The organism is Rhodopirellula islandica, from assembly GCF_001027925.1.
GTDB classification, from domain to species: domain Bacteria; phylum Planctomycetota; class Planctomycetia; order Pirellulales; family Pirellulaceae; genus Rhodopirellula; species Rhodopirellula islandica.
This window is the reverse complement of the sequence record NZ_LECT01000015.1, coordinates 288,357-346,027: the sequence shown is the minus strand read 5'-3', so window position 1 is coordinate 346,027 and position 57,671 is coordinate 288,357. Positions and strand designations below refer to the sequence as shown.

Sequence of the window (57,671 nt, the reverse complement as noted above, 5' to 3'; positions counted from 1 at the left end):
TTACACCGGCCAATTCGAAGGCTCCTTCGCGCGCGGGGTCCCGTTTCAGCACAATCCTGACAACGGTGACATGCGGATCAGCGGCACGCTGGCTTCGCTCGCGGGGTTGGAACAAGCGATCGAAGCCGATCGAGATGATTGGAAGGAACTAGCGATCCGCCGAATCCTGTTGCTCAACGCGATGATGCTCAGTGTCGGCGGGATTCCGCTGGTTTACTTGGGCGAAGAGTGGGGCGCGCTGAACGACTACGATTTCGTCAAGGATCCTGCGAAGGCCGGGGACACCCGATGGGTTCACCGGCCGAAGATGCAGTGGAAGTTCTTGGACGAACTGGGAGACGACGGCTCGATCCGAGGCCGTATTTATCGATCGATTCGCAAGCTGATTGCGATTCGCAAGATGACACCCGCGTTTGGTGGGTTGGACATGGAGTTGTTGATTCTCGAATCGCCTCACCTGCTCGGTTACGTCCGCCAACACGAAGGCAATCGGGTGATTGTGGTCGCGAACTTCTGTGAGCATCCGCAGCAGATCGACAGCAATCGACTTCGGACGGCAGGGATGGGGCGTTTCTTTGAAGACCTGTACTCCGGTCAAACGATCACAACGTCCCATCCACTGGAACTGGGGCCCTACGAGTTCATGTGGCTGCATCGCGTTTGATCAGACGATCAGCATCGCGTCGCCGTAGCTGAAGAAGCGGTATTCGTTTTCAATCGCCTCTTGATACGCACGGCGAATCAGGTCGTGGCCTGCAAAGGCGCTGACCAGCACCAGCAGCGAACTTTTGGGTTGATGAAAGTTGGTCATCAGCGCATCCACGACGCCGAAGCGATACGGTGGCTTGATGAAGATGTCCGTCGCTCCGGTCCAGGTTTCTGCGACGCCGCGACCGTCGGATTCGTTTCGGTTGGCAACGCAGCTTTCCAGGACACGGACGCTGGTCGTTCCGATGGCCACACAACGCCCTCCACCGCTTCGGCGGTCGTTGATCTGCGAGACGGCGTCGCTTTCGATGCGGCCCCATTCTTCGTGCATGCGGTGTTCGTCGATGTCATTGACTTCGATCGGACGAAAGGTGCCGATGCCGACATGCAGGGTGACTTCCGCCATGGCGGTTTGCCCCTTGGCAATTTCAGTCAGCAAAGACTTCGTGAAGTGCAGACCCGCGGTGGGGGCGGCGACGCTGGCGGCGTCTTCGGGTTTGCTGCTGGCAAACACCGTTTGATAATTGGTGACATCCGCATCCACCATGTGCCCATCTCGAATGTACGGTGGGATTGGAATGCGGCCGTAGCGGTCCAGCCATTTTCCGGGCTCGATTGCCTTCGCCGGTCCCTCGAAAAAATCGTTGGGGACAGGTTGGACCAGCAGGTGTCCCTGGTCGTCACGCCCGATCACCATCAGTTCTCCACCGGCACGAGCATCGCGGTCATCCAAGGTGATCGTTTCGCCAGTCTGCAGCGTGCCACGCGTCTTCGTCAGCAGTTCCCACACACCGGTGGCTCGATCGGACCGCAGGAACAGTCCCTGCCATCGGCCACCGGTTTTCGTACGGCGTCCAAACAAGCGTGCCGGGACGACTCGCGAATTGTTCATCACCATCACGTCTTCGGCTCGGAGCAGCTGCGGGAGGTCTCGAACGTGATGGTGTTCGATCTCGCCAGACGCCCGATCGATCACCATCAGCCGAGCGTCGACGCGGTTGGGCAGTGGTTCCTGTGCGATGCGTTCGCGAGGCAATTCGTAGTCGTAGAGATCCAAGGATGGCATGCGGAAGGACGCGTCCGAGCAGAGAAAATGGGTTGGAAGAATTGAGCGACCAGCATAAGGGCGCTGGGCAATTGCCGCGACCACGGCTATCGAGTGTCCGCTTTCCGTCAAAATGGTAACCCGACGCGTGAGCGAGGGACCCAGAGGCTCGTTGCAATGGCACGCGATCCCTCGCTGACGCTTCGGGGTGGGATTCCATCAGCAGGCCGTCACGCGTCGGGTTTCTATTTCGGCGGGCTTGGAAGCTCATCGTACGGGGACTCGGAATGGGGGGCGTTCGGCGATGGGGCGGCGATCAACTGTCGTCGCTCCGCGAGTAGGGAGTTGTGTGTCGTGGGCGGATGCCCTTGGGGTGAAAACCCAAGGCTTTCGTCGCTCTGCGACTGGCGGTGTGTGTTTGGGGATCGAACAACCGCGGAGCGGTGGCAGTTGTCAGCCTCGGGTTTTCAACCCGAGGTCTCAGGCGTCACGCCCTGCCTCGACCAGCCGCGGAGCGGCGGCAGTTGGAGAGCGGTGAGGTGGGGGATCGATTGAAAGGGTGAAATTGTAAATTGCAAATTGAAAAATGCCGCAGGCGATGTGGGGCCGCGTACCGGGGAATCATTCGGCGGCAATCTTCGCCCCGGAAGGGGCCGGCTTGCTTAGCTCGGGGCGGAAGCCCCGAGACCGATCACGAAAAACAAAAGGACGCCCCGGAAGGGGCCGGCGTGGGGCATGTCGCGTGGGCCTCGCTGACGCGTCGGGTTTCCAGGATGCTGACTCGGTGGTGTTGCGGGGGACTGAATCGGAAACGGGGCGGTGCACGCTGGATCCGACGCGACCCTCCCGGCGGGAGGGTGGTCTGGTTGGGGTGACTTTGCGGGCACCCGAAGGGCTGGTTGTGATGACTGGCTCTGAATTGCCGATCAAAAGGATTGGATCGGCAGGTGTCATTCGGGGTGGCGCCGGTCTGCGCGTGTTGGCAGAGGGCTGAGGTGACACACAAAATGACTCGCGAGCTTTCATCGAGGCCGTGTGCTGCTCCGAGAGTGCTGGCGGTTGCGTGCTGGGCAATCCTGGTGGGATGGATCGCCCCAATGGCGAATGTCTGGGGCCAAGACGCTTCAGGGCTGGACCTTTCGGCGCAAGACACTGCCAGCGTGTTGTCGGAACTGCAATCGCAACTGGACGCCCAGCAGGCCAGAATCGAAGAGCTTCAAAGCCGTCTCGAGATCGCGGAAGCTCCCTTCGGTTTGTTGGCGGACGAAGACGACGGTGGTTGCACGCCGGGCATGATCGAGCGGGTTGCATTGGCCGCTGAACAGCCGCTGCAGACAACATGCGATGGAACCGAGGCCAAGGCGTTTCGAACGCTGGACTACTACGCCGATTACGATCGCGGTTTTGTCATTCGCCCGTTCGACCAAAAGAAGCATCCGTTCGATGTGACATTCAACGGTTGGGCTCAATTTCGCCATCATTCATTTGTCACGCAGAGCGATTCTTGGACGGACAACGCCGGAGTCACACGTTCCAAGGGGGACCGCAACGCATTCGATATTGAACGCGCTCGGCTGGCAATTCGTGGTCATGTGATTGACCCAAGGTTGTCGTACTTCGTGCAAGTCGACGGCGACACCGACGGTGGTCACATGCTGGACTTTTTCGATTACTTCTGGGCGTGGCAGGCGACCGACCGTTTTCAAATTCAGATGGGCAAACGGAAGGTGACCGCGAGCCGCCAATGGTTGCTTGGTGCACGGCACACGCGGTTCGCGGATCGACCGATGGCGAATGATTTTTTTCGTCCTGATCGGACCGTTGGACTCTTCGGCATTGGGGAATTTGCTCAGCATGGCCATTATCAAGTCATGGTCGGGAACGGGTATCGGACGGCCAACCTGCCAAATTCGGCGACCGACAATCGCTTCACATTCGCGGCGACCAGCTACGTGGATCCGGCGGGCGATTTTGGATCGCAAATCGTTGACTTTCAAAACACTTCTGCGGCACTTTGGCGACTCGGGCATTCGGCGGTGTATTCACCGCTGGCCGCCCAACCGTCTGGAGGTTCTTATGACGAAGCCAATTTTGTTCGGCTCTCGGACGGAACTCGGTTGACTCAAACCGGAGCGGTCACGCCGGGCGTGTCCATTTCGGAGTTTGACGTTTGGTTGTACGGGGTGGACTTCGCTTGGAAGCGTCGTGGATGGAGTTTGACGAGTGAAGTGTTCTTGCGCTGGGTCACGGACTTGCAGGGCGACGGAGCGATTTCGAATGACGAGCTCTTCCAGCACGGGTACTACGTTGAAGGCGGCAAGTTCCTGGTCGCCAAGAAGCTGGATCTGAACCTGCGTTATTCGCGAGTCGACGGTGATTATGGTGCGGCCAACGAGTACGCCGTGGGCATGAACTGGTACCCGTTGTCCAAGTCAAGTTTGAAGGTCACCTTCGACGTGACACAGCTTGACGGCAGCCCGCTGCAGAACACGGCCAGCGACATTCTGGTCGGTGACAACGGAACGTTGTTCCGAACGCAGTTTCAGGCGGAGTTCTGACGTGGGGAACGACGCTGGGGGAAAACGCTGGAATCCGCCTCAACGCGTCGTCTCGACGAATCGGCTTTGAATCGCCATAACAGTGGCCGTCGCGAGAACTGCCGGATCATGGCGGTCCCTCCCTCCCCTTCCTTTCCCTCAATCTTTCAGGCAACTCGATGGAAGCCGGAATCGTCGGCTTGCCCAATGTCGGCAAAAGCACCCTTTTCAACGCTCTGACGTCCAGCGTCGCGGCTCAAAGTGCCAACTATCCGTTTTGCACGATTGAGCCGAACGAGGGGATCGTGAGTGTTCCCGATTCGCGTTTGAATCGGATCACCAATTTTATCAAACCTCAAAAGGTCATTCCGTCCGCGTTGAAGCTGGTCGATATCGCTGGCATCGTCAAAGGTGCGGCCGAAGGCGAAGGTCTGGGCAACAAGTTTCTCAGCCATATCCGTCAAGTCGATGCGATCATGCAGGTCGTGCGTTGCTTTGAAGATCCCGATGTGATTCACGTCAGTGGTCAAGTCAATCCAATTGCGGACATCGACACGATCGAAACCGAGTTGGTTTTGGCCGATATGCAAACGCTCGAAAACGCGTTGGGCAAGGCCCAACGGACGGCACGCAGCGGTGACAAAGAAGCCAAGCTTCGAGTGGCCGTGATCGAGAAGTGCAACGCTCACCTGGAAACCGAGCAACCGCTGCGAACGTTGGAATTGACGGAAGCCGAACAAGCCGCGATCAGCAGCTATGGCTTGATGACCGCGAAACCGATTCTGTACATCGCCAACGTCGACGAAAACGACCTCCAGGGCGAACACGAGTTGGTGGACAAGGTCCGTGAGCACGCGGCCAAGACGGGAGCCTCGGTGGCCTGCGTTTGCGCCAAATTGGAATCCGAGATCGCGGAACTCGACGAAGAAGACCGCGCCGAGATGTTGGCGGACGTGGGCTTGGAAGAGCCATCGCTGAACATCATCGCACGGGAAGCCTATCGCACGCTGGGGCTGCAAAGCTTCTTCACCGCCGGCGAAACGGAAGTCCGAGCTTGGCCGGTCCGGATTGGATCAACCGCGCCGCAAGCGGCGGGCGTGATCCACAGCGATTTCGAACGTGGGTTCATTCGGGCTGAGATTTACCAGTTGCCCGAGTTAGAAGAATACAAGACTGAGAAAGACATTCGCCAAGCCGGTAAACTTCGTGTGGAAGGCAAAACGTACGTGATGCAAGACGGTGACATCTGTCACTTCTTGTTCAACGTTTGATCGTCTTGGCAGCAGCGAATGGTCGCTTCTTCCATTCGTTCGCCGACTTTCCGACGCTCCCACCGCCATCCCTCCTACTGACGGTTCTATGAACAAAATGTTGATTCCTATTCTTTTCGCAATCGGCACGGCGTTGTTTTGGGGTTGTTATGGCCCCACGATCGGCAATGCCCAGGCCCCACGGGTCAACGGCGTTCCGCTTTGGTCGCCGTTCAAACCTTACGTGTTCATCGGCATCGCTTACTTGGTCATCGCGATCTTGGGCGGTTTGGCCATGATGGGCGTCAAAGGAGACTCGTTCAGTTTCTCTGGCGAGCACTTCGCGACTGTCAAATGGGGGTTCTTGGCCGGTTGCCTGGGGGCCTTTGGAGCGTTGTGTTTGACCACCGCGATGATGACCAGCAAAGGCAACGCGTTGTTGGTGATGCCAATTGTGTTTGGCGGAGCGGTGTCGGTGTCGGCATTGGTTTCGGTTCTTCGCTTGGGTGACCACGTGCAGGTCAGCCCTGTGCTGTGGGTCGGAATGACGTTGACCGTGGTGGGAGTGGTGGTCGTGGCGATGAACACACCTCACGGGCATGCACCCACCAAACCGGCGACTGAATCAAGCGAACCGGCGGAGTCGCATGCCGCGGCGCCGATCGAATCCGACGACACGCAAGCGTCCTAGTTCTCGCCTTGGGAACGAGTTTTCGCCATGGAAAGTAGATCGCGATGACCCCACCCAGTGATCCACTCACGGTTGTTCGAGCCATCGATGCCGAGCTGACTCACGTTTGGATGATCCGCACGTTTCTCAAGCACGCCGATGAGGCGGAAGAGGACGAGGATCTGAGAGAGGTGGTTCGCGATTTGTACGACTTCATTTTGGCGGTCGGCCCGGTAACGGACGAAACCGACCCGGCTGCCTACATGAAAATGGCGAAGAAAAAGCTCCGACGTCTGCGCGGCGCCACGGAGCTTTACGAGGCAATCCAGCCTGAGGTCAGCGGGCACACCAATTTTGCGATGGCGGCGAAGTCCCTGCGATTGGCTGTCGACCGGATCATTGCCTTGGTTCAACCCCCGCAATAGCTGGCTGTCTTTTCCTAGGCTCTCGCTGAGTTTTTCAAGCTCTCGCGGGGTGATTGGGGGCGTCCGATCCTGCTCAGCTTGATCGGGATCCATCGAATCAGTGCCGTCCCAGCAGCCTGCGGAGAAACCACGCGAAATCAGCTGGAAAACGGGGCGAACGCACGCTCGGGGGACTGGAAGAAAATCGATTCGACAGCGATAACAGGGCACGACGTCGAAGGTCTCCAATTTTTTCCGCGACTCCCATTGTGCATTGATGAGCTCTCCCGCCAAAGCTGCCAAACTCGCTCTTGAAGACGGCACCGTCTACACCGGAACCAGCCTCGGGGCAGAGGGGGAAACGACTGGCGAAGTCGTCTTCAACACCTCGATGACGGGATACCAAGAAATTCTGACCGATCCCAGCTATCGCGGTCAGCTGGTGACGATGACCTATCCTGAAATGGGCAACTACGGAATCAACTCCGTCGACCTCGAAAATCGCGGCACATCGCTGGCCGGATTCATCATCCGCAACGAGAGCCGTATGCACAGCAATTACCGCTCGGAGGGTTCGCTCAGCGACTACCTGAAGGCACAGGGCGTCGTTGGGTTGGCCGGCATCGACACGCGAGCCTTGGTGCGCCGCATCCGCAGTGAAGGTGCGATGCGAGGGGTGTTGTCGACGACTGATCTTGACGATGCGTCGTTGGTCGCCAAAGCCAAAGCTTCTCCTGGATTGGTCGGTCGTGACTTGGTCCAAGAAGTCATGCCAACTCAATTGGAAAAATGGACCAACGAACTGGACGACTGGACCGTTCGTGAAATTCGGGAAGCTGCCAAAGACAAATCCATCGACGATGAAAGTCGACCACACGTCGTCTGCATGGACTTCGGCATGAAGTGGAACATCCCCCGTCACCTGCGTTCGCGTGGCAATCGGGTCACCATCGTTCCCGGGAACATGCCCGCTGACGAGATCCTGAAGCTGAATCCGGATGGCGTCTTTTTGTCCAACGGACCTGGCGACCCAGAGCCGTTGACCTATGCACACAAGGCGATTGGCGAACTGCTCGGACAAGTGCCCGTGTTTGGGATTTGCCTCGGACATCAGTTGCTGTCGGTGGCTTGTGGCGCCAAAACATTCAAGTTGAAGTTCGGTCATCGCGGTGCCAACCAACCCGTCCTCGACTTGGAGACGGGCAAGGTTGAAATCACCAGCCAGAATCATGGCTTTGCAGTCGATGACCAAGGCTTGCCGGATTGCTTGGAGGTCACTCACCGCAACCTGAACGACGACACCATCGCTGGTGTTCGCCACAAAGACACTGGTGCCTTTGCAGTGCAGTACCACCCAGAAGCCGCGGCCGGTCCTCACGACAGCCACTACTTGTTCTCGCGTTTCCAAGAACAACTGAACGAGAAGTGCGGGGTGAACGCATGAACAAAGCCCCCCGGACAGCCATCAGCCCGACTCGTGAAGAAAACTATCCCGAGTGGTATCAACAAGTCATTCGGGCAGCGGATCTCGCTGAAAACTCGCCGGTTCGCGGCTGCATGGTGATCAAACCATGGGGGTATCAGCTTTGGGAGAACGTGCAACGTGCTTTGGACGACATGTTCAAAGCGACGGGCCACCAAAACGCCTATTTCCCGTTGTTCATTCCAATGAGCTTCCTCGAAAAGGAAGCGGAGCACGTCGAGGGGTTTGCCAAGGAATGTGCGGTGGTCACGCACCACCGACTCGAACCGGATCCCAATGGCGGTTTGCGGCCGGCCGGCAAGTTGGAGGAGCCCTTGATCGTTCGCCCCACCAGCGAAACGATCATCGGTGCGACGTACGCCAAATGGGTTCAGAGCTATCGTGATTTGCCGATCCTGATCAACCAATGGGCCAATGTGGTTCGGTGGGAGATGCGGACGCGAATGTTCTTGCGGACTGCCGAGTTTCTATGGCAAGAAGGCCACACGGTTCACGCGACTTCGGAAGAAGCGGTGGAAGAAACCGAGAAGATGGTCGAGGTCTACCGTGAATTCGCTGAGAACTGGATGGCGATGCCGGTGATCGTTGGCAGCAAGACTCCGTTGGAACGTTTTCCTGGTGCGGTTGAGACGCTTTCGATTGAATCGATGATGCAAGACCGCAAGGCGTTGCAGGCGGGGACCAGTCACTTCTTGGGGCAGAATTTCTCGAAGGCCCAGGAGATCAAATTCCAAAGTGAATCCGGTGAAATCGAATTTGCTTGGACGACGTCTTGGGGAGTCAGCACCCGTTTGCTCGGCGCTCTGATCATGACGCACAGCGATGACGATGGGTTGGTTTTGCCACCTCGCCTGGCGCCGATTCACGTCGTGATCCAGCCCATTTACAAGGATGATTCTCGCGCCGAGGTGATGGCCTACGTGCAGTCACTTCGCGAGGAATTGGTGGCACAAACTTACGCCGGCGCTCCCGTCCGTGTGACGATCGACGATCGTGACATTCGTGGCGGTGAGAAGAAGTGGTACCACGTCAAACGCGGCGTTCCCATTCGATTGGAAGTGGGGCCCAAGGACATCGCGGCAGGGACTGTTTTCTGTGGCATTCGGAATCAGCCCAAAAGCGTCGGCATCGAACGCTCTGCCTTGGTTGCCACCATCAGCGAAAAGCTGGCCACATTGCAGCAAGAACTCTTCGATGCAGCGTTGAAATTGCGAGAAGACAACACCGTCGAACTCAGTTCCGAAGCCGAGTTCCGCGAATTCTTTGCCGACAATGGCGAGACCGCGATCTCGGGCGGATTCGCTTGGTGTCACTTCGCCGATGAGGACTCCTTGCAGCCCTTGTTGAAGGAGCTGAAGGTGACGATCCGATGCGTCCCGCGTGTCGACAACGATGTCCAAGGCACCTGTTTCTTGACCGGCAAACCCGCCGCTCAACGAGCTGTCTTCGCAAAGGCTTATTGAGTCTTTGACGTGGACGGTGCTTGGTGAGACGCCAATTGTGTGGCGTCCGTGGAAGCGGAGCCGGCGAAGCTCACGTCGTTGAAGGTTGGCCGCGAAGCGTATGGCGTTTTCGTCGACGAGTTACAAATTCGAACGCGAGCACTGCCAGCCCACAGGCAGTCGCCGCGCCCATCAGCCCGGCTGGCCAGGCTCCGATTTGAACGTACAGGCTGACTCGCCGATCGCGTCGTGGCTGGGCTTCGATCACACCGCTTTGTCCTTTGGGCAATCGCTCGACGACTCGGCCTGCCGAATCGATCCAGGCCGTGGGGCCGCCATTGGCTGCGGACAAAATGGGGCGTCGGCAGCCCACCGCCACCAGCTGGGCACAACGCAGATGGTGATCGACCACAGCGGAATCGCGAAACCAAACATCGTTGGTCAGCGTCAGCAAGGCATCGGGCAGTTTTGGGTTGGCACGTGAATTCAGCTGGTGCATGTGGTTGATCGGGATTCGCTCGACGGCGGTTTCGATGCAGAGGTTTGGCATCAATGAGATTCCATCCAGATCAAAGCGTTCTGGTTGCGTGCCTCGATCCAGCCCCAACCCTGGCGGCACCTGGTCGCGAATCCAGGGCAGACTGTGCACCAAGGGGATGGTTTCGCCGAAGAGCACCAGGTGGTTCTTGGCGTATTGTCCGGCCATCTTGCCCGCGGGGTCGATCCACACGACGCCACTGTATTGGCTGGGCTGTTTCGCGTACTGGACCAACCCACAGCCGCCGATGATCGCTGGTGCGACATCGCTGGGGATGTTGGAACTGGCGGCCATTGCCAGTTGAAGATTGGTCGCTCGGTCCAGGAAACCGGCCTGATTGTTTTCAACTGCGAAACGAAGTTGGTCAGGGACCAAAGGTGGGAGTGAGGGATCCTGCATGAATTCGGGGACTGCCAAATCCGGGCCCGTCGTCATCCAGGGCATGCCACCTGAAAACATGGACTCAGGCCACACAACCGCCGTCACCTCGGACTTTGAGTTTGCCACCGCATCCAAAGCCATTTCAGCGTAGGCGGCAAAGATCTCTCGCTCACGCTCGATGTCTTGCTCGTAGACGGTCAGTTGATTGCCACCCAGCAAGGCAATCGTTTTGCCGATCGGTTCCGTGGCGACCTGCATGGTGATCGCGCCGTAAGCGATGGTCGCAATCAGCAGACCGCTGGGGATTGCGAGGGAGGACCAGGGCGTATCGGAAGAAGCGGGAAGGCGAACCACCCATCGATTCATCGCTTCGAGCATCGCCACGTTGAGGCAGACGATCACAAAGCTGACCGCGTAGGTGCCACCTAAATCCGCGATTTGAATCAGGATTGGCATGTCGGCCAATGCATGTCCCAGCATCAGCACTGAGATTCCAGTGAACAGGTGGTTTCGAATCCACTCCAATCCGACCCAGATCACCGCGGCGACCAAGCAGAATGGGATGCGGTTCCGCCAAGGCCTGCTCGTTTGATTTTGGTGAGTTGCTCGCCAGCGGCGCAGCAGGGCGACAAACAGCACCGGATAGATCGCAAGGTAAGCCGAAAGTGCCATCCAGGGCAGGAACATCAGCGGGTGAGCGTGGCGGAGTCCTTGCAGACTGACCAACCAGTACACGAGCGAAGCCAGGTACAGGGATTGCTTCCAGGGCGAGCCGGGGGCGACCTCTGCAATCGCCAGAAGTGGAACCAGAGCCACAAAGATCAACGGGCCCATGGCGATTGGCGGGCCAGACATCCAGAGGACGGTCGCGAAGGCGAAGGACGCCGCCAAGAGCCACCGCATCGAAGCGGGGGCGGCGGGAGGTTGCTCGGCAAGGTCCGATGCGCGGGCATCGGACGCAGAATTGGATTCGCTCAACGGAGGGGCTCACGTTCGCGGGCAGGTTGTAGGCCCCGTGAAATACCAGCCCGACCGCGGGCCGGCAACCCGTTTCAGTCTATCGCAGATCGAATCAGGCCTTGGCGGCACCGGGCCAGAACCGTTTCCAGCGACTTTCGTTGCCCGCGTGACCTTCCGGACCGCCTTCCTCGTCGGGGGTGGGGCCGGCGTCTTGGTGTGTCAATCGATGGGCAACGTCCCGGAAAGCCTGGGTCAAGGCTGCCTTCGGGGCTTGCGTGATCAACGGCACACCGTTGTTGCGGACTTCGACCATCGTTCGATAGTCATTTGGAAGAAGCGCGAAGATTTCTCGGCCGAGCGTTTCCTTGGCCTTTTTCAAACTGATCTGTCCCGCGTCCAAACCGGCTCGGTTGACAATGATTTCGACTCGGTCGGCCAGACCTTCTGTTTCGTCAAAGCTCATCATCAAACGCACCACATTGCGAAGACACGGCAAGTCCAATTGAGTGACCAGCAGCACCTTCGACGCCGTTTCGATCGCGATCATGTCCAGCGCGTTGTAGGTTTTCGACAGGTCCACGATCAAGTGCGTGAACGATGCTTTCAACAGCCCAATCACCTTGCGGAGGCTTTCCGCGTCGATTGCCTCGAGATCATGCAATTCGACCGGGCGTGGCAGCAAGTACAACCCGCTGGAGTGTTTCGTCAATGACTTCTTGAGCAGTTGAATGTCCAGTCGCCCAATGTTCTGAACGACATCGGCCAGCGTGTAGTCTGGAATGGCATCCAAGAAAACATCGGCATCGCCCAGTGCCAAATCCAAATCCAACAGAGCGACGCTGTTGCGGCTTTCTTCGGCCAACACGCAACCGAGGTTCACCGCGGTGCTGGTCGTGCCAACGCCACCGGTGGCACCGGCGATTGCGATGACTTCGCACGAACGACTGCGAGCGTCGCCACCGCCAAACTTGGTCTGGCTGATTCGGCCGAGTGCCGATGAGAGCTCTTCTTCGACCAACGGCAACGTCAGGAATTCACGTGCCCCTGCCCGAATGGCCTGCAGAATCAGTTGTCCATCGCTGACAGCGCTGGTAGCCAACAGCGCTGTGTCTGGCGTTTCGCGAGTGATCCGCTCAATCAGTTTGATCGCCGCGGTGGAATCCGTGTCCAGGGAGATGACTCCCACGTCCGGAGTTGTTTGGTCAACGATGTCCGGGAAGAATTCGTAGCGAGAGCAGTCTGCTTCCAACCAAACGGTGTCCATGCCCAACAGCATGGCTTTGAGTGTTTCGCGGGACGAGTCGTTTGGATCGACCAAGGCCAATCGTAGGACGTTACTCATAGCTGACTACTTCGAAAGACGGAGAAGATTTTCATGGGGAAAGCCCGACGTTCCGTCGGACAACATGTTGGGGCAACTGGTTTTCACTCAAACGATCATCGGTATTCCGGTTGGCTGACGATCACTCCATCAGCGATCTTCGTTGGTTCTGGACCGGGAACGATCGCTCCCGGAGGAAGCAACTCACCCGCCCCAAAGCGATTGTTCGCGGGGCGTTGAGGGGCTCGTGCCATTTGCGGTGGGTAGTACCCAGCCGGGTTGGGCGTGGATCGTGGTGGAGTGCTTCGTGAGGCTTGTGGTGACGGCAACATTGGGTCAACGATCTGACCTTCTTGGTAGCCTTGGCTGGGGACACCATTCATGGGGGACTGATACATGGGCGGCTGATGGAGCATCGGGCCGGATTCAATCTGTCCACCGCGGAAGCCGCTGGTGATGCCAGGTTGCAAGTTTGTGTTGTCGCAATCGTTGGCCTTCAGATTGGGCACTTCGATATGACCCAAGGCGTAGAACTCTTTGTCATCCGGCGAGTGCGTGTTCATGCCCGGGCCACCGCGAGGCACTTCGTGAGGGTCCATTGCCTCAACCAATTCGGGCGTCACCATGATCAGCAGTTCGATCTCGTTGCGACGCTCTTGCATTTGACGGAACAGCGATCCGACGTAGGGCAGGCTTCCGAAGAACGGGGTGCGGCTGACGGTGGACTCGGTGCGGCTTTGCAGCAAACCCGCCAAGGCGAACGTTTGACCAGCTTGCATTTCGACAGCGGTTTCGACGTACCGAGTCGTGAACGCGGTCACGTTGGTACCGTCAAGCGTGATGGCTCGTGAGGAGTCCGGTTCACTGACTTCGGGACGAACTTCCAAGCGAATGCGTCCAGGGCCGACGACGAAGGGCAGGAAGTCGATGCTTGTCCCGTAATCTTCGTAGGAGACTTGGACCTGGCCATTTTGACCGGGAATGATGGTCGGGATTCGTCCACCCACGGTGAACCGAGCAGGACGACCGTGCGTGGCAACGACGGTGGGTTCAGCGAGGAGCTTGACCATCCGTTGTTCCTCCAGGGCTTTGATCATTGCTTCGAAGTCCCCGTTGACATTGAACCGCAGGTTGGTGTCCCCAACAGGGACGGGGCCGAACGTTCCATTGTCGCCTTCCACCAACCCGGCGGAGACATCCAGGATTCCACTGGGACCATTGAGCAACACGAAGTTGTCACTCAAGATGGCGAGGTCAACGCCCAACTGCCGAAGCTTCGTGCGGCTGATTTCCATGATCTTGGTGTGCAACAGAACCTGTTGGATCCCAACGACTTGGATGTTGTTGATCACAGTCGTGTAGAACTGTTCGGTGATCGCAACGGCTTTGTCCACATCATCGACGCTGGTCACGTATCCCGAGATGATGGAAGACTCACCGATGGGCGTCACTCGAAGGGATGCCAGCGGCAGTTGCGAATTCAGGATGCCTTCGACTTCTCGAGCGTCCGCGACGACCGTGACATCGATGGTGTAAAGTTTGTCCTCGGTGTCCCAGAGATTGATCTGGGTGGTACCGGGCGTCTTGCCGAACACCTGGATTTGGTTTTCGGAGACGGGCGTGGCTCCCAGGACTTCCTCGTTGTGAACTTGGAAGCGAGGGATGCGTTCGCCGAGCGACAGAATGCGGCTGCTCTTGACGATCAGATCCATCCGTTCGACGGATTGGTTGATCTGATGGTCACCAGCGGCGGACGCGAGCGTCGTGGCTGACTGCGCCATCACCGGCTGGGAAACCGCGATCATCGCGAACCCGAACACGGCCGTGATCAAACAACGGACCGAACGGTCGCGACGGGTAAGAAAAGTGCACACTCGCATCTGAGGCATCCTTGCCGGGGCGGGTCGAGTTATTCATTCATCTCCGCGAGAATTCGTCCATGAACTCTCGGCGATCAGCTCGTCGCGAGGAAGCGACGGGCTGGGTGGCAGTCCGCTGGGTGGCGGGCTTGCCTAAGCGTCAGTGGTGAATCTTGTTCCGTTGGTCCCTGAGCTTCAGCGGCTCGTGGGGCCAAACTCTTTGGTCGGCGGGGCATCTGCTTCGGAGCGATCCGAAGGTCCGCTGTTGTAGAACGGGCTTTGTGACCCATTCAGATAGCTGTAATCGGTTGGTGCACTGGGTTCATCCAGTTCGTTCTCGCTAGGGAGGGGATAATCTGCCCCCGGGCGAGTTCGCAGGTCGGTGGTCGTCTCTTCCAAGTCGTCACGCCCCGATTCGGCGAGCACCTTGGGCACACTGGATCCTTCTTCAATCCAGTATTCCGTCAGCACGCCACCGGACATCTTCAACATCTTGAATCCCCGTTTCTTTTCTTTCTTGGGGGCTCGAATGGAAGGTGTCACAATCGGTGTCTCCACACGGTTGCTCTCTTCTTCGCGTTGTGCCTGAGCGATTTGATAATCCGACAGCCAACGCAAGAAGTCTTGTCCGGCGCCGCCACCCGATGCTCCGTCTTGGGTTTCGTTGATATCGCTGGGGTTGCCCAGTGTCAGACGAATTTTGCCCAGTTCGCTGGCATAGGTCCACGCCGGTGTGTCTTTCTTATGAATCAGCAGCGAGATCGAACGAGCTGGTTTGGATTCGACTTCTGGATCGACTTCGCGTTCGGTTCGGCCGTCGACGGCGAACACTCGAACGCCCGTCAAAACGGTCTTGGCTGTGGTCTCGGGGATCAACTCGCTCTTGATGAAATACGCCATCACGTCGACCCGGTCGCCAGGGCGAACCAGGGTGGCAACGCTACTTTCGGGATCCGCACGCATCGACACCACGCTGAATCCAACTGGAATCGTTTGGGAGGAACCATTGGCATCCGCCATCAGTTTGACTGGCATCACCGGTTCGCCCTCGTAGAAACGTTGGCGAGCGAATTTTCCTTCGACGTCTTCGAGGTTTCCGCTGGCGCCCGTTGGGACGCGGTCGGCGGGCCATTGTTCGAGTCGGATTTTGTCCGCCGTGATTTCCTCTGCGATATCAATGGTCTTGGAAGTCACGAAGATCTCAACCGTCGCTACCGAACTTTGACCCGTTGACTGAGCTTGCATCCACTGGCTCACACCGATTGCGGCGATCGTGCCGCAGACGCAGGCCAGGATGAGGAAGACTGATTTGTTTCGCATGGCAATCGGGTGGGTAACCAGAGGTGACGGACTGCTCGCGTTGAATTCGGCCGAAAATTCGATCGCCCGCAATGAAAGCGTCACTCACGGTATCGGGTGTGAGTGTTCAGGAGCTAAACACACTTGGGGCAACCGAGTCTCTTTGCGCAACCGGCACAGATTGACAAAGGACCGTTTGGCTTCGGATTTCCAACGTCTGGGAGAAATTGCCCGGCATTTGGGGCTTAAATGACGACAGGCCGCATGGGGGATCCATGCGGCCCTCGACTTTCAATCTGAATCAGACCAACTGGCCAGATGCGGCGAAGTAGATGATGGTCCCGATGGCCATGGGGATGCCGTAGGGCAACAGGTACATCGTTGGTTTTCGCTCGCGAGCAATCGCGGCAAGCTGTTCCGGTTTGCGGATCGTTCGCCACTCATTCATGATTTTCCAGAACTGAGCGTAGTGTTTCACCCAGGCTCCGCTCTTCCAAATCATGAACGCAGCCATGATGCCGCCGACGATTGCAGTCGCCGCAAAGGCTTGCAGTGTGATCGTGGTACCGCACCAGGCACCGATGCCTGCCAGCAGTTTCACGTCGCCGGCTCCCATGCCGCCTACGTTGCGAAGTGGCAACAGCAACATCATGCCGACGAAGGTGCCAAGCAAACTGTAACCCAAGCCCGGCATGCCGCCTTGGATGAAACAGTGTGCCCAACCGCAGATGATGAACGGGAAAGTCAACCAGTTTGGGACTTTCAAAATCATGCCGTCGATGACAGCCGCAACAATGAGGACGACCGTCACGAACCAAATGGTCCAGTTTTCGGTGATGCCTTGAAGGAGAGTGTCCATGGTGATTTCCCCGTGTTTCTTCGGCCGAAACGTTCGTGCAACGAGTCGTCCGTTAGTGGTTTCAAAGTGGATGGTGTGTGTGGATGGCGGTGAACGTGGTGGTGAATTCCGGTCGTTATCGAATGGATCAGCGAGGACCGATCATCCAGCTCAACATTGCGAACAGCAACGTCACGCCACAGCAGGCCAATTGCCAAACGTGGGCGGCAGCGTCTGCAGGAATCAGTGGGTAGTTCATTCGCTCAATGCCCAGGGGCAAATTTGAAAGGTGTGGAATGAGTGGCAGCCAAGACTTCCATTGAACTTGCAATGTCGGACCGTCTCATCTGAGTCCGCAAGGTCTTCGCAACAGGGCTCCCCCGAAGGGCGATTCCGAAAGGCGACGAGACGAATCTCGTCGCCGTTCGGGATGTCGCCAAATTGACGGGACAGGCCCGCCAGTTCAGGCTCAGTTGGCAGCGATTGCAGCGCCAGCTTCGCCGAACTTTGCGTTGGCGTTGGAACCGATGGTGGTCACAGCACCGATGCAAACGACGATGATCAGAGCCAACAAGACGGCGTACTCAACAGCCGTTGGTCCGTCTTCTTCTTTCAGGAAAGCAACTACGTTCTCAGCAAACTTTTTCATATCTAACTCCAGACAAAAACGGGGGCCACGATTATGTCTCGTTAACCCGGCGACAAGGTGTTAGTCGATCCAATGTGAACCGACCCAGGTGACAACAGCCTTCGTCAATGGAAATCAAACTGACAAGCCTCGGTTCAAACCCATGCGTGTTTCATAACGAAACAGCGATGAGTTCTTTCCACGGCAACTCGGCTTTCCTGAAGCCAAGCCAAATCGCAGTTTGCGATTGGCCGACTCACGGACCCGTGGTTTTGCGTGCCGCCCTCTCGGACGGTTTGCCTTTGTCAGGGAACTTCGGCTGACCCTGTCGAACACCCCAAGGCAACACACCTCTGACTGTTCGACGTGGCAGTGAATTGCATTCAAGGCAACTCACTTTCTCACTACCGAACACTACGACAGAAAACGGACGTGTCAAAAAAGATTGGTTGGCCAGACCTTAACGGCCGGGCAAGATGCCGGGTCGCTCCGGTTGTAGCGATTAGGGGATCGGTCGCGATTGAGAAACCGGTTCTTCGCGTCCTGATCCTCTAGAAGACCAGCCCCCGCGGTGCGGTTGATGCCAACCCCAGCGGTGGCGGATTCAGTTCTTGGATGGCCAACCAGGCAATTGGAACTTCTTCTGCGTGTTGGCGGTGTGCTCGCTGTAGTGCCGCTCCATTTGCTTGAGCAACGCGCCCATGCTTGGCCAGCGACTGCCGGCGACTTTGTCGTCGGTGCCATAGCCATCCAGCAAATACGCAAACCGTCGGCTGAAGTCGCTGACTCGTTGCATCTGGCGAGCTTCCTCGGCGCCCGACCAATTTGGATTGGCGAATCGGTAATCCGGCGGCATTTGAGCCGGATTCAGATCCATGACCGGGATCGCGACGTCGGCTGCGTGATACATCTGCGAGAAGAACTGCAACTGTCGCCCCATCATGTGTTCCACGTTCCAGCGTGGGGTGTGCGTTCCGTTGGCGGGTTGGAAGTTCATTTGCTCTGCCGTCAAAGCGGCGAAGACGGCTTGGGACTCGGAGCATGACTCTTCCATCGCAACGAACATTTTGTCCATCGCCTCAGGCATCAACCAAGGTTGAGTGGAGACGTTCCACCAAACCGCTGGAGACTTCGCCTTGGATTCGGACGACTGCGATGAGATGGCGACCGTGTTGTGGTTTTGCGTTTGGACCTTGGCTGAGTCAGGAGCGGTTGCTGAAACTGAAATCCAGTTTCGAACCGTGGTTGGCAACGACTTGCCGTCTTCTGCCGCGAATCGCTGCAAGTTGGATCCGATGACCGCGTCAATGTGTTCGATGGATTCCAGCGTCTGAACGTCGCAGTCGGGCCCTGCCACAAGCAGATGGACCCCATCCAATTGAAGGTGGACCGCTTTCGTGCCGAGCGAATTCACTCGGATGTCATTCGGTGTCTCGAAAACGTCGCCCGTTCCGGTGTCGCTGATTGCAGCCGATTGCCAGGTCGGTTTGGCTTGGTTGGCTGGGCGGCGGAGAAGGTAGGAGCCTGCCTGACCCAATGAAACGGTTGCGTCCGTTTCCGGGATCGCAATGGTGCCTGAAACACGGTCTGGCGTTGATCCTTCAGGCGAGGCGGGGGCGTTTTGAACCGCGACGCTCAGTCCCCAGTGCGACTCGACCGTCACGGTCCCCCCAGGCCACAAACGCACCGCGACCGGGTCTCCTTCGGCTGCATCCACGGATGCAGGGAAACAAGCGGCAGGAACAAACGCGAGCAAAAAACTAGCGAAAACGAGCTTCGTCGTGGTTCCTATGCAGAAACAAATCGAATTCATCGCGATGGCCTATCTGGTTGCCGCGCGTTCGAAGTCGGCGCGGACGATTCGTGGAACGTTCGTGAAGGGCTATCGTAGCACGATCCCTTGAACTCGTTTCCACTCTGTGATCGCCAGCGAAACGTCGAGTTGCCGGGCGAGTTGATCGCCGCGAAGTTTTTCGAGTTCCAAGCGAATCAGGTCATCCGAGCCAACTGGTTGTTGGTCCAATTCGATCGCAGCCTGCGTTTCTTCTAGTCGTTCCTGGGCCCACTGCAATTGGCGGTCGATCAATCCAAGGCGTGCGTTGGCAAGCCGAACGTCCAGGACCGCCTGCAACGTTTCATTGCGAACCACTTCTGCCAACGATTCTTGAAGAAGCGAGCACTGTTGACGGCGGCAGTTCAAATCGCTGGCGTTGGAATCGGAGGACAGGCACGAGAACAGACTTTTGCCGGTGGCCGATGCGATGGCCAAACCAGCGCCGGGACTGAGAGCCCCGATCAGCTGCCTGGCCGAGGACAAATTGCAGGTTCGCATGCCCGCACACAATTGCTTGACCGCCTTCAAGTCGTTGCGATTGGCCAAGGCGGTGCCAACGCTGGTGCCAGCATCAACCGATCCGGCGGAGGCTGCTGGTTGCAAGTCATCAACTGTCACGGCCACGGCGACTTCGGATTCAGGCCGGCCGGTACGACGAGCGAGTTCTTGTCGGAGCTTTTGGGTCGCGAAGGACTGCTGGATTTCCATGTCTTGCCAAACCAGCTTGGCTTGTTGAAGTTGCAGAACATTGCCGTCGGGGACTCCCAATCGATCGGCTTCGTTGGCTAAATCGATCAAGCGGTTTTGGACCTCGATCCCTTGCTGAGCGATTCGCTTGCCAAGCTGGGCGGCCACCAAGCGATCGTAGGCCTTGGCTGCATCGGCGGCGTCATCGGCGCGTCGGCCCAGGGCGATCTCGGCGAGAACAGACCGGATCAGCCGCAATTGGCAGACAGCGGCTTCATCTTCACAATCCACTCCGCAGGCCACCGACCGAGATTCTTGGTCGATCATGTTGGCTTCGGGAGAATGCTGGTGCGCCCATTGCATCACTTGTTGACGCGTGTAGCTGACGAGCGATCCCGTTTCGATCGGCGTCGCCATGGCATCCAGAACAACGGTGCTTTCTGGCAGCGGGCTGTCCAAGTGAAGAGCGTCCGAGTCCGTCGATGCCAGCGTCGTTTCGGCCAAGGGAAGCGTTTCGCTCGCCGGTCGCGGATCGCCGGTGGTGGGCATTGCCCAATCGATGACGCTCACGTGGGGTGATTGAGCGGACAGGACCGCCATGGTCGCCACACCAAGGATCAACGGTAAAATCCAGCGGTGGGCCGGGGACCGAGCGGCTGGAATCGCAAGTTTCACGGCAGAAAGCATCCCTGGAATGAACAGAGGCCCCCTCCCGTCCGTGGAAGAGTATTGCAGTGTCCTCTATCAGACGGGATCGGTCAGAGTTTGCATTGGAATCAGCAGACATCGTCCCGACTGCATTGGCGGGATTGCACCGGTTTGGACGAAAAAAACCGATGGTCCGGTCGAGCCGATCTTTCGCTAGACTGCGTCATTCGCAAAATTCCCCGTTTTTCCAGCAACATGAATTCATCGACCGAATCGAAGTCCACCAACGACGGTTCCGTGTCGGAGGCTCAGTCAGCCTTCGACGCCATGACGATTCCTCAACAGCGTGCCGCTGTGTTCCGGTTGCAGGCCGGACGCGAAACGGTGGAAGCCTTCGCGGTTGCCTTCATCTTGGCACTGTTGTTCCGTGCTTTCATCGCGGAAGCCTTCGTGATCCCAACCGGATCAATGGCTCCCGCTCTGATGGGGGCTCACAAAGATGTGTTCTGCGACGAATGTGGGCAGCAGTTCCCAATCGGGGCGAGTTTGGAAAACCGCACGCCCGCGCTTCAGAAAGTCGTGGTGGGCGGGATCTGCCCAAATTGTCGGCACGTGAACTCATTGGATTTGGCCAATGATGCGAATGAGCAAACCTTCAGCGGCGACCGGATTCTGGTCAGTAAATTCGCGTACACGTTGAAAGAGCCCAAGCGATGGGACGTGATCGTCTTCAAGGTTCCGGTGAACCCCAAGCAAAACTACATCAAACGCTTGGTCGGTTTGCCTGAAGAGACGGTGTCGATTCAGTATGGGGATGTTTACGCAAAATCGAACTCCGAAACCGATTCCTCCCAATTCGGCGAGATCCAGCGAAAGCCCCCCGAAAAGCTGCTGGCGATGAGTCACCTTGTTTATGACAGCCAGCATCAACCCAAGGCTCTGTTGGAGGCCGGCTACCCCTCCAGGTTGCAACCATGGTCCCCCGGGATCGATACGATTCCCACGGATTCTTGGAAGGTGACTGAGACCGCGGAAGGAATGACCGCGACGGTCGAGGCTGCGGAGGGTGAAACGAAGTGGCTTCGCTATTACCACCATTTCCCGGATGAGCAACAGTGGCGAGCCGCGATCAATGGCGAGTCCTTGGCGGACGTGGATCCACAAACCGGAAGGTTGATCACGGATTTCTACGCCTATGACTCGTATCTGAACGTTGCATCGGATCGAGTCTACGATGTCAAACCTTCCCCGGTCGGCGTCTCGCGTCTCAAACGCATGCTGGGGCAAACCCGCACTGCAGGTGTGTTTCGAAGCAGCTATGAGTCCGGCGGCGACTTGGCTCAGTTCCGAGGAACGGTTCAGTACGGTGGTTCCTACCACGGTTCAGGAGGCGTTCACTGGGTCGGCGATCTGATTGTTTCCCAGACCATCGAGACTTCCGCTGATGCTCAGCAACTCCGCTTTGAAATTGTCGAGGCTGGAGTGCGGCATGTTTGTGAAATCGATCTGCCAACTGGCGAAGCCAAGCTCACCCTCGACGATGGTCAGGAACATGCGTTTGACGGTGACAGCAATCTGCATCCGATCGCAGAAACCGCGGTTCGAGCCGGTCAGCAACATGACTTCCGATTCAGCAACGCGGATGATGAACTGAGGTTGTGGATCGACGGTGGTTTGGTGGCGTTCCAATCGCCGACCACGTTCGATTTCAATTCCATTGTCCCACGCGAAGAAAACCAGCCACGATTTGACGGTCCGGGGAATCCATTGGATGCTGCCCCGATTGCGGTTGCTGTGACCGGCGGCTCGGCCACGTTGAGCCAGTGGACCATCCACCGTGACAAGTATTACATCGCGGTCGACACCAGTGACGATGGCATGCTTGACTATGACATGGGAGCCTTGCGTCGCTTCGTCGGTGCCGGGGCTCGACCGGACGAAATTGTCCGCGACATTCAACTGCTGATGGGCGAGCCAACGATCTGGGCTGATTTCCCCGGTTGGCAAAGTCGCCGCGCGGTTTCCTTCCGGATGGAAGAAGACCAATTCTTCCCGATGGGCGACAACAGTCCCGAGAGTTTGGACGCACGTTGCTGGGCCGGTAAGAAAACACGACTCGGAAATTACGCCAGTCCCGACAAAGACGCCTACAAATTCGCGGACGTTTCGTATGTTCCGCGAGACCTGTTGGTTGGCAAGGCATTGCTGGTGTTTTGGCCGCACCCGTGGAAGTCGCCGTTGCCGTTTTGGCCCAACCTGGACCGGATGCAACGAATCAAGTGATTCACTGAAAGGAATCGAATCATGAGTGACGAATTTACCCCCACATCCTTTCCCACCGAATCACCGCTGGGAGCCCATGCGGAACGCCAGTCGAGCGAGCCTGTTCTCGAAGCGGTCGGTTTGCAGAAAACCTATGGTCGACGTCGCGTCGTCGATGGAGTGAACCTGCACGTCGGTGAAGCCGAGATTGTGGGTTTGCTGGGGCCCAATGGCGCCGGGAAATCGACTAGCTTTCGAATGATCTGTGGGCTTGTCCAGCCCGACCAGGGCCGCGTGTACTTGGGTGGCCAAGACGTGACCGATTGGCCGATGTTCCGGCGTGCTCGCGACGGCCAAATGGGGTACTTGCCTCAGGAACCCAGTGTTTTCAAGAAGCTGACCGTGGAGCAAAACATCTCGGCGTTGTTCGAGTTGCTGGGCGTGGACCGCAAGCAACGCAAAGAACGCACCAATGAATTGCTCGAAGAGTTCAACATCACGCACATTCGAAAGAGTCGAGCGGCCGGACTCTCCGGCGGTGAACGTCGTCGACTGGAGATCGCTCGTTGCTTGGTTTCCAATCCACGAATCGTGATGCTCGATGAGCCTTTCGCTGGGATTGACCCGGTCACCGTGCAATCGATTCAAGGTGTGATTCAGCAGCTTCGTGATTCCGGGATCAGCGTGTTGATCACCGACCATGCGGCCCGTGAGATTTTGACCACCGTGGATCGCTGCTATGTGATCTACCAAGGCCAAGTCTTGATCGATGGCACGCCAGATGAAGTCAAACGGCACCCCAAGGTCCGCGAGGAATATTTGGGTGACCTCGACGCGGCCGCCGGTGGTCCAACAGGTCCGCCTGCCGAAAATCAGTTTCGAATTGACCCCGCTCATTCTCAACCCACTCCCCCAGCTCCGTCCTCGGCTCAGTCTGCCGCCGCACCGACACGCCGCCAAGTGCCTCGGCGTCGCGTGACGGACGTCTGACAACCACCTGATTAGCACCATGTCTCCTATGATCGCCGCCGACAAAATCCAGGCGGCTCGCCAGCGAATCGCTGGCGTGGTTCGCCACACACCTCTGATGCGAAATGCACGTCTCTCGGCGCTCTATGACGCTGAGATTCTGCTCAAACGCGAGGACTTGCAAGAAGTCCGCAGCTACAAAATTCGTGGGGCGTACAACCGGATGTCGCAGCTCAGCGACGAGCAACGGGCCGCTGGAGTGGTTTGTGCCAGCGCCGGCAACCACGCGCAAGGTTTCGCGTACGCCTGTCATTCGATGGAGATTCAAGGCCGAGTCTTCATGCCTGCGGTGACGCCCAAGCAGAAGGTCGAGAAGGTCAAACTGTTCGGTCAAGAGCATGTGGAGATCATTCTCATCGGGGACACGTTTGACGATGCGGCCGCAGAGGCCCACCGCGCCGCTGAGAAAGGGCTGACATACATTCCGCCCTTTGATGATCCCGCCATCATCGAAGGCCAAGGCACGGTCGGTGCCGAAATTTTGGAAGATCATCCTGAGCCAATTGACATCGTGCTGGTCGCAGTCGGTGGCGGCGGTTTGATCTCCGGTTTGGGAAGCATCTTCAAGCAACTCTCACCCCAAACCAAGATCATCGGAGTGGAGCCAACGGGCGCACCGGCGATGCATGACAGTCTTCGCGAAGGCAAGGTCGTCACGCTCGACAAGATTGATAGCTTCGTCGACGGTGCTGCGGTCCGGCGGGTCGGCGATCTAAACTTTCAAATTGCTCAGCACGTCATTGACGAAATGGTCCTCGTTCCCGAGGGCAAAGTCTGCAGCGTGATGTTGCAGCTTTACAACGACGAGGGCCTGGTCGTCGAGCCCGCGGGGGCTCTTTCGATTGCGGCGCTCGAACAGTTGGCCGACGAGATTCGGGGCAAGACCGTCGTGTGTGTGGTTGGTGGCAGCAACAACGACATCACTCGCACCGAAGAGATTCGCGACCGAGCGATGTTGTACGAAGGGCTGCAGCACTACTTCATCATCAAGTTCCCGCAGCGTGCCGGAGCTTTGCGTGAGTTCCTCAACAATGTGCTCGGGCCAACCGATGACATCACGCACTTCGAATACACCCGAAAACACAACCGCGAAACTGGACCGGCCTTGGTCGGATTGCAAGTCGCCCACCGCGATGACTACCAAGGATTGCTGGACCGCCTGACGGCCAGCAACATCGAATACCAAGTCGTCAACGAACAACGCATGCTGTTCGAACTGTTGGTGTAGGCCGTCCGTTTCTACTCGACGATCGACTTCAGCAACGCCTGCATCTCTTTTCGTTTCGCGGCTTCTTGTTCGTAAAGGTTCACTGTTTCCATCGGGTCTTGCTTTAGATTGTAAAGCTGGCCCGGGAAGCTGGTTTCAGCTTCCTTCTTTGCATACGGTTGAAGCACGCGATCGTTGTAGTTGTTGCCGCCGGAGCCCGCGTGGTCCAAGTACTTCCAGTCGCCGACCCGCAGTTGAAACTCACCGCGAAAACTTTGGGTGATCATGTGAGGTCGGATGGACTCGCCCTCGGGCACTTGCCCCAGCAGTTCCGGCAGCATGTTGAAACTGTCCAGGGCAACGTTCTCGGGCAGATCAACGTCCGCAACGGCTGCCAGTGTTTTGAAAATGTCGGTCGTGTTGATCAGTTGGTCCGAAACGCGACCGGGTGCGATGTGTCCGGGCCACTTCATCATCATGGGGACGCGGTGGCCGCCTTCCCAGCCGTCGCGTTTCATTCCGCGCCAACCGCCGGCGGCATCATGTTGGTGATCCTCACGCATCCAAACGGTGTGCATCGTTTCCGGTCCGTTGTCGGAGTTGAAGATCACCAGTGTGTTGTCGTCCACTCCCAGTTCCTTCAAGTGATCGAGCAGATCACCGGTGAGCGAATCGAGTTCGCAAACAAAGTCGCCGCGAGCGCCGGCTTGCGTGGATCCCGAGTGTTGGTTGGCAGGGAGCACCGGGGCGTGAGCAATTTGGGTGGAGACCACTGCGAAGAACGGTTGGTCAGGTGACTCTTGAACGTGGCGGTCGAGAAACTCTCGTGTCTTGTCGAAAAACAGAATGTCGGCGTCGACAAATTTGTAGCCGGGGGCTTTCCAGCCTTCGTCGTTGTCCCATCGCCACTTGCCGCCAGGGTTAGGAAGCGTATCGCTCTTGTGACGTTGGTTGGCTGGCACGGGGACCATGCCATTTTCGATGTACAGGTACAGCGGGTCGGTGGTGGGGCAATTGGGGGTCACGAATGACTCATCGAAGCCTTGGTTGTTGGGGCCGTCGATCAGCGGCGTGCTTCGCTCGTAGTCAATTTTCGTGACATCTTTGAAACCACCTCGCAGTTGTTTGCCGTCGCTGCCGTACCAAGTCAGCCCGAGGTGCCACTTGCCAAAGATGGCGGTTTTGTAGCCGGCCTGCTGGAGCATCTCTGCGATCGTCAAATCATCGGGCCGCAAGTAGCTCGGCCCGCTGGCTCCTTCGAACGCAGTCGTTCGGCGTCCCGTCCGGAAGACGCATTGACCGCTCATCAACCCATAGCGAGACGGTGAGCAGATGGTCGAAGGGCTGTGCGCGTCTGTGAAGCGAACGCCCTGAGAAGCCAGTTGATCCAAGTGGGGCGTTTCGTAGGCGCAGTTTTCGTTGTAGGAGGACAGGTCCCCGTAGCCGAGGTCATCGGCATAGATGATCAAGACATTGGGTGGCTGGTCCGCTGTGCCGGTTGGGCTGGTCAGCACGGAGCTCAGGCAGACCAACACCGCTGAGAGAATTGTGATGCGGGTTCGCGCGACGGCGAGGACGCACAGGCGACGTGTTGAAGGCATGTTTCAAATTCTCGAGTAGCTTGTCGTGAGGCTGGATTGATCAGCAGAGCGAACGCCGGTCGGACAGCGTCGTTCCTTGCTCAATCCTAGCGACCACCGATGGAACCCCGAAGCAGCCCGTTGTCGGAGTGTCCAAAAAAACGGCGGCCTGAGGCCGCCATGTCGCAAATCGTTTTTGAAATCCAGTGGGTTACGCCACACCTGGCTTCGTGGGCTCGCTGTGACAGGCCCGCTGAACTACTTGCCAGACGCGTTGCTGATCAGTTGACGCAATTTCACAGAGTCCGTGACGGCTTTTCCCGCCGCGACATCTTCCTCTCGAAAACTGGCCAGGAGAATGTGCCGGTCTTTGGTGCGGTTGTAGTCGTAGGTGATGTGGATCACACCGTCCGGACCTTGTTGCCCGTCGGGGTAAGAGACCCCCGCTCGCTCATCGAGCATCAGTCCACCCCCCCAGGTTTTGCCGTCATCGGTGGACACGAAGGCCATCAGGTGCGAGCGACCGGTTCTTCTTTCGATGGGGCCGTGTTTGACCAGCAGGAGGTTTCCTGAAGCGAGTCTTCGGATGAAAAAGCGTGCGCTGGGGTGCGAGATCTTCGATGGGGTCAGTTCAGGCCAGGTCTTTCCTCGGTCGGTGGAGACGCTTTCGCCGATCCCATACTTTGTGCGGGCAAGCAACCAAATTGATCCGTCATTTCGTTCCACCAACATGTGTTCATCGAAGGCACGAGCGTCCTGGGGGACATTGCAACCGCCGCGTCGCGACCACGTTTTCCCCTGGTCATCCGAAACGATCATGCGTGCGCTTTCGTCGGTCTCACGCCACGTCGACGCGGGCAGCGCCCATTCGCCGGTTGAGAGAACCAGCGGTTTGCACATCATGATCCCATCGGTGACTCGCTTGGCTTTTCCGTGGATCGGTTGCTCCACATTCGGATCTTCGATTTTCAAGAACCAAACTCCTGCGACGGTCCCCAAGTGTCCCACCGCCTGTGCCCAGACGAGCCTCAGTTTTCCGTCCGGAGCGATCCAGAGTTCGGGATCGTAGGCGCGAACCGGACCGTCTTCGTCTGGATCGACGACGAGCACTTCCTTCCAAGTCTCCCCGCCATCGCCGCTGGTGCTGAGGACGACGTAATTGTTTGCGTCCTCGCTTGGTGTTTTGCCGGCATACCAAGTCGCCCAAAGTCTGCCTTCGTTGGAAACGGCGAGACTGGAGATTCCAGCGAAGGCCCGGTTGGTCACCTCCTGGACTGCTTGAGGGGGACCGATGTATTGCGGCGGATCCAAGAACGCGGGGGCTTCTGCTCTGAGAAAGCCAAGCGTTGAGAGAGCGAAGAAAACCGTCAGGGGGATGATTCGGTTCATGAGGTGGGGCATCGGGTGAGGGGATGGGGAGGGACTTCGCGTCCAAGTTTATCTTCTCGGCTTTCGGTTTGCTGTATTTGACGAGGAGTTTTGGCGAGCTGAGTGAACGGCCTTGGACGGTCATTGAACGGGAATGCGAGCCAGGGGATCGCGCGGCGAGGGGGCGGCAAACAACTGTCTTCGCTCCGCGACTTGGGGGCTTGTGTCGTTGGCGTATGACCTTGGGTTGAAAACCCAAGGCTTCCGGCTTCCGTCGCTCCGCGACTGGGTGTGTTCGGGGGATCGAATAACCGCGGAGCGGTGGCAGTTGTCAGCCTCGGGTTTTCAACCCGAGGTTTGGTTTTCGGCCGCAATTTTCGCCCCGGATGGGGCCGGCTTGCTTAGCTCGGGGTGGAAGCCCCGAGACCGATCACGAAAAACAAAAGACCGCCCCGGATGGGGCCGGCGTAGGGCATGCCGCGTGGGCCTCGCTGGCGCGTCGGGTTTCTATTTCGGCGGCCTTGGAAGGTCATTGCACGGGAATGCGAGCCGGGGGATCGCGCGGCGAGGGGGCGGCAGACAACTGTCGTCGCTCCGCGACTTGGGGGCTTGTGTCGTTGGCGTATGACCTTGGGTTGAAAACCCAAGGCTTCCGGCTTCCGTCGCTCCGCGACTGGGTGTGTTCGGGGGATCCAATAACCGCGGAGCGGTGGCAGTTGTCAGCCTCGGGTTTTCAACCCGAGGTTTGGTTTTCGGCCGCAATTTTCGCCCCGGACGGGGCCGGCTTGCTTAGCTCGGGGCGGAAGCCCCGAGACCGATCACGAAAAGCAAAAGACCGCCCCGGACGGGGCCGGCGTAGGGCATGCCGCGTGGGCCTCGCTGACGCGTCGGGTTTCCATGTCGACGGCCTTGGAAGGCCATCGTACGGGGGCTTTGTGTGTCGGGATTCCATGAAAAAACACGGCGACCGAATGGCCGCCGTGTTGTTCGTCATTGGGAATTTGCTGGGAGCTATGCCACAGGTTTCTTCATGAATTCGGTTTCCGTCGCGATGTCGCTGTCGTCCGGGGTCGCATCGTTGTCGATGTCGAACCACTCTTCCTTGAACTGCAGGTAACCGCTTTCGCCCTTGGCTGAACGTTTCAGAGCGACATTGGTTCCCAGAGCGATGACCGCGTCGCCCATCGCGACTTCGGGGTAGCAGCGAGGTTTGTTTTCGCCGTCTGGGTTGCGGATGCAGTAGGCCCAGTGCTCAATCTCTTCGCGGTAGCCACGGCTGACTGGGCCGGACGAAGCGGCTTGGGCAACCGGTGCAGCAAAGTCGCCGCTGGCCGAGGTGTCCAAGGCGAATCCGGCGTCCTTCTTCACGACGCCGGCTTTGCTGCTGGTGTCGCTGTTGCGGTACAAGTAAACGTCGGTTTCCTTGTCCAGGATCAACGTTCCCTTGGTGCCCATGACGACTTCGCCCCAGCCACCGAAGCCGTTGCCGTTGATCGACGAGTAGGTCACGACGACCTTCTTGTTTGGATCGGTATCGTATCCGGCGACCGGTCCGTTTCCGGGGCTGTCGGGGTTGGGGTAACGCTCGACACGGTCGTAGTAACCGACGTCGAAGGTGCTGCTGTATTCTGGTCCAGGGAACTCGAACATGCAGTAGACGTGGTCGCCGACTTCCCGATCCACCGGCATGATGTGGCGTCCGCCAACTGCGTGGACGCTCAGTGGGTGGACCTTCTTCTTGTCATCACGCAACGAGCTGAGGAAGATGCTGACGGCGTCGAGCTGGTGACTTCCCAGTTCGGCCATCAGGCCAGCCCCGGTGCGATTGAACAACCGCCAGCGGTGAAGTTCTTCCATCGCACTGAAGGTTTGATCGCCGACCGAGAAGCCTTCGTAGCCGAATTCCTTGGGGTCAACGTTCTTGTCAGCGTCCCAAGCCGTCCACTGATCAATTTCCATCTGCAGACGAATCATTTCGTCAGGGTCTGTCGTTTCCGCCAGCTTCTTCTTGCGGTACTCGATGTCCTTCGCGATCTTGTCAAAGTTTTTGCCGTTGACCATCTCGCCGCCAGGGATTGGCATCGACCAGCTGTCGGCACCGGGGACGTTGCTACGGTGCCACTGAGCACGAATGTGGTGCAGTTGTCCGAGCAAGCCCCAGCGGATCAGGTTGATCGCGTCTTGGTACTTCACGTTGTAGTGACGTTGGTGACCGGTCGCCAAGTGCAGCGGGTTGCCGTTCTTGTCTTCCATGCTGCCAGCCATTCGCGACATGACCTTGCACTGAGCCACATTGTGGGCCATCAGTTTTTCGGTCAGCACGTGCAGGCCACGTTCCATGGCTTGAGCGGCAACGGGAGCGTGCAGCCAAAGTGGCAAGGCAATGATCACCGCTTCGATATCGGGGTCATCGAGGCAGGCCATGATGCCGCCGTTGGATCCGTCGTAAACCTTGACGTTCTTGCGAGCTTCCGCTTCGTCTTTGTAGCCAGCGACGCTGATCAAGCCTGGACGACGTTTCAAAGCCGATGAAGAAGACCAGTCACCGTGGAACGCACGAAACTGGCTGAATGGACGAATGTCGCAGATCGCTTTGACGTCCACGTACTCGGGGTTGCAACCTCCAATCAGGACGTTGCCTTCGTCACCGGTTCCGATGACCGCGACGCGGACCGGGTCGGTGACTTTGCCATAGCCGAAGTAAGCGGCACCCAGGCCAGCACCACTGACGGCACCGGCGGCGACGATGCCACGCAGGAAGTCACGACGATTGACATCGTAGTAACTGCCGACGGCGGAATAGTAATTGTGTGAGCCGACTTCTTTTTGATCGGCGTTGAGCTTGTCTACCATTTGCTAAGACTCCCGGTCACGCAGTTGCGGCGTCATCGCCGTTGAATTTTCGAATAATGAGATGCAGAAAGAAATCGAGGCCGGCGAAACGGCCAGCGCCGGTGGCGGCAAGCACCAAACAGGCCAGACCTTCAATCAGCTGATAATTGCTCGACCCTGGCCCGGTCACGGGTGGATACTGGCTTAGAAAGACTGAACCGAGAAAACACGCGGCGGCTAACGCGGCCACGGGGGTGAACAACCCGAGCAACAGACACCAACCAACGATCATGTCGAAGTACGGCACCATCGTATCGATCACACTGGTGTCCATCATTTGCAAACGCGGACGCGTCAGTTTGTACGCACTATGGGTGAGCAGTTGTTCCGGCGATGCGACCTTGTTTTGTGCAGTTTCGTAGTTTTCCCAAATTGCATCGATCTGATCGAAGACCGGGGCGATCTTTTGGGACAACTCTTTTCGAACGCTCTCGCGTTGACCACTCAGGGAGCTGACCCCCGATGCGACCGAATTCCCATCGAGTTCTGCGACTCGATCCAGCCCCAATTGAAACTCCTGAACTTCATTGGCGTTGAGTTGCAGCACGATTTCGTACTGATCAACCGCTTTTCTGTAGTTGTTCTGAGCCTCAGCGGACTGTTTTTCATCGAACCCGTAGTGGCCCGAGATTTGGTCGCGGTAGTAAGCCCAGTTGACTTTGGTTTGGTCAACGTCCAATCGCATGGTGCCGTCGTAATCCCACACCATTTGGCGGAAATGACCGGCGAATGGGCCTCGGGCGTTGGCAAAAAATGGTTTCGCAGACCAGTTTCCAGCTTGATACTTGTCGACACCTTCTGTGATGAAGTGCCAGCCGATGGTGAGACGAAGGAGGGTCAGCATGACCACTGCGATCGTTCCGAGCAGCCGGGGTGAGATTCCCCATCCGACAGCCAAACGCAAAGGGGAAAGCAAATACTTGGCCACCGAGAATGGGCTCCGTCAAAGGCAGGGAGAATAAAGGCACCGGGTCGACAACGCCGCCACCAAACGCATGCCAAATTCGGCACATTCAAGGCACGTTCAATTCACACCAAGGCACCTCCAGTGAAGGGGGAACGCCCATTATGGCAGCCGGGTGACCATTCGCCAACCGATGTGTATACAGATTCAACTGAATCCTGCGGTTCAACGAAGCCGTTTTCTCGGTTGCACCGGATTGTGGGGGTCGACAAAGTCCTTTGGATCAGAAGACTTTTGGCTGTCTTGTTCGTTGAACCGCCGCCAATGGGTTGCTGCCTGCCTACGTTTCCCTGCCCACTGCTCACTTTTCGTACGGGTTGCTCGTCCGCTCTGCGTTTCTCGTTTCCCCCTCTGTCCCGATTTCTCGTTAGGAACCCTGCCTGTGTCCATTCGAATCATGCGCCGCTTCACATTTTGTGCCGGGCACCGATTGGTGGGGCACGAAGGCAAATGCCAGAGCCTGCACGGCCACAATTACGTGCTGGAGGTCTACGTGACGGGCAAGAAGCAAGACGCGGTGGGGCGGATCCTGGACTTCAAGCAGCTGAAGGCTCGCTGCAAGGATTGGATCGACGAAAACTGGGACCACACATTCGTGTTGTGGGAGAAAGACCAGAACGGGTTGGATGCGATCCGCAGTTCGGAACCGCACCGAATTTACGAGCTGGACAGCAATCCAACGGCCGAAAACATGGCCAAGCATTTCCTCGAAAAGGTCTGCCCGGAAATCTTGGGTGACTCCGGCGCGACCGCTTACAAGGTTCGCTTGTGGGAGAGCGAAGAAACCTACGCTGAAGCGGAGTTGGACTGAACCAGTTGCAGCAACTTGGGGATGAAGACCCGCAGGGCTCGCGACCGATGGCTGAGAGCCCGCTTCACGGTCAGGTTCAGTTCCCCGAACGTTTTGTGGTACTCGGGGATCACAAACAGCGGGTCGTAGCCAAATCCCGCGGCACCGCTGCGTTCAGTTGCAATGCGTCCGCGGCAGATGCCAGACTCGGCCAAGCGAACGTTGCCCGCAGGATCGGACAAGCACAGGTGGCAATTGAACTGAGCGCCACGACGATCCAGCGGCACCTCGGCCAGTTCACGCAGTAGTTTTTCGTTGTTGGCTTCATCGTCGCCGTGCGTTCCGGCGTAGCGAGCGGAGTGCACACCCGGTTCACCCTTGAGTGCATCGACTGTCAGTCCGCTGTCTTCAGCCAGCACCCATCGTCCCAAGTGCTTGGCTTGCTCAGTCGCTTTCTTGGCAGCGTTCTGTGCAAACGTGTCGCCATCTTCCACCACGTCGATCGCGTTGTCGATTTCCGACAGTGCGGTCAGGGCGATGGTCTCTTCCGGCAGCATCATCCGAAGCTCGACGAGCTTCTTCGCATTGCCTGTTCCAAGGACGAGATCAAACATAGGGCTCAGCGTCCAACCGCGGCGCTGTAGAAGCTGCGTTTGCTGGCTTTGGGGACCGCAATGGGGGTTGGCTGAACATCAAAGGGGATGTTTTCGATGTGCTTCGCGGCGAGCCCGTCGCTGGTCTTGCTTTTGACCTGATTGGCGATGTTGGGGTCGACGTTGAACGCTCGGTAAGTGGACATGAGCGATTTGATTTCGGGAGCGTATTCAAAGCCGCCGTTTGGCAATTCATGACCCAGCGTATCGAAGCTGCCAATGGTCACAATCGAACGAGTTCGGTCGTGGTATTGATAAGCCTCTTGTCCGTCGTTTCGCAGCGCGATCACCATTTTGTTGGCATCGATTGCCATCCGGTCCAAGCGGTTGATATTGGGCAGGAAGTTTTTTTCTTTCTTGCCATCGACGATTGTTTTGAAGCCTTCGAAGGTCCGAACCACGACGGTGAATTTCCCGTCGCACTCGAGCAAGCTGAATTGCTTGTCTTCGTTCAATTTGCGGACGAAGGAATCCACTTCCGGCGAGTGCGAGAAGTCGTCGGGGAGCAACGGGTTGCGAGTCAGGAAAGCGCTGCCCATCTCCCCGCGATTTTTGTCGCCGCTGCGGTTCACAAATTGACGGTGCAAGGCTTTGACCGCCGTGACCGGGTTGCGAAAGTCCGATTCAGCAGCCATCTCTTTCTCGTCACCGAAAACGGGAAGCTTGGCGGACTTGATGCGTTTCAGATCATCGGCGATTTGCGGGTGTTCTGCGTGGTCGTATTCACCCACCAGAACCGCGTGAGCATCGTACTGAATGCTGTTGGCGTAACGCATTCGACGTTGGTGGGTACGCGTCGAACCACCTGCGACTTGGATAGTGGAGGTTGGTGTTTCGACTTCGCCAGAGAAGTCAAACTTTTCCTCGTAGACGTAAGACGGCAAACTCAATTCCTGGCGGATTTCCAGTGCCAAACGCTCGGCGCGTTCTTTCGAACCAGCACCCACAAACGTGTGAGCCAGAATCAGCCAAGGCCCGTCTTCCTCTGTCAGTTCATAGGTCTTGGTTGTGTCGACTTCGACTTTGGTCCCGCGTTTGAACATCCGCAAAAACGGAGAGGTTTGAGCGGCGGCGGGTGTCGGCGACACGAAGCCGGAGGCGACGACGGCGAGGATTGCGATCAATCCGAGGCGAAGCGAACTGTTCATCGGAACCAAATCCTGAATCGAAACGATACGAGCGAGTTGTTTGACTCGTCATTAGCAGATTCGATGGATTGGCGGCAAGAGAATCAAAGCGTTTTGAGATATTCCAGCACGGCACGCTTTTCTTGTTCGTTGAGCTCGTCGGGATAGTCATGCCCAGCCGCGCTTTTGCCGAAGCGACGGGTGTCAAAGTAACTGCGTCGAATCAGCACGTCGGGTTGTGACAACGGCACCTTGTCAGCCAATTCGATCTGAAAACCCATTCGTTCAGGATCGATTGCCTCCGCGGCACGCTTCCATAAAACAGGGCGTTCTTGGGGATGCAGCACGTGCCAGAGGGTCGGCACGCTGCCGTTGTGGAAGTACGGTGGGCTGGCCCAAACACCGTCCAGTGGTGGGGCGACGTATCCTTCGGGATTGACCCGTGTCTCCTGCGACTCACCCTGTTTCAGTTGTGCGAACCATGAATCGGCGTACCGCTGACGCCCTTCGCTGGTCAAAGCCTGGAACCGAACAGGATCGGTGCCAAGTTCATCGATCGGAACCATCTCGTTGGGGTAAGTGCCGCCGTCCGGGCCGTACGTTCCGTGGCATCTCGCACAGGTTTGCTCGAACAGATGACGCCCTCTCTCGGCGAGGGGCTGGTCGATTGGGCCGTCGTACTGGGGCGCTCGGAGTGACGACAGAAACGCGAAAACGTTTCGGAAATCGTCTTCGTGTTCGCGATAAAACTCCGGTCCGTTTTCAGGGACCAGCGTGAATTGCATCAAACCTCGATGTCCCTTCTGAGCGAAGCCATCGATGTACAGGTACGGCCGTTTGTAAAAATGCCACCAGGGAGGAGCGTCCATGTCGTGATGAACGAACGTCTGCGGTGCGCGCTGGACGACGTTCAATTCCGAATCACGGTAGTTCATCAATCCCATGCCAAAGACCACGGCGTTGGTGGTGCCATTGGTGGTTCCAAGTGGAATGACCAAGGATCCCAACTCCATTCGCCCCAGCGGTTTGCCGAGACGAAACTTGGTGCTGCGGACTTCTTCGGTGAGCGTCTGCAACGCGTAGCGATTGTTCGGTGCGCCGGGCGTCGGGACCCCGTACACCGAGCCGCCATGGCAGGACAGACAATTCATCGTCCAGTCGCCCTTTTCGCTCACCACGTACTGCATCGGCGGTCCCACCGAGTCCTCTTGCTGCGGGGAAACGAAGGCCGCGGTACCGTCTTTGCCCACCAGCAGTTCAGGTCGCTCGGACAATCCATAGCGATGGTAAATCAATCGCAGGCGGTCTTCGGGCGACGCGTTCTCGGCCTTCACGCGAGCCTCTTCTGGCCAGCTTCGCCAGATGTCGTCAATCACAGTCTGAGAGAAATCGCTGGGCAGCAATGCTTTTTTTGTCAGCACTTCCCAGCCCAGTTCAGCGGCCCGGTTGTTCGACGACTGTTCCACTTCGGTGGCAGCGGACTTGGTTGCCGCGGACGGCCCATTCGCGAATTCGGTGGCCATGGCGTCTGGACTGGAAGTCTGGCAGGCGAACGCGAGAAGGCAGGCACCGAGTGCCCCGAATATTTTGACTGGCAAACGGTCTCCGGCGGGAAAGTAGCAACGAATCATCTGTGCAAATCACGGGAAGGATGAATGCGGGGTGGAAGACAATCGGTTCCGAGGAGGCAGTTGCCGACTGGTTTGGCGTCCGTTGGCGTCTCGGTTCAATGACCGTCTCGACCATCGCAGTTTAACACTGCGTCCAGGGGCGAAGGCGGAGCAACCCGCCAATCGGTCCAAACAGATGGGACAGATTGTGTTGGCTGGGCGTCTGCTCTTGTGTCACGTTCCTCCGATTGACTACTTCCTGGAGTAATCGTGGCCAATCAACTTACGACGAACGCATTCGTACGCTCATGAACGCAACTACCGCTCTCCATCGCTGCCGATTCGGGTTGGTGTGGATCACGTTGTCTTTGACCGCCGCTGGCGGGTGCACTTCGTTTTGGAAACTTGGCAAGCAGGATGAGCCCGACAACCCTCAGTTGGCCAAATTGCTGAGGGTCCCTGAACCGCCGGATTTGGTCCGAGAAGCGGCCATCCCTCACGGCATGCAGAGCGTCCCGGTCACGGGAGTTGCAATCGTCAATGCGTTGCCCGATACAGGCGGTCCCGCACTGCCTTCGGGTTTCCGCGACATGCTGCTCGAGGAAATGAAACGCAAAGAGATTCCGAATCCAAACGAGTTCTTGGAACGCAACGACACTGCGTTGGTCCAAGTTCGTGGCAGCATTCCTCCTGGTGCGCGCCGAGGCGATGTGTTGGATTTGCAGGTTTTGACCCCACCCAAAACCGAAGCGACGGACTTGCACGGCGGTTGGTTGCTTGACACCCGCATGCGGCACCAAAAGGTGCTCGACAGTTCGGTTCGAAGCAGTGAAGTGTTGGCGGTCGCGACCGGGCCCATTCTGACACGTGCCGATCATGAAGGCGAAAAAGACGAAGCCCTGCAAGTGCAAGGTTCGATCTTGTCCGGCGGAGTCGTGCAGAACGATCGCAAGATCGGGTTGGTGCTTCGTCCCGATTTTCAACACGTCAAAATGTCCGCGGCAATTGCCCAGGCCATCAACAAACGATTTTACTTTTTCGACGGCTCAACTCGGCGTGGGATTGCGGAACCGATCGAAGACGACTTCATTCAATTGGATGTTCACCCGCGCTATCGAAACAACGTGGCCCGTTTGATGGCCGTGGTTCGTGCCATTGGTGTGGCGCCGGAGTCTTCCAACACGCAGGTTCGCCTGACCAAACTGGGCGAGCGGATGAAGCAGCCTTCCAAAGCCGCGGACGCTGCGTTGCAGTTGGAAGGATTGGGGGAACCCGCGATTCCAACTTTGTTGGAAGCGGTCCAGTCATCCAATCCCGAGTTGCGGTTCTATGCCGCCGAAGCTCTGGCCTACTTGGATCGGGACGAAGCCATCGATCCTTTGATCGCCGCCATTCGAGCGGAGCCCGCCTTCCGTGCTCCTGCTTTGAAGGCACTGGAAGACATGGAACATCACAACGTGGTCGAAGGTCTGCAGCGATTGATGGACTCACCCAGCTTGGAAACCCGCTACGGAGCATTCTGCAAGCTCAGGAATCGCGAAGATGGAAAACAGAAGCTGGCGGGACAAAACTTGCGTGGCACCTACCGGCTGTACCAAGTCCCGTCTTCAGTGAAGCCTTCCGTGGTGGTTTCGCTGCGTCGCAAACCAGAAATCGTGTTGTTCGGCGATGTTCAACCACTGCAAATTGAATCGTTCTTCTTAGGCCCATCGGGCATCATGATTCGGTCTGTGCCTGAAACGGGGCAACTTCGCATCAGCCGCTTCCAAGCTGGCAAGGACGATGCCTTTGCCGAAGTCAACAACTCGCTCGCTGCAGTCCTCGAAGGCCTGACCGAAGTGGGCGGTGGCTATGGCGACGCGGTGTCGTTGTTGAGAATGGCGAAAACGAAAGGCATCTTGCCTGACCAATTGGCGTTCGATCCACTGCCGAAGAACTTGCGGACCTACTACCGCAACGAAGGCTCGGGCGGGTCCGAGTCGGACGAAGACAGCAAAGGATTCGCAACGGATTCCGAGAGTGAGTCCGAGGGCGATTCCAGCGGCGTCTGATCGTCGTTTGACATCTTCTTTTGCTTTCGCTTTTTGCGTGCTCGTCCGACCATTCGCACGATTGGGAAGACGCAGAATGCGACGATCAAGAGCACCACGTTCAGCAGGACTCCTTGGACAAGCGTCGTGCAGACCGCGGAAAGGAATCCGAATTCGGATTCGGTTTCGAATTGGCGGACACCGGCGACAATCATGACCGCCAGCATGCCTGAAAACATGTCGACGATCATGCCGGCAGGAAGGATCACCGAGGCCACCAATCGCAACACATAGACGGTGCGCAAGGTGGCCGCGATTTGTCGCGAATGACGCCAAGATTGAGAACGTGTGACCAAGTCGGCCCAGACATAGCCGACGATGAAGATCACAATTCCGGTCACCATCCCCCAGAATTGCCCCTGAGTGACCGTGAACCCGATCACGAAACTGGGGATCGCTGCAATGCTGCAGACCAGCGTCCAACGCAGGATCGTGCGAGGGATCGTCGGGAAAGTGTCTTCGTCCGGCAGAATTTCCAACAGCAATGCTCGGTCTTCGTCGTCTCCCTCTGTCGGAGGCCCCGTTGCATAGGGGTTCGGCAAAACGGCGTTGTCATCGTCGGAATTCATGCAATCAGCATAACCAGTTCGGTTGCTGCACACGGAAGGGATCGCTGATTCTCCCCTCCACCATCAACCGATTCATTCGTCTCGGTCAAAGGTCGCGGATAGAATGGAAACCATGTTCCATTCCCATCGCATCGCTGGCATGACTGTGCAACCAACATCCACTCCACCTCGATTTGGGGCGTTCTTCTCCCTCGTGGTCATCGCGGCGTCGGTCGTTGCTCCGACGGGGCTCGCTGTCGGGCAAGGTTTCGGTGGTACCGCGAGTTCTGGCAGCCAGTACCCGCCCCAAAACTACTACACCGGGCTCAAAATCTATCGTGACGGCGATATGAAGAACGCGGTGAACGCGTTCGAGTCCGCGCTCCGAAGTTCGCGAACGGACGTCAACGGCAAGTGGATCGATGCGATTCCTATGCATGCAATGTTGGCGGAGTGTTACTGGCATCTGGGCCACTTGCCGCTTTGTCGCACGCACTTGGACGCCGGCATGCAGATCACCGTTCGCAATCGCGGATGGTTGGGCGCGATTGATTGGTCGAGTCTGAATCAAGGCAACGCGATCAAAGCCGGGGCGACAAATTTGTGGCCCGAAGCCAATGCGGTTCGGCTCGCTCCGATCCCAGATGGATTGATGCTTCAAAGCGGCGAGGTGATGACTGAACAACGTCTCCAACAAGGCGGGCGAATTGAAAGCCAGAATCTCAGGCGAGTCGATGCGATTGAGATCATGCGATCGATCGCACTGATGATGTATCGACGACGCGTCGTGATGGGGGAACTGTCCGCACAAGAACCGCTGGCATCCGAGTTGATGGAATCGACCAAGTATCCCGCCGGGTTGAATTCACCCGGTGGCCGTTCGTTGATCGGCGCGATGCGAGGCGTGGGGCAAATTGCCGTGGGCGAAGATTCAACGGTGGTCGATCGCGTGGGCAAGTACGCCACCCTGGGTGGCTCGGTGCATCCGCTCACACCGCTGATGTTTCTGGCCGGGATGACGGTCGGTGTCGCGGGGGACGCAAACGGAAAGTTGGAACCCAACGTGGCCGCTGGTTTGGTCGCGACCAGCCAACGAGCCGTCAATTCCGCGGCGGCCTTGGAACAGTACGAATTCATCGGGGAAGCCCTGCAGTTGGCTGTTGGTGCGGCAGGCCCCCAGCAATACGGGACGGTGGAGCAGACCTCTTTGTTGGCCGGACGCACGCTGATCCGTGAATCGCGATTGGCGTCGCTGCATTGCTACCTGGTTGCGGCGGACGCCGCGATCAGTGCGGGCCGAGTCGACGCCGCCACGGAAGCGATGACGCTGGCCATCGAAATCGCTTCCCGTCGAGATGTGGACTTCCCTCGCTTGGAAGCGTACGGAGCCTATGTCGCGGCACGCATTGCTGCGTCTCGCGGTGAATCACTCGGTGGCCCCGACGGAAAGCTCTCCAACGCGATGGGATCGCTGAACGAGTTCATCAACAATCGACGCGACCGCAATCGGCCGGTGATCTCCATGCCCTCGCACTATCAATTGAGTTTGGTGCAAGCGTTGATGGGCCGATCGATCGGCAACCAATCCACCAAGAGTTTGCTGGCTTACTTCACGTCGCCTGTCTCAATGCCGACATGGCGGCGCGATCCGGTGGATGCGATTGCTTTGATCGGACTTGATTCGACGCCCTTGCACCGTGGCCGCTTGGAACTGGCGGTGGCCGAAAACAACGACATCGATGTGCTCAAGTCCACTGACCGAATTCATGCGGCTCGCTTGGCCTCGGCGCTGCCACTTCGAGGCCGTTTGATGGACGTTCGATCTCTGGTCACGGACCCTGCGGACTCGTTTTGGCCGGCGGCCAAGGAATTGGTCGTGCAGCCTCCACCGATGCTTGCCGACCTACGGCAGAAAGTCCAAGTCTCTCTTCGCGAAGGCCTGGAAGACACCGCACCACGCGACGCAGCGTTGGCAAATCTTCAGGAGTCGGTGGTCACTCAGATTGCACTCCAGCGTTTGAGGATCCCCGCCGTTTGCCCTCCGCCAATCGCAACGGAAGACGCTGGTGCTCTGCCTCCGGGAACGGGATTGTTGACCTTTGTAGTGGATGGTCCTCGTTTGGTCGCGACCCTTACAAGAGACGGCACCACGACAGGCTGGATCTCGCCTGCCGGGCGGCGTATCCCCATGATGATTTCGAAGTTGTTGGCCGAGATCGGTGCCAACCGAAGTCGAGGCAAGCGGCTCCCTGATGACGAATCATGGCGTGACACAGCCGCTGCGCTGAAAGAAATGTTGTTTCCCTCGAAGTCGGCTTGGAATGAATCGGGGCTGGAAAAGTTGGTGATCGTTCCTGATGGGCCGTTGTGGTACCTGCCGTTTGAACTGTTGCCAGCCAGCGATGGGCCGGATGTCACAGCCGAAGACAATGCCGCGGAAGGCTTGGAGGATGCGGCGGAAGACGATCCCGCGGCACCAGCTCAACTTTGGGCGGACGTGATGAAGATCAGCTACGCCCCGACGCCAGGCTTGGCCCTTCGGGATGTCGGAGCCGCGAGTGATGGCAACCGAGTTGCGGTGATGGCGGGAACGTTCTTCGCACCTCGGCAAAAGGAGCTCAACGATCAAATGATCGACGAGATGCTGGCGGCGGCAGAGGATCCACTGCAATGGACGCTTGGATCCGCGCCACCAACCGATCGAGTCGGTTTGGGCGTGGCGCACTTGGTGGTCGCTTCGCCGCTGACTCCCAACGTGGTGGCACCCATGGCAACCACAACCATCCCCGTCAGCACCTCGACGCCACGTTCGGACGCCAGCGGCCCATGGGATCGATTGTCCGGATGGGTTCGATTGCCCGCCAGTGGCCCGCGGACAGTGGCGTTGCCTGGCTATCGAACCGCCGCCGGGGCTGCGAAGCTTGGGGATGGTTCCGAGGTTTTCTTTCCGCTCGCTGCCCTTCGCTGCAGCGGAGTCAAGGAGATCACGCTCAGTCGCTGGGTCACCGGTGGCCAGTCCGCGGCCACCGTGATCGGTGAACTGATCAACGAAGCGCCTCACACATCACTGGCATCCGCCACGCGTCGAGGCGTTTCGCTGCTGCGGCAAGCGGAGCTTTCCGTCGCTGGAGAACCGCTGCTCGGAAAGGCGGATGAGGAATCCAAGAACATCAACGGGAACCAACCGCTGTTCTGGGCCACCTACATGACCTCGGATTCGCTCCGTTTGCCTGCCCCCAAGAGCGAAGAGTGAGGGCGGTCAGCGGAAACGCCGCCTTGCAGTGCAGCCTGCTATGATTGCAAACCACGATTCGTGCTTTGCCATCTCAAGCTGCCATGATCAATCCGTATCAATCACCTGAATCCGCGCCAGCGAACCTGACGCACAATTGCCCGGTTTGCGAGGGGCCGGTTGGATTTTGGCGGTTCGCGTTCCCGCTAGGGCATTGCCAGCATTGCGGGAACTACCTCGCCATTCGCCATTGGGGCAGAGAGTCATGGAGATGGACGGTTGTCTTGATCGTTAGCATTGTCATTCCGATTTGGCTGCGGGCAAACAAGTACATTGATTTCACACCGCCGATTGGCACGATGATGCTGATTTGGTTCGTGGTGTTGTCTGTGCATGACAAGTTTGCCGGCCGACTCGTCCCCGCGTATTGCTGGGGATTATTCGCCACTCCGGATGACGACCGAATCGAAACGGACGATCACTGATGGCGTCAGGAAGGCCGCCATCGCCTTCCGAAGGAATACAACACTGGCACGACGATCAGGGTCAACAACGCGGCATCTTCCACGCCGGCCCCATCCGGGGCGACCGTTTGATTTTCACACTCGTTCTCGGGGCTTCCACCCCGAGCTAAGAACGGCGGCCCCGTCCGGGGCGATGTCGGTGAGTCTCGTACGCGTAGAAATGCATTGCACCAGAGTAGAACAGTTGTCCCCAACTGTTCCGTCGGGCAGCCCTCAAATGCCAAGCCTCATCGCGACCCGGTTCATTTCCATCCGCTGGCGTCACGCGGCACAACAACTCGGCATCTTCCACGCCGGCCCCATCCGGGGCGACCGTTTGATTTTCACGATCGTTCTCGGGGCTTCCACCCCGAGCTAAGAACGTCGGCCCCTCCGGGGCGATGTCGGTAAACTTCGAACGCGTAGAAATTCAGTGCACCAGAGTAGAACAGTTGTCCTCAACTGTTCTGTCGGGCGGCCCTCAAATGCCAAGCCTCATCGCGACCCAGTCCAATTCCATCCGCTGACGTCACGCGGCGCAACAACTCGGCATCTTCCACGCCGGCCCCATCCGGGGCGACCGTTTGTTTTTCACACTCGTTCTCGGGGCTTCCACCCCGAGCTAAGAACGCCGGCCCCTCCGGAGCGATGTCGGTGAACTTCGAACGCGTAGAAATGCATTGCACCAGAGTAGAACAGTTGTCCCCAACTGTTCCGTCGGGCAGCCCTCAAATGCCAAGCCTCATCGCGACCCAGTCCAATTCCATCCGCTGGCGTCACGCGGCACAACAACGCGGCATCTTCCACGCCGGCCCCATCCGGGGCGACCGTTTGTTTTTCACACTCGTTCTCGGGGCTTCCGCCCCGAGCTAAGAACGGCGGCCCCTCCGGGGCGATGTCGGTGAGTCTCGAACGCGTTGAAATGCAGTGCACCAGAGTAGAACAGTTGTCCCCAACTGTTCCGTCGGGCGGCCCTCAAATGCCAAGCCTCATCGCGACCCAGTCCAATTCCATCCGCTGGCGTCACGCGGCACAACAACGCGGCATCTTCCACGCCGGCCCCGTCCGGGGCGACCGTTTGTTTTTCACACTCGTTCTCGGGGCTTCCACCCCGAGCTAAGAACGCCGGCCCCGTCCGGGGCGATGTCGGTGAGTCTCGTACGCGTAGAAATGCATTGCACCAGAGTAGAACAGTTGTCCCCAACTGTTCCGTCGGGCAGCCCTCAAATGCCAAGCCTCATCGCGACCCTGTCCAATTCCAACCGCTGGCGTCACGCGGCACAACAACTCGGCATCTTCCACGCCGGCCCCATCCGGGGCGACCGTTTGATTTTCACACTCGTTCTCGGGGCTTCCGCCCCGAGCTAAGAACGTCGGCCCCTCCGGGGCGATGTCGGTGAGTCTCGACGACGTCTCGATTCTTCCAGCGTCGATGACTGCTTTCACGCTCCGGTATGCGACGTCATCGGCGGTGGAGCGTAGGGATTGTTGCTGGCTGGTGTGTCGGACGCTTGCGATGGGTTGGTGTCCATTGGCACGCAGATCGGTTCGTACTCGCTGCCTCGAGCGATTTCGCAGATCGCTTCGACCATTGCATCTCGTTGACGGCAGCGCTCAGCCGAGTTCATTTCCGCAAAACGAAAGTCGCGGTAGACCACGGGGATTTCTTCCGGACCGTTTTCGGTGCGAACGTAGATCATCGCGGCGTGCAGTTGGGCCCAACCTCCGGCCGGAGTGAACGACTGAGGGATCGCCCCCAAGATCGAACTGGGGGGAAAGTGATATCGATTGCGATCGCCTTCCATCCACACGCCGTTGTGGTCGATGCGTACCCAAGCGAGGTCAGATGCGGTTTCCAGGCGCAGAAGCTTCCATCTTTCTTGAGGGACGATTTCGCAGAATCGGGCTCCCTCGTCGCTGGGAGAGACCACCGGGTTTTGGCGTCCTTGGATGACACGGCGAAGTCGGCGGGCCAACAGCAGGTGGAACGGGTACTCTTCGTAGCGCGAGACAATCGTTAGCTGCAGGAGGCCGATGAGACCGCCGACTGCGATGGCCGCAACGAACCAAAGGATTCCGACCACGTCGACTTGCTGGGTGAAGAACACAAACCGGACGGTCAGCAGAACGCACAGGCAGGCAATGAAACTGAGCGAACCATGAAACGCGGCGATGCCGAGTAGCGTGACCACTTGCCGGAACCAGTTCAGCACCCGGCCAGGGCGTTCTTCCGCGAGATCCGTTCCGAACGCTTGGATCGACGCGAAGTGGTTCGAAACCAATTCATTGCCGGAGAATTCGGTTGGCGGTGCGTCGGGCGCCTCGGTCTTCATTTTCCTCGCCTGCTGGAGTTGGTTCGCGTCCGGAGGATGCGTCGGTCGTCGCCAAAATGAAAGCCGCGACCATGCTCCGGACCTCTCAGCCTAACGCGGACCCGCGGTTTTTGCACGCTGATTCAAGTTGGAAATCGCTTAAACCGGGGCGTTTGCGGTGGGCTTGGCATCGGGGCCCGCGAACCTTGTCAGGAACGGCTTGGTCTGAAACTGCAAAGGAAGCCCCAATTGTTAGTTTAGGTAAACCTTGCCGCCCACCCCTTCCGACTTCTGGCGCGGTTGGTGCGATTGTGTGCATCGAATCGGTGTCAACGGCCGAAACGAAAGGTGAAAGAAAGACTCGTATCACGTGTCGAGACCTTTGTGCTCGGCACCCAATTCATATTGGATGGAAGGGTTCGGAATGAATCGTTGGCTCTTACTCGGATCGATGGCCGGAATGCTGATGATCAGCACCGGATGCCTCCACCACAATACACGTGGCGGATGTTCGACTGGCAACTGCGGCGTCGCCTCAAGCGATTGCGGTTGTGGTGACTCCTCGTGTGGCAACGGTGCCTGCAGCAATGGCTCGTGCGGTCGCAATGGCAGTGGCGGATTGCTGGGCAAAACTCGCGGCCGGCTGATGGGTTGCAAAACCGGTTGCCGGACGGGCTGTGAAGCCGGTCCTCTCGGTTGGCAACAAGGCGGATTGGACTACAGTTCGCATATGAACCCAGGCGTGCTGGGTCACGGAGCGGCGGCTCAAATGCAAGGCCAGCCATTCACAGCAGGTGCGCCGTCTGCCCAGGTCGCGTACCCTTACTACACGCACCGCGGTCCTCGCGACTTCCTGCTGGACAACCCGCCCAGCATCGGTCCCTGATCGTCCTGGAAGTTGGAGGAAACGAAATCGAGGACGCTCAGGCCATTGTGCCTGAGTCTCTCGAGTCGGTTCCGCCGGTGAAGAGTGTTTCGCAGTCGCCCGAGGGAGTATAGGCGTGGCATCCGATTTTCGGCTGAAAGAGCAGTTACCTGAGCTGACCGAGCAAATCGTCAGCACCTACACCTCCGATGATTCGATCAATCATCTGGGGCACTGCCCCTTGCCTAGCTACACCGCCGTCGTTGACATCCTGCTCGATTTCAAGGACATCTTGTACCCGGGGTACAAGCGGCACACGAATTTGCACGCCGGCAACATCCGCTATCACGTTGGCGGTTTGATTGATTCCTTGCACGATCAACTGACAACCCAGATCGCTCGCGCTTTGCGGCACGAGCACCGGGTGCTTCAGAATCACAAGGATTGTGAGACGGACATTGACTTCGAAGCCAAAGGCCAAGCCATGGCGATCGAGATGCTCAAACGCATCGTCAAGCTTCGGCATGTGCTCGCCACGGATGTGCAAGCCGCACATGACGGCGATCCAGCCTGCCAGACAACCGATGAAGTTGTCTTTTGCTACCCCGGTTTTGAAGCGATCACGGTTTACCGAATCGCTCATGAGCTGGTGCAGCTCAACGTGCCCTTCATTCCTCGAATGATGACGGAATGGGCGCACAAAGAAACGGGCATCGACATTCACCCTGGTGCCACGATCGGTGATTACTTCTTCATCGATCACGGAACCGGCGTGGTGATCGGTGAGACGTGCCATATCGGAAAGCACGTCAAGCTGTATCAAGGTGTGACGCTAGGAGCATTGAGCTTCCCAACGGATGCCGATGGACAATTGATCCGTGGTCAGAAACGACACCCAACGATCGAAGATGATGTGGTGGTGTATGCCAACGCCACGATCCTCGGTGGTCGCACGGTGATCGGTCGCGAATCGGTGATCGGGTCCAGCGTTTGGATCACTCGCAGCGTTTCGCCCGGCACTACCGTGGTGCTTGAAAAGCCGCAATTGAAAGTCCGCGGATCCGACGAACCCGCCGATGAGTTGCGTCCCGAAGTGAACTACCAAATCTGATCACTGGGTATTCCCAGACGATTCGGTATAGTGTGGCGATGTTGAAAAAAGAACGTGCCGCCATCGTCCTGGAGCGTCTCAACACGCTCTACCCGGACCCGCCAATTCCTCTGGACCACACCGACGAGTTCACCTTGTTGGTCGCCGTTCTGCTGAGCGCTCAGTGCACCGACAAAAAGGTGAATGAGATCACGCCAGAGTTGTTCTCGGTCGCGGGAACCCCTGCGGCGATGCGTGAGCTTGGCGAAGAGGGAATCCTCGAGATCATCCGGCCGCTGGGATTGTCCAAGCAAAAGGCCAAGGCCCTCGCGAAGTTGTCTGGGATGCTGATCGATCTGCACGAAGGTCAGGTCCCCAGCACATTTGAAGAGCTGGAAGCGTTGCCTGGCGTCGGTCACAAAACGGCCAGCGTTGTGATGTCCCAAGCGTTTGGTTTTCCTGCGTTTCCGGTCGACACGCACATCCATCGTTTGGCCCAACGATGGGGCTTGTCCAGCGGCAAAAGCGTTGTGCAAACCGAGCGAGACCTGAAGAGTTTGTTCCCCGAGTCCTCTTGGAACAAGTTGCATCTGCAGATCATTTTCTACGGTCGCGAATTCTGCACCGCGAGAGGCTGTGATGGACGCGTGTGTGACCTCTGCCGCGAGCTGTATCCCAACCGACGCAAGCCAGTGACCTGGATCAAACCCTGACCTGTCCCACGTCCCATTCATCGACGATACGTGACGGCATTCAGCAGACGTCGACGTAGGCCAGGTTCCACCTGGCTGGGTGACTGGACGGAGCTCCGCGAACTCGCGGATGAATGACAAATCGCCTCGCTTTGTTCCAAAGCATCGGCTTGGTTGCCAGGTGAGACCTGGCCTACGCGAATGCATGTAGCTGCATTTGCCAGAATTCAGATGTTCCGGTTGGCCATCCGGGCCTGTTGCGTGGCGGTTTTCTGTCAATGTAGGCCAGGTTCCACCTGGCTGGGTGACCGGACGGAGCTCCGCGAACTCGCGGATGAATGGCAAATCGCCTCGCTTTGTTCCAAAGCATCGGCTTGGTTGCCAGGTGAGACCTGGCCTACGTGAATGCATGTGGCTGGATTCGCCGGAATTAAGGTGTTCCAGTTGCGTCGCGTCCGAATTCTTTGCGAATCCGGCGACGGTGCGTGAGAGGCCCGGAGGGTCGGCAGAATGACTGCCGGGGTCGTCAGGCCCCGGTGCAGGAGTTGGCCAATGCAACAAGCCCCGAGAGGGGCGGCACAGTTGGACATCCTGTGTCACCCCTTCGGGGTTTTGGCTTTGATTGTGGGGACGCTTTTCCGGGGCCTGACGACCCCGGCAATGGCTGTGTCGGCCCATCCGGGCCTGGCATGGTCGGCAGGAAACGTAGGCCAGGTTCCACCTGGCTGGGTGACCGGACGGGGCCTCGCGAACTCGCGGATGAATGACAACTCGCCTCGCTTTGTTCCAAAGCATCGGCTTGGTTGCCAGGTGAGACCTGGCCTACGTGAATGCATGTAGCTGAATTCGCCGGAATTCAGATGTTTCAGTTGGAACGCGTCCGAATTCTTGGCGAATCCGGCGACGGTGCGCTTTTCCGGGCCTGCTTGGTGCTCCTCCAGAACTTCAATGCACATTCGCCACGGATGGGACTGTCGCGGGGGACGCTGCGAGATGTGGCGAGTGTTGTTAAATCTGGCCAGCCACCCAACTTGCGGATAAATCTGCAGCCATCAGGTTGCATGTTGAGTGCACCCCTCTCTAGACTTTGGTGGAGTCTTGTCTTCCTGTCGACGCGAAAAAGGGTGGCGGAATGCCCGCAGCGAGATGTCTGTTCCTGGTTGATGGTGCGATCGCGCCGGATCGCAATGGGAATTTTCCATCGTCCTTGCCGGCCAATGGCGAGGTGACAAGACCGAATCGTCGAGTGGTTCGATCGTGCGTCAGTGGCCTCCAAGCGAGCCTGGTGTTGCTCGCGTTGCTTTGCCTTTCACCGGCTCGCTCGCAGGCTCAGTCGTCCAATGCAGTTGACCGGCTATTGAGTGCTGACGAACTGCGTCGTGCGAAGGGGGAGCCTCGCACCTATTTCTACGGCAAAGAGTTTCGGTACACGATCGAAACCGAGAGCCGCACCGAGCACGGCGGCGCGACGTTTTTCTCAGGGCACTTGGACATCGCTGCCAATGGCGTGCGGACGCTCGCCATTGGCAAGCCAAGTCCGGATCGCTCCTACATTCCAGTTCGACTGATGCACTATCAGAAGAACCAAGGCGAACCTCACATCGATGACGATCCGTTGCTGACCTATTTTGAGGGCACCAACGGACGGGCCAGCCAAAGTTTTCTTCGGAAGTTGCTATACGACTTTGAAGGCAGGAAAGCAGTAACCTCGCATGGCAACCAATCAGTTGGGTACAAGCTCCCCGCTTTTGTATACGACCCACTCGTCAGCCTTCTGGTCAACGATCTCTCCGCAATCATCGGGGGTGAACCACCTGAAGAATTCGAGTTCGTTCCAATGGGCGACAAACTTCAAACCGAATGGTTCGAGCACAAGGCGGATCCAAAAGCAATTCGGATGTCATCCACTGATCCGGATGATCCGTTCTATTCGGTGTGCACCTCAGAACCCGAGTATTTGCCTCTGGAGGTGCTAGGAAGGCCTCGTGATGGTCCACTGCAAATCGATGTCTCGGAACTGATGACGTTCGATGGTTTTCGATATCCCAAGAAGGCAACCTATCGAGAGGTCACACCGGATGGGACATTCGGATACATCTGCTCGGTCGAATTGCTCGACATTCGCGAGATCGATGTTGACCACTTTGAATGGATTCCGGCTTGGCCTGCTGGTACGGAGTGGATGCGGAAAAAGGACAGAAAACGCTTTCATGTTCCCTATTCGGATGTGCAATTGGCAATGATTCAGCAGCACGGTTTGGCCAATGCTCGTGCGGATGCGCCTTCGCCAGAGTCACCCAAGTTTTTCTATCTCAATGCCGGGTTGGTGGTCGTGATCCTCGGGTTGGTCGCCTATCGATTCTGGCCACGATCCAATTAGAAGGGTAATTCAACCATGCGCACCCAACCATTGATTCCTCGCAACGCCCAAGTCCAGGGTGGCTTGGTGACTTGGGTGTCGTACGCCAGCCGACGTAGGCCAGGTTCTACCTGGCGAGGTGACTGGACGAAGCCATGCGAACTCGAGAACGCAGGTCAAACCGCCTCGCTTTGTTCCAAAGCATCGGCGGGGGAGCCAGGTGAAACCCGGCCTACGTGGTTCTGCCCCCAAACTGCTCAACAGAACTTCTGCGGAAACTTGGGTGCAAATTCGCCCGGGACGAGGCCGTCATCGCAAGCTCGACGCAGGAGTCCCGAGACGCTCCCGTACGCCAGACGCCTCCGAGCGAGTCTGATGCTATTGACTCTTCTTTGCCTTTCACCGGCTCGCTCGCAGGCTCAGTCGTCTAACGCAGATGACCGGCTATTGAGTGCTGACGAACTGCGTCGTGCGAAGGCGGTGCCTCGCACTTGTTTCTACAGCAAAGAGTTTCGGTACACGATCGAAACTGAAAGCCGCACCGAGCACGGTGGCGCGACGTTTTTCTCAGGGCACTTGGACATCGCTGCCAATGGCGTGCGGACGCTCGCCATTGGCAAGCCAAGTCCAGATCGCTCCTACATTCCGGTTCGTTTGATGCACTATCAGAAGAACCAGGGCGAACCTCACATCGATGACGATCCGTTGCTGACCTATTTTGAGGGCACCGACGGACGGGCCAGCCACAGTTTTCTTCGGAAGTTGCTATTCGACTTTGAAGGCAGGAAAGCAGTGACTTCTTTTGGCAATGCTTCCGTTGGCCATCTCTTACCTGCTTTTCATCAAGACCCACTCGTCAGCCTTCTTGTTAACGATGTTGCTTTGATCAATGGAACTGAACGAACGAATGACGTTGAGTTCGTTCCAATGGGCGACAAGCTTCAAACCGAATGGTTCGAACACGAGGCCGATCCAAAAGCAATTCGAATGTCAGCAACCGACCCAGGGGATCAATCCTACGTCGTGTTCACTTCGCAACCGGAACTCCTGCTCCTTGAGAGACGGGAAAGCTATCCCGATGGTCCACTGCAGGTCGACATCTCAGAGTTGATGACGTTCGATGGTTTTCGATACCCCAAGAAGGCAACGTACCGGGCTGTCACTCCCGATGGAAAATCGGGTTACATCTGCTCGATCGAAATGCTCGACATTAGTGAGATCGACGTTGACAGCTTTGAGTGGATTCCGCCCTGGCCGGCTGGTACTGAGTGGGCGCGTATCAAAGATGGGAAACGCTTTCATGTTCCCTATTCGGATATGCAACTGGCAATGATTCAGCAGCATGCTTTGGCCAATGCTCGCGCCAATTCGCCACAGTCAACAACGTCGTGGTTTCTCTTTCTCAACCTAGGACTAATGAGTCTTATCATTGGCATGGCCGTTTACCGATTTTGGCCACGATCGGAGACATTTTGATGGCGGTTTTGGAAAATAGATTCCTTGCTAGGTGTTTCTTGCTGTTGGTTGACGTGGAGACGAATTCCGGGATTGCGGACTTCGCACTTCGCGTCCGACTCAACGACAACGTTCGACGGAGAGGGTTTGTCTTTCAGCAAATTCCTTTAGAAATCAAATTGGAGACTGAAACGGTGACGGCAGCCTTGAAGGTAGGAGCGGACTTTGTGGAATAGGACGCCGCTTTGTTGGATGTCGTGGTCTGCCACGATAGCGTTCGTAAGCGACAACCAGGTGAAAATCCTGGTGGCTTTGATAGCGGTCCAGTCAACGTTATTGGGGTGGCACGCCTGTCGGTCTTCCCCTGTCAGTGACGAATATGGGCATTTCTATGCGGGAGTTCAGTACTGGTTGCACGGGGATTTGCGCTCGTTCAACGTCAATCCACCTTTGGTTCGGGCTCTCGGAACTCTGCCAGCCTTCTTGTGTTGGGTAGAACTGGAGCATTTTGAGCCGTCCTTTGACATGACCGACAGCTTGAAGTCAGGCGCATTGAGCGGCGCATCTGTCCGGAGCGAGTTTCCCTATGGACGTGAGCTGTATGCGTCTTCTCCCAGACAATTTCAGCAACACCTCCTTTGGGGACGACTTCTTGTCGGTCTGTTCACGGTTGCTGCAACGGTAGCGCTGTTTCTTTGGGGCCGGTCCCTTTACCGGATAAGATCACATGAGTCGAGCCGAAGCAATCCAATGCCATACGGACCCGCCATCGGACTGGTTGCGGCAGGTTTCTGGGTGTTCCAGCCCCAGGTCTTGGCTCATGGCTCGCTGATTACCAATGACATTGCGGTGGCGTCAGCGATGCTGGTGAGTAGTTTGTGCTTCTGTCGTTGGATCAGATCGCTCCGGTGGCAAGATGCAGCGTTGGGCGGTGTGACTTTTGGTCTGGCTCTATCTTGTAAATTCACTGCATTGTTGTTGTGCCCGATCTATCTCGCGTTTGTGATTTGGAGATGTTGGAATGCTCGGCAACCTCGCATCGTAGGTCAGGCGTCTTTCGCCGTGGTGCTCGCTCTGCTAACCATCGCAGTGCCCTATGGCTTTGATGGAATCGGAAAGCCGCTTGGAGAATTGAAGTTCTCTGAAGATGCCTTGTATGGCCAATCCAAAGGTGAAATCGCACCCCGATTTGCGAACACATGGTTCGAACGAATTCCTTGTCCTGTTCCGGAGCAGTATCTCAACGGCATGGATCGCCAACAAAGTGACTTTCGTGAAGGAAACACTAGCTACGCCGCAGGGATGAACACGACACACGGATGGTGGTGGTTCTACTTGTATTCCATGTTGGTGAAATTGCCAACAGGAACTCTGGTTGCGATCACCGCCAGTCTTCTCTACCTGGTCGGCCGGGCGCTCGATCGTCAACATCGCTGGTTCGTTTCGTTGGATCAGGTTGTGATCGCCTGCATCGCTTTCGCAATGGTTGAGATCACCGCCTACAAAAGTGGGTTCGCACAGCAGCACCGATACATTCTGCGATTGTATCCCTTCCTGTTTCTGTTGATGGTGGCACCGCTGGCACGTTGTCATGATTCAAACACAGGTCGCAGCGTCAACGCTGCGATCCTGCTGGGACTCATGGCGACAAGCGTTGCATCCATTTGCATCGCACCACACTGGCTCGGCGCCTTCAATGTGGTTTCGGGTGGGACCGACAGGGGGCACTTGCATCTATTCAATGACGCCACCGATTGGGGCCAGGACAATGATTTGGTCGCTCATTGGGTCGCGACCCATCCACAGCATCGCCCACTGAAGTTGATTTCCAGCACAGGGCTCGGCATGGGGGTTCGAGAAGCCTATCCAGAATTTGCAGCGTTGGCCCGGTACAACGACGATGATCAACCGTGGCTGATCGTCAGTCAATCAGATCTTTCTCGCAATCCAAGTCTTCTGAACTCGCTCCCAGCGGAGCCCATTGAATCCATCGGCGCAAGCCACCTTCTTTTCCGAATCGACCACTGATCCGTTCCGCCAATCCGATAGGACTTGCCATGAACCAATCTTATTTCGAACCGGGACGCATCACGAACGTTCGCCGCGGCTTTACCTTGATCGAACTGTTGATCGTATTGGCGATCATAGGGTTGCTGGTGTCGTTGTTCACGGGGGCGGTTCAGAACGCACGTGAGTCAGCCCGGCGGACTCAGTGCATGAATCAACAACGGCAACTTGCACTCGGCATTCAAATGCACGCTGCCAAGCATGAGTACCTTCCCAGCAATGGCGGTGATGATGGCAAGTGCACCGTCGTGTCAGCGTCGGGCAAACCGATTCGGATTGGCACCTATACCTTTGCGGTTGACCGCCAATTTTGGTGGGGAGTCGGCCAACCGGGAGCCTCGCCGACACAGCAAACGGGGTGCTGGGCCTATGCGATCCTGCCATCGCTGGAACAAGGGGAAGCGTACCAGAACGTTCAGGTCGAATCCGCTGGGCCGCTCTTCCGTTGCCCCAGTCGCTCGCGAGGAGAACCACTGGTCCCGCGAGATGATTCGTATGGCAGGTATTCCGCGGGCGGTCGGGCGTGGGCCAAGACAGATTACGCTGGCAACCGTCGGGTGATGTTGAACTTCCCTGACGCTCAGCGCCTCAGTGCGATTGCAGACGGACTGAGCAACACGTTGGGGACGGGGGAGAAAGCGTTTGACCCGACCGTTCAAACGGAAACGAGTTGGTATTACGACGAACCGATCTTCAGTGGCGGTAGCAACGGAACCGTTCGAAGTGGTTTGTTGATCGAACGAGATGGCCCCGGCGCGCGTTACATGGACAACTGGGGATCAGCTCACCCAGGCGGCGCCCTGTTTTCTCGGTTGGATGGATCGACGGAGTTCCTCACGTCCAGCGTCGATGGCGAGTTGTTCCGCAGTCTGATCGATCCCAAAGACGGAGCCCCCTGATTCGAGATTGGTCGACGTAGGCCAGGTTCCACCTGGCTGGGTGACTGGACGGAGCTCCGCGAACTCGCGGATGAATGACAAATCGCCTCGCTTTGTTCCAAAGCATCGGCTTGGTTGCCAGGTGAGACCTGGCCTACGGAAGTGTATGTGGCTGGTTTCGGCTGTTTCTGTTGGAACGCGTCCGCATTCTTGGCGACTGCGGCGACGGTGAGTCGACGTAGGCCAGGTTCCACCTGGCTGGGTGATCGGACGGAGCCTCACGAACTCGCGGATGAATGGCAAATCGTCTCGCTTTGTTCCAAAGCATCGGCTTGGTTGCCAGGTGAGACCTGGCCTACGCGAATGCATGTGGCTGGATTCGCCAGTTTCTGTTGGAACGCGTCCGCATTCTTGGCGACTGCGGCGACGGTGAGTCGACGTAGGCCAGGTTCCACCTGGCTGGGTGATCGGACGGGGCCTCGCGAACTCGCGGATGAATGACAAATCGCCTCGCTTTGTTCCAAAGCATCGGCTTGGTTGCCAGGTGAGACCTGGCCTACGGAAGTGTATGTGGCTGGTTTCGGCTGGATTCAGATGTTTCAGTTGGGACGCATCCGAATTCTTGGCGAATCCGGCTACGGTGCTGGGGGTGAATCAGGCGCCTGCCAGTTCGGTCAGTTCGTGTTCGCTGTCGCCGAATCGTTCGAGGTCCAATCCGTAGCGTTTGGCCATCGACAGATACAAGTTGCAGACGGGGACTTGGCCTTTGGCAGCGATGTGACGACCGGGCTGGATCGTGCCGCCGCCGCGACCGGCCAGCAACAATGGCAGGTTGTCAGGGTCATGGCGGTTGCCGTCGGAGAAGCTGCTGCCGAACAGGATCATGCTGTTGTCGAGCAGCGTCGAATCGCCTTCCTGGATTGCTTTCATTTTTCGCAGCATGCGGCCGAATTGCTCCGTGTGCCAACGGTTGATGAGTTGGTACTGAGCGATCTTTTCCTCTTTGTTCTCGTGGTGCGAAAGCTCATGGTGCCCGCCATTGACTCCGTCGAGGAAGCTGAACGAACGGCCTGACACGTCGTTGGCGAACATGAACGACGCGACGCGAGTCGAATCGGTTTGGAAAGCGAGCACCATCATGTCCAGCATCAGATCGATGTGCTCGCGGAAGTCACCCGGCGTTCCCGTTTCGGGAATCTCCATTGCGTGCCCGTCAGCGATGCGATCTCGTTCGGCTTCGTAACGTTCGCGATGACTTTGGTCACGCGTGGCAAATTCAATTCGCTTTTCCACTTCGCGGACGGAGTCGAGGTACTCGTCCATCTTGAATTGGTCGTCACGGCTGAGTTTGCTACGGACGCGGTGGGCGTCCTCCAAAACGTAGTCCAGCAGGTTCTGGTAGGAACGAGCCTCGGGGGTGCTCGTCTTCATTCGCTTGCCAAACAAACGTTCGTAGACGACTCGCGGGTTGATGGCTTTCGCGACGGGGCGAGTCGGTGACTGCCACGAAATGTGCGAGCCATACAAACGGGTGTAGCCAACGTTGCTGTCGATACCGCTGATCACCGGGTCGATGCCTAATTCCAATGAGGGCAACGGTGTCTGATTGCCGACTTTGGCAGCGATCAATTGGTCGATGGAAACACCACCGCTGCTGATGTCTTTTCCGGTCGTTTTGGCAACCGGCATGCCAGTCAGGTAATTGGCCGTTTTGGCGTAGTGCCCATCGCCGCCGTGCGAGTGTTTTTTGTCGAGCCCTGACAACACCAGGAAGTCATCTTTCAAGTCCGCCAGCGGTTCAAGTGACGGTGACAACTCGTAGTCGGCTCCTTCGGTTCCAGGCACCCAGTCCTTTTCCCAAACACCGTTGGGGAAGTACAGAAATGCAGTGCGAAGCGGCGGTTGCGGTTCGTCACCGGAACGGCCGGCTGAACTCGAATCTTGGGGCCGAGGACCAGCCATGGTTTTTGCCATGGATGCCATCCAAGGCAAACCCAGCACGGCTCCGCTGCCACGCAAAAAGCGACGACGAGGAATAGGCGTTTGCATGATCAACCTAAAAGGGCTCAAGGGGTGGCGGGTTTGAAATAACGGTTTCGGAATGGGTAGCTGGTCACAATCGTTTCCAGCACCACGGTGGCGCGTTGATCGTTTTCGTCGAGTGCTTCCAAGCATTCATCGACCACGCAGTTGTCAAATTTGTTGAGGGATCGTCCGAGAGCGAAGCCATACAGCTTTTTGACAAAGTGCTTCTTGAATTCTCCGCTTCGCCGCAGCAGCAGTTGCTTCAGTTCCTCGGGGCCGGAGAACGTTTCCCCCGATGGCAGTTTCCCACTGGAGTCGATGGCGAGACCGTCTTGCTCGGTCCGCCAACGCCCGATGGCATCGAAGTTTTCCAACCCAAAACCAATCGGATCCATGCGGTTGTGACACGCCGCGCATTGAGGGTTCTTGCGGTGGATTTCCAGTTGTTCTCGAAGCGTCGCGGCGTGGTCCGCTTCTGCTTCTTCCAGTGCTGGCACGCCTGGTGGCGGAGGTGGCACGCGCCCGCCCAACACCTCTTCCAGAACCCAGCGACCACGCAGCACGGGGCTGGTGCGATGACCGTAGGACGATCGGGTCAGCACAGCGGCAAGCGTGATCACGCCGCCTCGCCGACGATCGGTCAGTGGGATGCGTTGCCAGGTCTCTGAGTCATCGGTCTGCTTCAGCTCTGGATCGGAAACATCCAGTCCGTAGTAGGACGCGAGGGTTGCATTGGCATGAATGGAGTCTGCGTCAATCAATTCCATCAGCGGCCGATCATCACGAAACACATTCCAGACCGTTCGCACGGCTTCTTCTCGCATCGCGGCGGCCAAGCGTTCGTCGAAGTCCGGGAACAAGTTCGCGTCCGGTTTGGATTCGCCTTCGAATTGCGAAAGCCCCAACCATTGCAAACCAAAGTTTTCGCCCAGGGCTCGCGAGCGTCCATCGGCGAGCATCCGGTGCATCTGAGTGAGGATCTGTTCGTCCGTTGCCAGTTCATTGGCGTCCGCAGCCTTCATCAATGTTTCATCGGGGACAGACGACCACAAAAACAAAGCCAACCGCGTGGCCAGTTGATGCGGCGTCAACGGTTGCACGCCACCGGCTTCGGATTCCGTTTCGACCACGAACAAAAAGTTGGGTGATACGAGGATGGCTTTGAAAGCATCCGCCGTGGCTTCGCGAATCGAGAGCCCAGATTGCTGGGAGGCATTCATCAGCGTCGTCAATCGATCGACCTCCGAAGTCTCGACGGGCCGTCGCCATGCTCGCCGGGCGAACTGCTCCATTGCTTCCCGAGCGTCACCTTCGTTCGAAACGGTGTTCAGCAGACGGCTGGCCAGCGAAGTGTCGCCGCCCGATTGCATGGCGTCTTGGATGACTTGGTTGGAAACGGCGAGGTACTGTTCGATGTGCAAAGCTGATGTGAAGAGCGCATCGCCGGCGGTGTCAAACCCTTCGCCGCCCGAACCATCCGAAGGAACCTCCAACGACTCATCGACTGGCATTCTGACCAAGTCACGGATTGCGTTGAGATA

The 57,671-nt window shown here is 57.6% G+C and carries 43 protein-coding genes, 1 pseudogene and 1 riboswitch (2 of these 45 cut by a window edge); of the genes and pseudogenes, 22 read left to right on the top strand and 22 right to left on the bottom strand.

The window, feature by feature from the left end:
• Positions 1–664 carry the 3' portion of an alpha-amylase family glycosyl hydrolase gene (locus RISK_RS07115; protein ID WP_047813545.1) on the top strand. Its footprint begins 1,319 nt before the window's first position, so the window shows 664 of its 1,983 coding nt (coding positions 1,320–1,983); its start codon lies off the left edge, out of view; it ends in the stop codon at positions 662–664.
• On the opposite strand, the gene queA is transcribed toward RISK_RS07115, so the two are convergent.
• Positions 665–1,774 (bottom strand): tRNA preQ1(34) S-adenosylmethionine ribosyltransferase-isomerase QueA, encoded by a 1,110-nt coding sequence (gene queA, locus RISK_RS07110; protein ID WP_236696106.1) that lies wholly within the window; start codon positions 1,772–1,774, stop codon positions 665–667.
• Between the two features lie 1,076 nt (positions 1,775–2,850).
• On the opposite strand from queA, the gene RISK_RS07105 reads away from it, so the two are divergent.
• The 6 genes from RISK_RS07105 to proS all read left to right on the top strand — a co-directional run bounded on the left by RISK_RS07105 (position 2,851) and on the right by proS (position 9,560).
• A complete protein-coding gene (locus RISK_RS07105) occupies positions 2,851–4,311 on the top strand; it encodes a porin (protein WP_047813598.1) in 1,461 nt (486 codons plus the stop codon).
• 158 nt (positions 4,312–4,469) lie between these two features.
• Complete coding sequence (ychF, locus tag RISK_RS07100) at positions 4,470–5,561, top strand: redox-regulated ATPase YchF (protein WP_047813544.1); 1,092 nt, start codon at positions 4,470–4,472, stop codon at positions 5,559–5,561.
• An 88-nt stretch (positions 5,562–5,649) separates the two neighbouring features.
• Entirely contained in the window at positions 5,650–6,231 is a 582-nt protein-coding gene (locus RISK_RS07095; RefSeq protein ID WP_047813543.1) for a hypothetical protein, read from the top strand.
• 44 nt (positions 6,232–6,275) lie between these two features.
• Positions 6,276–6,635 (top strand): hypothetical protein, encoded by a 360-nt coding sequence (locus RISK_RS07090; protein WP_047813542.1) that lies wholly within the window; start codon positions 6,276–6,278, stop codon positions 6,633–6,635.
• Between the two features lie 256 nt (positions 6,636–6,891).
• Positions 6,892–8,058 carry a glutamine-hydrolyzing carbamoyl-phosphate synthase small subunit gene (gene carA, locus RISK_RS07085; protein WP_047813541.1) on the top strand — a complete coding sequence of 389 codons (1,167 nt, stop codon included), beginning with the start codon at positions 6,892–6,894 and terminating at the stop codon, positions 8,056–8,058.
• A complete protein-coding gene (gene proS, locus RISK_RS07080) occupies positions 8,055–9,560 on the top strand; it encodes a proline--tRNA ligase (protein WP_047813597.1) in 1,506 nt (501 codons plus the stop codon). The genes carA and proS overlap by 4 nt, the downstream gene beginning before the upstream one ends.
• Positions 9,561–9,630: 70 nt before the next feature.
• On the opposite strand, the gene lnt is transcribed toward proS, so the two are convergent.
• The 8 genes from lnt to RISK_RS07035 all read right to left on the bottom strand — a co-directional run bounded on the left by lnt (position 9,631) and on the right by RISK_RS07035 (position 20,571).
• The gene (gene lnt, locus RISK_RS07075) at positions 9,631–11,361 is read right to left on the bottom strand and encodes an apolipoprotein N-acyltransferase (RefSeq protein ID WP_083434830.1); all 1,731 of its coding nucleotides are present in this window, start codon (positions 11,359–11,361) and stop codon (positions 9,631–9,633) included.
• A 169-nt stretch (positions 11,362–11,530) separates the two neighbouring features.
• Positions 11,531–12,760, bottom strand: a complete 1,230-nt coding sequence (locus RISK_RS07070) for an AAA family ATPase (protein ID WP_047813539.1) — start codon at positions 12,758–12,760, stop codon at positions 11,531–11,533.
• A gap of 95 nt (positions 12,761–12,855) precedes the next feature.
• The gene (locus tag RISK_RS07065; protein WP_236696104.1) at positions 12,856–14,619 is read right to left on the bottom strand and encodes a type II and III secretion system protein family protein; all 1,764 of its coding nucleotides are present in this window, start codon (positions 14,617–14,619) and stop codon (positions 12,856–12,858) included.
• Positions 14,620–14,793: 174 nt separating this feature from the next.
• Positions 14,794–15,918, bottom strand: a complete 1,125-nt coding sequence (gene cpaB / locus RISK_RS07060; RefSeq protein ID WP_047813596.1) for a Flp pilus assembly protein CpaB — start codon at positions 15,916–15,918, stop codon at positions 14,794–14,796.
• A 280-nt stretch (positions 15,919–16,198) separates the two neighbouring features.
• A complete protein-coding gene (locus RISK_RS07055; RefSeq protein WP_047813537.1) occupies positions 16,199–16,756 on the bottom strand; it encodes an A24 family peptidase in 558 nt (185 codons plus the stop codon).
• Between the two features lie 448 nt (positions 16,757–17,204).
• On the bottom strand, positions 17,205–17,384 hold the full coding sequence (locus tag RISK_RS07050; RefSeq protein WP_007326629.1) for a Flp family type IVb pilin: 180 nt from the start codon (positions 17,382–17,384) through the stop codon (positions 17,205–17,207).
• 179 nt (positions 17,385–17,563) lie between these two features.
• Positions 17,564–17,674: riboswitch (cyclic di-GMP riboswitch) on the bottom strand.
• A gap of 293 nt (positions 17,675–17,967) precedes the next feature.
• Positions 17,968–19,176, bottom strand: coding sequence for a DinB family protein (locus tag RISK_RS07040; protein ID WP_047813535.1), 1,209 nt, complete (start codon positions 19,174–19,176; stop codon positions 17,968–17,970).
• Positions 19,177–19,245: 69 nt separating this feature from the next.
• Complete coding sequence (locus RISK_RS07035; RefSeq protein ID WP_047813534.1) at positions 19,246–20,571, bottom strand: hypothetical protein; 1,326 nt, start codon at positions 20,569–20,571, stop codon at positions 19,246–19,248.
• A gap of 216 nt (positions 20,572–20,787) precedes the next feature.
• On the opposite strand from RISK_RS07035, the gene lepB reads away from it, so the two are divergent.
• From lepB to ilvA, 3 genes are read left to right on the top strand one after another with little or no spacing between them, the layout of a single operon-like run.
• Positions 20,788–22,815 carry a signal peptidase I gene (gene lepB / locus RISK_RS07030; protein ID WP_236696102.1) on the top strand — a complete coding sequence of 676 codons (2,028 nt, stop codon included), beginning with the start codon at positions 20,788–20,790 and terminating at the stop codon, positions 22,813–22,815.
• 21 nt (positions 22,816–22,836) lie between these two features.
• The gene (gene lptB / locus RISK_RS07025) at positions 22,837–23,784 is read left to right on the top strand and encodes an LPS export ABC transporter ATP-binding protein (protein WP_047813533.1); all 948 of its coding nucleotides are present in this window, start codon (positions 22,837–22,839) and stop codon (positions 23,782–23,784) included.
• A 19-nt stretch (positions 23,785–23,803) separates the two neighbouring features.
• The gene (ilvA, locus tag RISK_RS07020; RefSeq protein ID WP_047813532.1) at positions 23,804–25,051 is read left to right on the top strand and encodes a threonine ammonia-lyase; all 1,248 of its coding nucleotides are present in this window, start codon (positions 23,804–23,806) and stop codon (positions 25,049–25,051) included.
• A gap of 11 nt (positions 25,052–25,062) precedes the next feature.
• Here the strand turns inward: ilvA and RISK_RS07015 are convergent, their stop codons facing one another.
• From RISK_RS07015 to RISK_RS06995, 4 genes are all read right to left on the bottom strand, one after another.
• Positions 25,063–26,631, bottom strand: coding sequence for a sulfatase family protein (locus RISK_RS07015; RefSeq protein ID WP_047813531.1), 1,569 nt, complete (start codon positions 26,629–26,631; stop codon positions 25,063–25,065).
• A 237-nt stretch (positions 26,632–26,868) separates the two neighbouring features.
• Positions 26,869–27,999, bottom strand: a complete 1,131-nt coding sequence (locus RISK_RS07010; protein WP_047813530.1) for a sialidase family protein — start codon at positions 27,997–27,999, stop codon at positions 26,869–26,871.
• A gap of 990 nt (positions 28,000–28,989) precedes the next feature.
• On the bottom strand, positions 28,990–30,831 hold the full coding sequence (locus RISK_RS07000; RefSeq protein ID WP_047813528.1) for a Gfo/Idh/MocA family protein: 1,842 nt from the start codon (positions 30,829–30,831) through the stop codon (positions 28,990–28,992).
• A gap of 16 nt (positions 30,832–30,847) precedes the next feature.
• Complete coding sequence (locus RISK_RS06995; protein WP_047813527.1) at positions 30,848–31,798, bottom strand: DoxX family protein; 951 nt, start codon at positions 31,796–31,798, stop codon at positions 30,848–30,850.
• A gap of 433 nt (positions 31,799–32,231) precedes the next feature.
• On the opposite strand from RISK_RS06995, the gene queD reads away from it, so the two are divergent.
• Entirely contained in the window at positions 32,232–32,645 is a 414-nt protein-coding gene (queD, locus tag RISK_RS06990; RefSeq protein ID WP_047813594.1) for a 6-carboxytetrahydropterin synthase QueD, read from the top strand.
• On the opposite strand, the gene rdgB is transcribed toward queD, so the two are convergent.
• From rdgB to RISK_RS06975, 3 genes are all read right to left on the bottom strand, one after another.
• On the bottom strand, positions 32,621–33,238 hold the full coding sequence (rdgB, locus tag RISK_RS06985; RefSeq protein WP_047813526.1) for an RdgB/HAM1 family non-canonical purine NTP pyrophosphatase: 618 nt from the start codon (positions 33,236–33,238) through the stop codon (positions 32,621–32,623). The genes queD and rdgB overlap by 25 nt on opposite strands.
• A 5-nt stretch (positions 33,239–33,243) precedes the next feature.
• Complete coding sequence (locus tag RISK_RS06980; RefSeq protein ID WP_047813525.1) at positions 33,244–34,425, bottom strand: hypothetical protein; 1,182 nt, start codon at positions 34,423–34,425, stop codon at positions 33,244–33,246.
• A gap of 83 nt (positions 34,426–34,508) precedes the next feature.
• On the bottom strand, positions 34,509–35,927 hold the full coding sequence (locus RISK_RS06975; RefSeq protein ID WP_390173923.1) for a c-type cytochrome: 1,419 nt from the start codon (positions 35,925–35,927) through the stop codon (positions 34,509–34,511).
• Positions 35,928–36,066: 139 nt separating this feature from the next.
• On the opposite strand from RISK_RS06975, the gene RISK_RS29230 reads away from it, so the two are divergent.
• Positions 36,067–36,282 carry a hypothetical protein gene (locus RISK_RS29230; RefSeq protein ID WP_047813524.1) on the top strand — a complete coding sequence of 72 codons (216 nt, stop codon included), beginning with the start codon at positions 36,067–36,069 and terminating at the stop codon, positions 36,280–36,282.
• Positions 36,283–36,322: 40 nt separating this feature from the next.
• On the top strand, positions 36,323–38,065 hold the full coding sequence (locus RISK_RS06965; RefSeq protein WP_173442623.1) for a flagellar basal body P-ring protein FlgI: 1,743 nt from the start codon (positions 36,323–36,325) through the stop codon (positions 38,063–38,065).
• On the opposite strand, the gene RISK_RS06960 is transcribed toward RISK_RS06965, so the two are convergent.
• Entirely contained in the window at positions 37,963–38,673 is a 711-nt protein-coding gene (locus RISK_RS06960) for a hypothetical protein (RefSeq protein ID WP_047813523.1), read from the bottom strand. The genes RISK_RS06965 and RISK_RS06960 overlap by 103 nt on opposite strands.
• Positions 38,674–38,785: 112 nt before the next feature.
• Between RISK_RS06960 and RISK_RS06955 the strand changes: the two genes are divergently transcribed.
• Both RISK_RS06955 and RISK_RS32950 read left to right on the top strand, forming a co-directional pair.
• Positions 38,786–41,905 (top strand): CHAT domain-containing protein, encoded by a 3,120-nt coding sequence (locus RISK_RS06955; protein WP_236696100.1) that lies wholly within the window; start codon positions 38,786–38,788, stop codon positions 41,903–41,905.
• A gap of 263 nt (positions 41,906–42,168) precedes the next feature.
• Positions 42,169–42,369, top strand: coding sequence for a hypothetical protein (locus tag RISK_RS32950; RefSeq protein ID WP_236696099.1), 201 nt, complete (start codon positions 42,169–42,171; stop codon positions 42,367–42,369).
• A gap of 1,460 nt (positions 42,370–43,829) precedes the next feature.
• Here RISK_RS32950 and RISK_RS06940 read toward each other — a convergent pair.
• A complete protein-coding gene (locus RISK_RS06940; RefSeq protein ID WP_047813519.1) occupies positions 43,830–44,720 on the bottom strand; it encodes a membrane protein in 891 nt (296 codons plus the stop codon).
• 403 nt (positions 44,721–45,123) lie between these two features.
• Between RISK_RS06940 and RISK_RS06935 the strand changes: the two genes are divergently transcribed.
• From RISK_RS06935 to nth, 3 genes are all read left to right on the top strand, one after another.
• Positions 45,124–45,585, top strand: coding sequence for a hypothetical protein (locus tag RISK_RS06935; RefSeq protein WP_236696098.1), 462 nt, complete (start codon positions 45,124–45,126; stop codon positions 45,583–45,585).
• A gap of 115 nt (positions 45,586–45,700) precedes the next feature.
• The gene (locus RISK_RS06930) at positions 45,701–46,675 is read left to right on the top strand and encodes a serine O-acetyltransferase (RefSeq protein ID WP_047813517.1); all 975 of its coding nucleotides are present in this window, start codon (positions 45,701–45,703) and stop codon (positions 46,673–46,675) included.
• Positions 46,676–46,707: 32 nt separating this feature from the next.
• Positions 46,708–47,367 carry an endonuclease III gene (gene nth, locus RISK_RS06925; protein ID WP_201778932.1) on the top strand — a complete coding sequence of 220 codons (660 nt, stop codon included), beginning with the start codon at positions 46,708–46,710 and terminating at the stop codon, positions 47,365–47,367.
• Positions 47,368–47,550: 183 nt separating this feature from the next.
• On the opposite strand, the pseudogene RISK_RS33535 reads toward nth, so the two are convergent.
• A pseudogene (locus RISK_RS33535) lies at positions 47,551–47,757 on the bottom strand (hypothetical protein); the annotation flags it as partial.
• Positions 47,758–48,592: 835 nt separating this feature from the next.
• Between RISK_RS33535 and RISK_RS06915 the strand changes: the two are divergent.
• The 4 genes from RISK_RS06915 to RISK_RS06895 all read left to right on the top strand — a co-directional run bounded on the left by RISK_RS06915 (position 48,593) and on the right by RISK_RS06895 (position 54,126).
• A complete protein-coding gene (locus RISK_RS06915; protein ID WP_236696097.1) occupies positions 48,593–49,726 on the top strand; it encodes a hypothetical protein in 1,134 nt (377 codons plus the stop codon).
• Between the two features lie 684 nt (positions 49,727–50,410).
• Positions 50,411–51,181, top strand: a complete 771-nt coding sequence (locus RISK_RS06910; RefSeq protein ID WP_236696096.1) for a hypothetical protein — start codon at positions 50,411–50,413, stop codon at positions 51,179–51,181.
• 729 nt (positions 51,182–51,910) lie between these two features.
• Positions 51,911–53,188: an ArnT family glycosyltransferase gene (locus RISK_RS06900; protein ID WP_047813512.1), complete on the top strand. Its 1,278-nt coding sequence runs from the start codon at positions 51,911–51,913 to the stop codon at positions 53,186–53,188.
• Between the two features lie 29 nt (positions 53,189–53,217).
• Positions 53,218–54,126: a DUF1559 family PulG-like putative transporter gene (locus tag RISK_RS06895; RefSeq protein ID WP_047813511.1), complete on the top strand. Its 909-nt coding sequence runs from the start codon at positions 53,218–53,220 to the stop codon at positions 54,124–54,126.
• Here the strand turns inward: RISK_RS06895 and RISK_RS33530 are convergent.
• The 3 genes from RISK_RS33530 to RISK_RS06880 all read right to left on the bottom strand — a co-directional run.
• Positions 54,007–54,609, bottom strand: a complete 603-nt coding sequence (locus tag RISK_RS33530) for a DUF1589 domain-containing protein (RefSeq protein ID WP_083434822.1) — start codon at positions 54,607–54,609, stop codon at positions 54,007–54,009. The two genes, RISK_RS06895 and RISK_RS33530, sit on opposite strands and share 120 nt — an antisense overlap.
• Positions 54,610–54,759: 150 nt before the next feature.
• The gene (locus RISK_RS06885) at positions 54,760–56,154 is read right to left on the bottom strand and encodes a DUF1552 domain-containing protein (protein WP_047813509.1); all 1,395 of its coding nucleotides are present in this window, start codon (positions 56,152–56,154) and stop codon (positions 54,760–54,762) included.
• A gap of 17 nt (positions 56,155–56,171) precedes the next feature.
• Positions 56,172–57,671: the 3' portion of a DUF1588 domain-containing protein gene (locus RISK_RS06880; protein WP_047813508.1), read on the bottom strand. Its footprint extends 447 nt past the window's final position; only the last 1,500 of its 1,947 coding nucleotides appear in the window; the start codon falls outside the window, past its right edge; it ends in the stop codon at positions 56,172–56,174.

Bases quoted from the DNA above. Each gene is read 5' to 3' on its own strand.
- queA (WP_236696106.1), bottom strand. From the start codon at position 1,774: ATGCCATCCTTGGATCTCTACGACTACGAATTGCCTCGCGAACGCATC.
- RISK_RS07105 (WP_047813598.1), top strand. From the start codon at position 2,851: ATGGCGAATGTCTGGGGCCAAGACGCTTCAGGGCTGGACCTTTCGGCG.
- ychF (WP_047813544.1), top strand. From the start codon at position 4,470: ATGGAAGCCGGAATCGTCGGCTTGCCCAATGTCGGCAAAAGCACCCTT.
- RISK_RS07095 (WP_047813543.1), top strand. From the start codon at position 5,650: ATGAACAAAATGTTGATTCCTATTCTTTTCGCAATCGGCACGGCGTTG.
- RISK_RS07090 (WP_047813542.1), top strand. From the start codon at position 6,276: ATGACCCCACCCAGTGATCCACTCACGGTTGTTCGAGCCATCGATGCC.
- carA (WP_047813541.1), top strand. From the start codon at position 6,892: ATGAGCTCTCCCGCCAAAGCTGCCAAACTCGCTCTTGAAGACGGCACC.
- proS (WP_047813597.1), top strand. From the start codon at position 8,055: ATGAACAAAGCCCCCCGGACAGCCATCAGCCCGACTCGTGAAGAAAAC.
- lnt (WP_083434830.1), bottom strand. From the start codon at position 11,361: ATGCGGTGGCTCTTGGCGGCGTCCTTCGCCTTCGCGACCGTCCTCTGG.
- RISK_RS07070 (WP_047813539.1), bottom strand. From the start codon at position 12,760: ATGAGTAACGTCCTACGATTGGCCTTGGTCGATCCAAACGACTCGTCC.
- RISK_RS07065 (WP_236696104.1), bottom strand. From the start codon at position 14,619: ATGCGAGTGTGCACTTTTCTTACCCGTCGCGACCGTTCGGTCCGTTGT.
- cpaB (WP_047813596.1), bottom strand. From the start codon at position 15,918: ATGCGAAACAAATCAGTCTTCCTCATCCTGGCCTGCGTCTGCGGCACG.
- RISK_RS07055 (WP_047813537.1), bottom strand. From the start codon at position 16,756: ATGGACACTCTCCTTCAAGGCATCACCGAAAACTGGACCATTTGGTTC.
- RISK_RS07050 (WP_007326629.1), bottom strand. From the start codon at position 17,384: ATGAAAAAGTTTGCTGAGAACGTAGTTGCTTTCCTGAAAGAAGAAGAC.
- RISK_RS07040 (WP_047813535.1), bottom strand. From the start codon at position 19,176: ATGAATTCGATTTGTTTCTGCATAGGAACCACGACGAAGCTCGTTTTC.
- RISK_RS07035 (WP_047813534.1), bottom strand. From the start codon at position 20,571: ATGCTTTCTGCCGTGAAACTTGCGATTCCAGCCGCTCGGTCCCCGGCC.
- lepB (WP_236696102.1), top strand. From the start codon at position 20,788: ATGAATTCATCGACCGAATCGAAGTCCACCAACGACGGTTCCGTGTCG.
- lptB (WP_047813533.1), top strand. From the start codon at position 22,837: ATGAGTGACGAATTTACCCCCACATCCTTTCCCACCGAATCACCGCTG.
- ilvA (WP_047813532.1), top strand. From the start codon at position 23,804: ATGTCTCCTATGATCGCCGCCGACAAAATCCAGGCGGCTCGCCAGCGA.
- RISK_RS07015 (WP_047813531.1), bottom strand. From the start codon at position 26,631: ATGCCTTCAACACGTCGCCTGTGCGTCCTCGCCGTCGCGCGAACCCGC.
- RISK_RS07010 (WP_047813530.1), bottom strand. From the start codon at position 27,999: ATGAACCGAATCATCCCCCTGACGGTTTTCTTCGCTCTCTCAACGCTT.
- RISK_RS07000 (WP_047813528.1), bottom strand. From the start codon at position 30,831: ATGGTAGACAAGCTCAACGCCGATCAAAAAGAAGTCGGCTCACACAAT.
- queD (WP_047813594.1), top strand. From the start codon at position 32,232: ATGCGCCGCTTCACATTTTGTGCCGGGCACCGATTGGTGGGGCACGAA.
- rdgB (WP_047813526.1), bottom strand. From the start codon at position 33,238: ATGTTTGATCTCGTCCTTGGAACAGGCAATGCGAAGAAGCTCGTCGAG.
- RISK_RS06980 (WP_047813525.1), bottom strand. From the start codon at position 34,425: ATGAACAGTTCGCTTCGCCTCGGATTGATCGCAATCCTCGCCGTCGTC.
- RISK_RS06975 (WP_390173923.1), bottom strand. From the start codon at position 35,927: ATGGCCACCGAATTCGCGAATGGGCCGTCCGCGGCAACCAAGTCCGCT.
- RISK_RS06965 (WP_173442623.1), top strand. From the start codon at position 36,323: ATGAACGCAACTACCGCTCTCCATCGCTGCCGATTCGGGTTGGTGTGG.
- RISK_RS06960 (WP_047813523.1), bottom strand. From the start codon at position 38,673: ATGAATTCCGACGATGACAACGCCGTTTTGCCGAACCCCTATGCAACG.
- RISK_RS06955 (WP_236696100.1), top strand. From the start codon at position 38,786: ATGTTCCATTCCCATCGCATCGCTGGCATGACTGTGCAACCAACATCC.
- RISK_RS06940 (WP_047813519.1), bottom strand. From the start codon at position 44,720: ATGAAGACCGAGGCGCCCGACGCACCGCCAACCGAATTCTCCGGCAAT.
- RISK_RS06935 (WP_236696098.1), top strand. From the start codon at position 45,124: ATGAATCGTTGGCTCTTACTCGGATCGATGGCCGGAATGCTGATGATC.
- RISK_RS06900 (WP_047813512.1), top strand. From the start codon at position 51,911: ATGCCATACGGACCCGCCATCGGACTGGTTGCGGCAGGTTTCTGGGTG.
- RISK_RS06895 (WP_047813511.1), top strand. From the start codon at position 53,218: ATGAACCAATCTTATTTCGAACCGGGACGCATCACGAACGTTCGCCGC.
- RISK_RS06885 (WP_047813509.1), bottom strand. From the start codon at position 56,154: ATGCAAACGCCTATTCCTCGTCGTCGCTTTTTGCGTGGCAGCGGAGCC.